Origin of the sequence: Mesorhizobium sp. (assembly GCF_004962245.1) — a bacterium.
Taxonomy (GTDB): Bacteria; Pseudomonadota; Alphaproteobacteria; order Rhizobiales; family Rhizobiaceae; genus Mesorhizobium.
On the sequence record NZ_SUHQ01000032.1, the window covers coordinates 1 to 55651 of the forward strand.

55 protein-coding genes, 1 tRNA gene and 1 pseudogene (1 of these 57 cut by a window edge) are annotated in these 55651 nt (G+C 62.2%); 21 read left to right on the forward strand and 36 right to left on the reverse strand.

From position 1 onward, the window contains the following. Positions 1 to 74: 74 nt before the first annotated feature. Positions 75 to 230: a hypothetical protein gene (locus E5X88_RS27285; protein ID WP_292166808.1), complete on the reverse strand. Its 156-nt coding sequence runs from the start codon at positions 228 to 230 to the stop codon at positions 75 to 77. A 50-nt stretch (positions 231 to 280) separates the two neighbouring features. Next, a tRNA-Ser gene (locus E5X88_RS27290) sits at positions 281 to 370 on the reverse strand. 494 nt (positions 371 to 864) lie between these two features. On the opposite strand from E5X88_RS27290, the gene E5X88_RS27295 reads away from it, so the two are divergent. The 8 genes from E5X88_RS27295 to E5X88_RS27330 all read left to right on the forward strand — a co-directional run bounded on the left by E5X88_RS27295 (position 865) and on the right by E5X88_RS27330 (position 8878). After that, entirely contained in the window at positions 865 to 2079 is a 1215-nt protein-coding gene (locus tag E5X88_RS27295) for a septal ring lytic transglycosylase RlpA family protein (protein WP_292166810.1), read from the forward strand. 115 nt (positions 2080 to 2194) lie between these two features. Further along, positions 2195 to 3349 (forward strand): D-alanyl-D-alanine carboxypeptidase family protein, encoded by a 1155-nt coding sequence (locus E5X88_RS27300; RefSeq protein WP_292166813.1) that lies wholly within the window; start codon positions 2195 to 2197, stop codon positions 3347 to 3349. A gap of 63 nt (positions 3350 to 3412) precedes the next feature. Then, positions 3413 to 4087, forward strand: a complete 675-nt coding sequence (tmk, locus tag E5X88_RS27305) for a dTMP kinase (RefSeq protein ID WP_292166817.1) — start codon at positions 3413 to 3415, stop codon at positions 4085 to 4087. Next, positions 4084 to 5139, forward strand: coding sequence for a DNA polymerase III subunit delta' (locus E5X88_RS27310; RefSeq protein WP_292166820.1), 1056 nt, complete (start codon positions 4084 to 4086; stop codon positions 5137 to 5139). The genes tmk and E5X88_RS27310 overlap by 4 nt, the downstream gene beginning before the upstream one ends. A gap of 83 nt (positions 5140 to 5222) precedes the next feature. Next, the gene (gene metG / locus E5X88_RS27315; RefSeq protein WP_292166823.1) at positions 5223 to 6776 is read left to right on the forward strand and encodes a methionine--tRNA ligase; all 1554 of its coding nucleotides are present in this window, start codon (positions 5223 to 5225) and stop codon (positions 6774 to 6776) included. Next, a complete protein-coding gene (locus tag E5X88_RS27320) occupies positions 6776 to 7570 on the forward strand; it encodes a TatD family hydrolase (protein ID WP_292166825.1) in 795 nt (264 codons plus the stop codon). The genes metG and E5X88_RS27320 overlap by 1 nt, the downstream gene beginning before the upstream one ends. Before the next feature lie 3 nt (positions 7571 to 7573). After that, on the forward strand, positions 7574 to 8395 hold the full coding sequence (locus E5X88_RS27325; RefSeq protein ID WP_292166828.1) for an MBL fold metallo-hydrolase: 822 nt from the start codon (positions 7574 to 7576) through the stop codon (positions 8393 to 8395). A gap of 12 nt (positions 8396 to 8407) precedes the next feature. After that, positions 8408 to 8878 (forward strand): YbaK/EbsC family protein, encoded by a 471-nt coding sequence (locus tag E5X88_RS27330; protein WP_292166830.1) that lies wholly within the window; start codon positions 8408 to 8410, stop codon positions 8876 to 8878. A 58-nt stretch (positions 8879 to 8936) separates the two neighbouring features. Here E5X88_RS27330 and E5X88_RS27335 read toward each other — a convergent pair whose 3' ends face one another. Beyond that, complete coding sequence (locus tag E5X88_RS27335) at positions 8937 to 9596, reverse strand: TetR/AcrR family transcriptional regulator (protein WP_292166833.1); 660 nt, start codon at positions 9594 to 9596, stop codon at positions 8937 to 8939. Between the two features lie 241 nt (positions 9597 to 9837). On the opposite strand from E5X88_RS27335, the gene E5X88_RS27340 reads away from it, so the two are divergent. After that, a complete protein-coding gene (locus E5X88_RS27340) occupies positions 9838 to 10785 on the forward strand; it encodes a homocysteine S-methyltransferase family protein (RefSeq protein ID WP_292166835.1) in 948 nt (315 codons plus the stop codon). A 174-nt stretch (positions 10786 to 10959) separates the two neighbouring features. Here the strand turns inward: E5X88_RS27340 and E5X88_RS27345 are convergent, their stop codons facing one another. Beyond that, on the reverse strand, positions 10960 to 11448 hold the full coding sequence (locus E5X88_RS27345) for a RidA family protein (RefSeq protein WP_292166838.1): 489 nt from the start codon (positions 11446 to 11448) through the stop codon (positions 10960 to 10962). A 198-nt stretch (positions 11449 to 11646) separates the two neighbouring features. Between E5X88_RS27345 and E5X88_RS27350 the strand changes: the two genes are divergently transcribed. After that, positions 11647 to 12342, forward strand: coding sequence for a TetR/AcrR family transcriptional regulator C-terminal domain-containing protein (locus tag E5X88_RS27350; protein ID WP_292166840.1), 696 nt, complete (start codon positions 11647 to 11649; stop codon positions 12340 to 12342). A 175-nt stretch (positions 12343 to 12517) separates the two neighbouring features. Continuing rightward, positions 12518 to 13429 carry an agmatinase gene (locus E5X88_RS27355; RefSeq protein ID WP_292166843.1) on the forward strand — a complete coding sequence of 304 codons (912 nt, stop codon included), beginning with the start codon at positions 12518 to 12520 and terminating at the stop codon, positions 13427 to 13429. A 289-nt stretch (positions 13430 to 13718) separates the two neighbouring features. Here E5X88_RS27355 and E5X88_RS27360 read toward each other — a convergent pair whose 3' ends face one another. The 5 genes and pseudogenes from E5X88_RS27360 to E5X88_RS27380 all read right to left on the reverse strand — a co-directional run bounded on the left by E5X88_RS27360 (position 13719) and on the right by E5X88_RS27380 (position 16428). Further along, the gene (locus E5X88_RS27360) at positions 13719 to 13844 is read right to left on the reverse strand and encodes a hypothetical protein (protein ID WP_292166845.1); all 126 of its coding nucleotides are present in this window, start codon (positions 13842 to 13844) and stop codon (positions 13719 to 13721) included. Positions 13845 to 13923: 79 nt separating this feature from the next. Further along, a pseudogene (locus E5X88_RS27365) lies at positions 13924 to 14241 on the reverse strand (DUF2076 family protein); the annotation flags it as partial. Between the two features lie 157 nt (positions 14242 to 14398). After that, positions 14399 to 15115: a Bax inhibitor-1/YccA family protein gene (locus E5X88_RS27370; protein WP_292166847.1), complete on the reverse strand. Its 717-nt coding sequence runs from the start codon at positions 15113 to 15115 to the stop codon at positions 14399 to 14401. A 21-nt stretch (positions 15116 to 15136) separates the two neighbouring features. After that, complete coding sequence (locus E5X88_RS27375) at positions 15137 to 15910, reverse strand: anti-sigma factor (RefSeq protein WP_292166848.1); 774 nt, start codon at positions 15908 to 15910, stop codon at positions 15137 to 15139. Next, on the reverse strand, positions 15910 to 16428 hold the full coding sequence (locus tag E5X88_RS27380) for a sigma-70 family RNA polymerase sigma factor (protein ID WP_292166849.1): 519 nt from the start codon (positions 16426 to 16428) through the stop codon (positions 15910 to 15912). Before E5X88_RS27380 ends, E5X88_RS27375 begins: the two co-directional genes overlap by 1 nt. A gap of 412 nt (positions 16429 to 16840) precedes the next feature. Between E5X88_RS27380 and opgC the strand changes: the two genes are divergently transcribed. From opgC to mazG, 3 genes are all read left to right on the forward strand, one after another. Then, complete coding sequence (opgC, locus tag E5X88_RS27385) at positions 16841 to 17995, forward strand: OpgC domain-containing protein (protein ID WP_292166850.1); 1155 nt, start codon at positions 16841 to 16843, stop codon at positions 17993 to 17995. A gap of 128 nt (positions 17996 to 18123) precedes the next feature. Beyond that, positions 18124 to 19308 (forward strand): amino acid aminotransferase, encoded by a 1185-nt coding sequence (locus E5X88_RS27390; RefSeq protein ID WP_292166851.1) that lies wholly within the window; start codon positions 18124 to 18126, stop codon positions 19306 to 19308. Positions 19309 to 19449: 141 nt separating this feature from the next. Continuing rightward, complete coding sequence (gene mazG, locus E5X88_RS27395) at positions 19450 to 20274, forward strand: nucleoside triphosphate pyrophosphohydrolase (protein ID WP_292166853.1); 825 nt, start codon at positions 19450 to 19452, stop codon at positions 20272 to 20274. A gap of 6 nt (positions 20275 to 20280) precedes the next feature. On the opposite strand, the gene hflX is transcribed toward mazG, so the two are convergent. The 8 genes from hflX to dusB all read right to left on the reverse strand — a co-directional run bounded on the left by hflX (position 20281) and on the right by dusB (position 30577). Further along, positions 20281 to 21672 carry a GTPase HflX gene (gene hflX, locus E5X88_RS27400; protein WP_292166854.1) on the reverse strand — a complete coding sequence of 464 codons (1392 nt, stop codon included), beginning with the start codon at positions 21670 to 21672 and terminating at the stop codon, positions 20281 to 20283. Next, complete coding sequence (gene hfq / locus E5X88_RS27405) at positions 21673 to 21918, reverse strand: RNA chaperone Hfq (protein ID WP_006202172.1); 246 nt, start codon at positions 21916 to 21918, stop codon at positions 21673 to 21675. Positions 21919 to 22063: 145 nt separating this feature from the next. Continuing rightward, a complete protein-coding gene (locus E5X88_RS27410; protein ID WP_292166855.1) occupies positions 22064 to 22924 on the reverse strand; it encodes a D-amino-acid transaminase in 861 nt (286 codons plus the stop codon). A 182-nt stretch (positions 22925 to 23106) separates the two neighbouring features. Then, entirely contained in the window at positions 23107 to 24468 is a 1362-nt protein-coding gene (locus tag E5X88_RS27415) for a sigma-54 dependent transcriptional regulator (RefSeq protein ID WP_292166856.1), read from the reverse strand. Beyond that, positions 24458 to 26743: a PAS domain-containing sensor histidine kinase gene (locus tag E5X88_RS27420; protein ID WP_292166858.1), complete on the reverse strand. Its 2286-nt coding sequence runs from the start codon at positions 26741 to 26743 to the stop codon at positions 24458 to 24460. Before E5X88_RS27420 ends, E5X88_RS27415 begins: the two co-directional genes overlap by 11 nt. Positions 26744 to 26952: 209 nt before the next feature. After that, complete coding sequence (ntrC, locus tag E5X88_RS27425) at positions 26953 to 28413, reverse strand: nitrogen regulation protein NR(I) (RefSeq protein ID WP_292166860.1); 1461 nt, start codon at positions 28411 to 28413, stop codon at positions 26953 to 26955. Then, complete coding sequence (locus E5X88_RS27430) at positions 28410 to 29552, reverse strand: nitrogen regulation protein NR(II) (protein WP_292166863.1); 1143 nt, start codon at positions 29550 to 29552, stop codon at positions 28410 to 28412. The genes ntrC and E5X88_RS27430 overlap by 4 nt, the downstream gene beginning before the upstream one ends. Then, the gene (gene dusB / locus E5X88_RS27435) at positions 29549 to 30577 is read right to left on the reverse strand and encodes a tRNA dihydrouridine synthase DusB (RefSeq protein WP_292166866.1); all 1029 of its coding nucleotides are present in this window, start codon (positions 30575 to 30577) and stop codon (positions 29549 to 29551) included. The genes E5X88_RS27430 and dusB overlap by 4 nt, the downstream gene beginning before the upstream one ends. A gap of 245 nt (positions 30578 to 30822) precedes the next feature. Between dusB and E5X88_RS27440 the strand changes: the two genes are divergently transcribed. Continuing rightward, on the forward strand, positions 30823 to 32049 hold the full coding sequence (locus E5X88_RS27440; RefSeq protein WP_292166869.1) for a bifunctional 2-C-methyl-D-erythritol 4-phosphate cytidylyltransferase/2-C-methyl-D-erythritol 2,4-cyclodiphosphate synthase: 1227 nt from the start codon (positions 30823 to 30825) through the stop codon (positions 32047 to 32049). After that, complete coding sequence (locus E5X88_RS27445; protein ID WP_292166872.1) at positions 32046 to 32555, forward strand: CinA family protein; 510 nt, start codon at positions 32046 to 32048, stop codon at positions 32553 to 32555. Before E5X88_RS27440 ends, E5X88_RS27445 begins: the two co-directional genes overlap by 4 nt. Here the strand turns inward: E5X88_RS27445 and E5X88_RS27450 are convergent. The 15 genes from E5X88_RS27450 to E5X88_RS27520 all read right to left on the reverse strand — a co-directional run bounded on the left by E5X88_RS27450 (position 32531) and on the right by E5X88_RS27520 (position 45941). Then, the gene (locus tag E5X88_RS27450) at positions 32531 to 32989 is read right to left on the reverse strand and encodes a type II toxin-antitoxin system RatA family toxin (protein WP_292166874.1); all 459 of its coding nucleotides are present in this window, start codon (positions 32987 to 32989) and stop codon (positions 32531 to 32533) included. The genes E5X88_RS27445 and E5X88_RS27450 overlap by 25 nt on opposite strands. A gap of 12 nt (positions 32990 to 33001) precedes the next feature. Then, entirely contained in the window at positions 33002 to 33967 is a 966-nt protein-coding gene (lipA, locus tag E5X88_RS27455) for a lipoyl synthase (RefSeq protein WP_292166877.1), read from the reverse strand. Between the two features lie 137 nt (positions 33968 to 34104). After that, a complete protein-coding gene (locus E5X88_RS27460) occupies positions 34105 to 34362 on the reverse strand; it encodes a GlsB/YeaQ/YmgE family stress response membrane protein (protein ID WP_292166880.1) in 258 nt (85 codons plus the stop codon). A gap of 114 nt (positions 34363 to 34476) precedes the next feature. Next, positions 34477 to 35922: a dihydrolipoyl dehydrogenase gene (gene lpdA / locus E5X88_RS27465; RefSeq protein ID WP_292166882.1), complete on the reverse strand. Its 1446-nt coding sequence runs from the start codon at positions 35920 to 35922 to the stop codon at positions 34477 to 34479. 19 nt (positions 35923 to 35941) lie between these two features. Next, positions 35942 to 36580, reverse strand: a complete 639-nt coding sequence (locus E5X88_RS27470; protein WP_292166885.1) for an SGNH/GDSL hydrolase family protein — start codon at positions 36578 to 36580, stop codon at positions 35942 to 35944. Positions 36581 to 36725: 145 nt separating this feature from the next. Next, a complete protein-coding gene (locus E5X88_RS27475) occupies positions 36726 to 38114 on the reverse strand; it encodes a pyruvate dehydrogenase complex dihydrolipoamide acetyltransferase (protein WP_292166887.1) in 1389 nt (462 codons plus the stop codon). A gap of 18 nt (positions 38115 to 38132) precedes the next feature. After that, positions 38133 to 39539, reverse strand: a complete 1407-nt coding sequence (locus tag E5X88_RS27480) for a pyruvate dehydrogenase complex E1 component subunit beta (RefSeq protein ID WP_292166890.1) — start codon at positions 39537 to 39539, stop codon at positions 38133 to 38135. Between the two features lie 15 nt (positions 39540 to 39554). Then, entirely contained in the window at positions 39555 to 40601 is a 1047-nt protein-coding gene (gene pdhA, locus E5X88_RS27485; RefSeq protein ID WP_292166893.1) for a pyruvate dehydrogenase (acetyl-transferring) E1 component subunit alpha, read from the reverse strand. Positions 40602 to 40772: 171 nt separating this feature from the next. Continuing rightward, positions 40773 to 41096, reverse strand: a complete 324-nt coding sequence (locus E5X88_RS27490) for a septum formation initiator family protein (RefSeq protein ID WP_292166895.1) — start codon at positions 41094 to 41096, stop codon at positions 40773 to 40775. A gap of 154 nt (positions 41097 to 41250) precedes the next feature. Then, positions 41251 to 42525, reverse strand: a complete 1275-nt coding sequence (gene eno, locus E5X88_RS27495) for a phosphopyruvate hydratase (protein ID WP_292166898.1) — start codon at positions 42523 to 42525, stop codon at positions 41251 to 41253. Between the two features lie 379 nt (positions 42526 to 42904). Next, positions 42905 to 43270, reverse strand: coding sequence for a PRC-barrel domain-containing protein (locus tag E5X88_RS27500; protein ID WP_292166900.1), 366 nt, complete (start codon positions 43268 to 43270; stop codon positions 42905 to 42907). Positions 43271 to 43366: 96 nt separating this feature from the next. Continuing rightward, entirely contained in the window at positions 43367 to 44197 is an 831-nt protein-coding gene (gene kdsA, locus E5X88_RS27505; protein ID WP_292166903.1) for a 3-deoxy-8-phosphooctulonate synthase, read from the reverse strand. Continuing rightward, on the reverse strand, positions 44194 to 45105 hold the full coding sequence (locus tag E5X88_RS27510) for a VOC family protein (RefSeq protein WP_292166905.1): 912 nt from the start codon (positions 45103 to 45105) through the stop codon (positions 44194 to 44196). The genes kdsA and E5X88_RS27510 overlap by 4 nt, the downstream gene beginning before the upstream one ends. A gap of 313 nt (positions 45106 to 45418) precedes the next feature. Beyond that, positions 45419 to 45709 (reverse strand): Dabb family protein, encoded by a 291-nt coding sequence (locus E5X88_RS27515; RefSeq protein WP_292166908.1) that lies wholly within the window; start codon positions 45707 to 45709, stop codon positions 45419 to 45421. 97 nt (positions 45710 to 45806) lie between these two features. After that, the gene (locus tag E5X88_RS27520) at positions 45807 to 45941 is read right to left on the reverse strand and encodes a hypothetical protein (RefSeq protein WP_292166911.1); all 135 of its coding nucleotides are present in this window, start codon (positions 45939 to 45941) and stop codon (positions 45807 to 45809) included. Positions 45942 to 46302: 361 nt separating this feature from the next. On the opposite strand from E5X88_RS27520, the gene E5X88_RS27525 reads away from it, so the two are divergent. Together E5X88_RS27525 and E5X88_RS27530 are read left to right on the forward strand one after the other, a co-directional pair. Continuing rightward, positions 46303 to 47559: a cyclopropane-fatty-acyl-phospholipid synthase family protein gene (locus tag E5X88_RS27525; RefSeq protein ID WP_292166914.1), complete on the forward strand. Its 1257-nt coding sequence runs from the start codon at positions 46303 to 46305 to the stop codon at positions 47557 to 47559. A 130-nt stretch (positions 47560 to 47689) separates the two neighbouring features. Next, on the forward strand, positions 47690 to 48679 hold the full coding sequence (locus tag E5X88_RS27530; RefSeq protein ID WP_292166916.1) for a glycerophosphodiester phosphodiesterase family protein: 990 nt from the start codon (positions 47690 to 47692) through the stop codon (positions 48677 to 48679). 111 nt (positions 48680 to 48790) lie between these two features. Here E5X88_RS27530 and E5X88_RS27535 read toward each other — a convergent pair whose 3' ends face one another. Next, positions 48791 to 50056: an NAD(P)/FAD-dependent oxidoreductase gene (locus tag E5X88_RS27535; RefSeq protein ID WP_292166918.1), complete on the reverse strand. Its 1266-nt coding sequence runs from the start codon at positions 50054 to 50056 to the stop codon at positions 48791 to 48793. Positions 50057 to 50233: 177 nt separating this feature from the next. Between E5X88_RS27535 and E5X88_RS27540 the strand changes: the two genes are divergently transcribed. Beyond that, entirely contained in the window at positions 50234 to 50893 is a 660-nt protein-coding gene (locus tag E5X88_RS27540) for a 5-formyltetrahydrofolate cyclo-ligase (protein WP_292166921.1), read from the forward strand. Here the strand turns inward: E5X88_RS27540 and E5X88_RS27545 are convergent. Continuing rightward, positions 50890 to 51363 carry an Lrp/AsnC family transcriptional regulator gene (locus tag E5X88_RS27545; RefSeq protein ID WP_023675099.1) on the reverse strand — a complete coding sequence of 158 codons (474 nt, stop codon included), beginning with the start codon at positions 51361 to 51363 and terminating at the stop codon, positions 50890 to 50892. The genes E5X88_RS27540 and E5X88_RS27545 overlap by 4 nt on opposite strands. A 156-nt stretch (positions 51364 to 51519) precedes the next feature. Between E5X88_RS27545 and ald the strand changes: the two genes are divergently transcribed. Together ald and E5X88_RS27555 are read left to right on the forward strand one after the other, a co-directional pair. Then, complete coding sequence (gene ald, locus E5X88_RS27550) at positions 51520 to 52635, forward strand: alanine dehydrogenase (RefSeq protein WP_292166923.1); 1116 nt, start codon at positions 51520 to 51522, stop codon at positions 52633 to 52635. A gap of 202 nt (positions 52636 to 52837) precedes the next feature. Beyond that, positions 52838 to 54130, forward strand: coding sequence for an outer membrane beta-barrel protein (locus E5X88_RS27555; RefSeq protein ID WP_292166925.1), 1293 nt, complete (start codon positions 52838 to 52840; stop codon positions 54128 to 54130). A gap of 232 nt (positions 54131 to 54362) precedes the next feature. Here the strand turns inward: E5X88_RS27555 and E5X88_RS27560 are convergent, their stop codons facing one another. Together E5X88_RS27560 and dapB are read right to left on the reverse strand one after the other, a co-directional pair. Next, positions 54363 to 54830 carry a DUF1203 domain-containing protein gene (locus E5X88_RS27560; protein ID WP_292166981.1) on the reverse strand — a complete coding sequence of 156 codons (468 nt, stop codon included), beginning with the start codon at positions 54828 to 54830 and terminating at the stop codon, positions 54363 to 54365. 78 nt (positions 54831 to 54908) lie between these two features. Continuing rightward, a protein-coding gene (dapB, locus tag E5X88_RS27565; protein WP_292166926.1) for a 4-hydroxy-tetrahydrodipicolinate reductase crosses the window boundary here: on the reverse strand, positions 54909 to 55651 show its 3' portion. The gene runs 64 nt beyond the window's last position; only the last 743 of its 807 coding nucleotides appear in the window; its start codon lies beyond the right edge, outside the window; it ends in the stop codon at positions 54909 to 54911.

Here is a 55651-nt window from a genome sequence, read left to right on the forward strand (position 1 = left end):
CCCTCGCTCTCGCCGCAATCATTTCAGCCTGGATCTGAATGAGTCCTCAACCTAGTTGCCTAGAGGAGCGTTTCCTAGTCACCAAGAACAAAGAAAAAGCTGCGGCGATAGTGGAAGAGATCGGCGAGGGCGCCAGGCGGTGCATTGGCCAACGGCGTTTTGACCGCAATTCCCCTCTCGTCTGAGATTTTCTCGGTAATCTCTCCGAACGCTTGTTCGAAGCCCATCATTGATCAGGGCTATGTAAAATGGAAGATTATGTACGTAAATCAATAGCATCTGGCGGAGGGAGTGGGATTCGAACCCACGGTGGGCTTGCACCCACGCCGGTTTTCAAGACCGGTGCCTTAAACCGCTCGGCCATCCCTCCATCGTGATTTTTCAACCACTTGGATGCTCGTCCTGATCTCAACTCGTGTCTAATGGCACTGCTGCGCCTGGAGATCGTTGGCGCTTCATTGCTCTAATGCGCCCGGCAAAGCCCTGTCAACCGGCCGCGACGCTTCCTGCCAACGGCAAGGCATGGGATTGATCGCCAATGGACGGTTTCATCATCCAGGGCAGCCAGGCAATCCTGCTGGCCCTTGCAGACATGCGGGCTCTTTTGGAACGTCTGAGGGCGGGGCTGCGGCAAGACGACCAGCGCTGCGCCGAAGGTCGAAAAGCCGCGATTTTTCGCAGCGATCGCCGGGACGATTCGTGCCACAATCTCGCCCGGTTCCGACCACAATCGGTTAATACGGTGATAAACAATTCCTGCGCACAAGGGATTGCGAATCAAGTGGCGCTGGCATTTGTCGAGTGGGTGTTTTGGCCCTCCGACAGTCAAGTTACAGTGCCTTTGTTGAGAGGGGACAATCGAAAATGCAGAGCACGGCGCGCCCGCATCTACGTCGCGCTTCCGCTTTCATGTTGTGTGCCCTGTCGGCAGCCTTGCTGGCAGCTTGTGCCGCGCCGCAGCCGAAGGCGATGGTCAACAAGAAGGCCCGCTCCAAGGAATATTTTTCCGAATCCGAATACGGCGTGAAGGCCAGCCCGCGCGTCACCTTCAAGATGTCGGGCCTGCAGCGTGGCGGCGGACGCGACCAGCTCGGCAAGCCCTATCAGGTGCGCGGCAAGTGGTATTATCCGAAGGAAGACAAACGCTACGCCAAGGTCGGGGCAGCGTCCTGGTATGGCGAAGCCTTCCACGGCAGGCTGACCGCCAACGGCGAAGTCTACGACATGACACATCTGACCGGCGCGCATCCCACAATGCCGCTGCCGAGCTATGCGCGCGTCACCAATCTGAAGACCGGCAGCTCGGTCATCGTGCGCGTCAACGACCGCGGCCCCTATCATGACGGGCGCATCATCGATGTGTCAAAGCGCGCCGCCGAAATGCTCGACTATGCCAATGTCGGCACGGCCAAGGTGAAGGTCGAATATGTCGGCCGGGCGCCGCTTCACGGCAACGACGACCAGTATCTGATGGCCTCCTACCATCCAGGCAACAGGGCGCCGGATCCGTCGGACGGCCTGCCGACTGGTGTCATGATCGCCATGAATGGATCGTCGCCGAGCGCGGCGTTGGGTGTCGCCGCCCCATTTCCCGGTCAGTTGACGAATTCTGCGTCGGCGCAGCCTGTCATATCAGCCGCCGGCAGTGTGACGCTGCCCGATTTCGGACCGATCGCGCCGGAACGTCCGGAAATCGATCTGCCGGCGCAATCGCCATTCACCGTGGCTTCGCTGTCTTATGCGGACGAGCGCGTACAGGGCGCCGCCAATGCCTTTGCCGCGCTGGATGGCGCCGGCATGTCGCCCGTCGAAATCCTTCAATCGTGGAAGCGGCAAGCGCCTTCCGCCGGTTCGCCCACGGACTATGTCGCGGCGGGTTCGTTCGAGGATGCCGCCGAGGCGCAGCGTGTGGCGGCCCAGCTCTCCGGTTTCGGCAAGACCGAAATCCAGCGCTCTGAGTTCGAGGGCAAGGACTGGTATTCGGTCAATCTCTATCCGGACGGCCATAGCAGCCTGGACGAGATGCTGCAGGCAGCGTGGTCGCACGGTGCACCCGATGCGCTCGTGGTCCGGAACTGACCGGCAAAACCTGAAGTTTTGCCTAGTTGTCCGTGGGCGCGATTGATCCGTCGAGGCAAAGCCTGATAGCTTGTAGAGCTTGCCCAGAAATGCCGGCTGACAGGTCTAACCTCTCATGAAACTTCGCTTCGCCGGGCTCCTGGGTTTTGGCCTCCTGCTGTTTTCGCTCGTTCCGGCCGCGGCGCAGCTTTTCGAGACCAAGGCCGCGCAGGCCTTCATGATCGACGCCGAAACCGGAACGGTGCTGTTTTCCAAAGACGCGGACAGGCCGATTCCGCCGGCATCGCTGGCCAAGCTGATGACGATGGAGGTGGCTTTCAACGCCATCAAGTCGGGGCGCATGACGCTCGACGATACGTTCGTGGTGAGTGAGAACGCATGGCGCACCGGCGGAGCGCCGTCCAGAACGTCGACCATGTTTGCCAAGCTTAAATCGACGGTCCGGCTCGAAGACCTGATCCAGGGCGTGACAGTCCAGGCAGCCAATGACGGCTGTATCATCATCGCCGAAGGTTTCGCCGGATCCGAGGCGAACTTCGCGGCGCAGATGACCGAGCGCGCACGGCAGATTGGTCTGGAGAAGTCGACATTCGTCAATTCAACCGGTCTGCCGGCCGACGGTCAGCAGACGACCGTTCGGGAGCTTGCGCTTCTGGCCTTGCATATCTGGCGGCATTATCCGGATCTCTATCGCTACTATAGCCAGACGGATTTCACCTGGAACAAGATCACCCAGAAGAACCGCAACCCGCTGCTGGCGATGGGTATCGGAGCGGACGGCCTGGCGGTCGGCATGAGCGAAGCATCCGGCTTCGGCATTGTCGGCTCGGTCAACCACAATGGCACACGCCTCATAGCGGCGATGAGCGGACTGGCAAGCGATCGCGAGCGCGCCGAGGAAGCGCGAAAGCTGCTCGACTGGGGCGTTCGCTCCTTCCAGAAGACCGAGATTTTCGCCAGGGATGAAGTGGTCGGCGAAGCGCAGGTTTTCGGCGGGGCGAAAGCCGGTGTGGCGCTGAAGGCAAAAGGGCCGGTGGATATCTTCCTGCCCATTGCCAACCGCGACAAGCTGACCGCCAGGATCGTTTATGACGGACCGGTTGCAGCACCCGTGGAGGAGGGGCAAGCGGTGGGCGCACTGCGGGTCTGGATCGGTGATACGCTGAGCCAGGAGACGCCGCTTTTCGCGGCCGAGTCGGTTGGCGTGGGCTCGCTGCCGCAGCGCGCGCTCGATGCCGTCAAGGAACTGGCCGTCGGCTGGTTGCGTTAGCATCACGGCGTGGACCTTTTCTCAAGTCGGGACTATTACGGTCCCGCAGCATGGACAAAGGCTTTGGCGCACGGATTTTTCATCACCTTCGAGGGCGGCGAAGGAGCAGGCAAGTCGACGCAGATCGAGCGGCTGGCCAGCAAGATGCGCGCCAAGAAATACGATGTCCTTGTTACGCGTGAGCCGGGCGGTTCGCCGGGCGCTGAGGCGGTCAGGCATGTCCTGCTTTCCGGCGCTGCCGAACCATTCGGCCCCAGGATGGAGGCGCTGCTTTTCGCCGCCGCGCGTTCCGATCACGTCGAGCAGGTCATCCGGCCGGCTGTCGAGCGCGGCTCGATCGTGCTTTGTGATCGCTTCATGGATTCCTCGCGCGTCTACCAGGGCGTCACCGGCGGCCTCGATCCAGCATTCATGGGCGCGCTGGAAAAGGTCGCCATCAATGGCATGGTGCCCGATATGACGCTGATTTTCGATATCGATCCGGCCGAAGGACTGCGGCGCGCCACCGCACGGCGGGGTACCGATGCCGGCGCCGACCGCTTCGAAAAGGAAACGCTGGATATCCATCAGCGCCGCCGCGAAGCCTTTCTGGCGATCGCCGCGGCGGAGCCAGAGCGCTGCATAGTCGTCGACGCGTCCGCAGATCCCGACACGGTGGAGAATGTCGTCACCGCCGCCGTGTTCGCGGCTCTGGAGACGATGGCGCCGGCGCACAGGAAGCAGGCGGCGCCGGGATGATTTTCGAACGGATCGCACCAGAACAGCACGACACGCTCGACGGCGTCCCCGAGCCATCCGAGACCCCGCGTCTGGTCGGCCATGGCCAGGCGGCGAACATGCTCGCCACCGCCTATCGCTCCGGGAAGCTGCCGCACGCGCTGATCTTTGTCGGTCCGGTCGGCATCGGCAAGGCGACGCTCGCCTTCCATCTGGCGCATCATCTGTTGAAATATCCGGCGTTCGAGCAGGCGCCCGACGTTCTTGCCGTCCCTGATCCGGCGTCATCGCTGTTTCGCCAGATCGCCACCGGCGCACATCCTTCGGTGCTGCATCTGACCCGCCCGCCGAACGACAAGACCAAGAGCTTCAAGACGGTCGTCACTGTCGATGAAATCCGTAAGGTCAGCCGCTTCCTGTCGCTGACTTCGCATGACGGTAGCTACCGCGTGGTGATCGTCGATCCGGCCGACGACATGAATGCCAATGCGGCCAATGCTTTACTGAAGAATCTTGAGGAACCGCCGGCACGAACCCTGTTCATTCTCATCGTCCATGCGCCGGGCAGCCTGCTGCCGACGATCCGCTCGCGCTGCCAGATGGTGCGGCTGGCGCCGCTCGATGCCGAGAGCCTGATGACGGTTCTGGAGAGCGTCGAACCACCACCACCGGACGATCCAGCGGCGCGCGCGGCACTGGCCGAGCGGGCAGGGGGCAGCGCGCGCGCCGCAATCCTGTTGACGCAGTATGGCGGGCTGGAGATCGCCGAAACGCTCGACGCCCTGGTGACAGTGAGAAAGAGCGATGTCGCCGGCGCCTACCGTCTCGCGGAGGCGGTCGCCGGTCGCGACCAGGCGATCCAGTTCGATATCTTCAATCGCCGTGCGCTCGACCTGCTCTCGACCGGTGCAAGCCAGGCCGCGCTGGCGGGCGATCTGGCGCGGGCCAAAACGCTGTCGGATACTTGGCACGAGGCCTTGAACGCTATATCTGAAACCGACACCTACAATCTCGACAAGAAGCAGCACGCCTTGACCATGATCGACCGCCTGAATTCTGCAATGCGAATGTGACGGCCCAGTCGGGATGGCAATCGCCGTTTCGATGCGATATCTCACCGCGACATCTTCATTCAGACATTCATGACGGCTCATCCATGGCACGCGAAAAATACTACCTGACGACGCCGATTTTCTATCCGAACGGCAAGCCGCATATCGGCCACGCCTACAATGTCATCGCCAGCGATACGCTGGCCCGCTTCCACCGGCTCGACGGCAAGGACGTCTTCTTCGTCTCGGGAACCGACGAGCACGGTTTGAAGATGCAGCAGACGGCGGACTCCGAAGGCCTGACGCCGAAAGCGCTTGCCGATCGCAACTCGGCGATCTTCCGCTCGATGCTCGCAGCGACCGGTTGTTCGAACGACGTTTTCATCCGCACCACCGAGGAGCGCCACTACAAGGCCTGCCAGGCGATCTGGACACGCATGGCGGAAAATGGCGACATCTACCTCGACCGCTATAGCGGCTGGTATTCGGTGCGGCAGGAAGCCTATTTCGACGAGGCCGAAACCAAGGTCGGCGACGACGGCGTTCGCCGCGAGCCGCTCGGCTCGCCAGTCGAGTGGACCGAGGAAGAAAGCTATTTCTTCCGCCTTTCCGCCTATCAGGACAGGCTGCTCGCGCTCTATGAGAGCAACCCTGAATTCGTCGGTCCGGTGGAGCGGCGCAACGAAATCGTCAGCTTCGTCAAATCCGGGCTGAAGGATCTGTCGATCTCGCGCACCACGTTCAATTGGGGCGTGCCGGTACCGGGCGACGACAAGCATGTGATGTATGTCTGGGTAGATGCACTGACCAACTACATCACTGCTGCCGGTTATCCGGATACGGCCAATGAGAGATGGTCCTTCTGGCCGGCGAACGTCCACGTCATCGGCAAGGACATTGTCCGCTTCCACGCTGTCTATTGGCCAGCCTTCCTGCTGTCGGCAGGAATCGAACTGCCGAAGCGCGTGTTCGCGCATGGCTTTTTGTTCAACCGCGGCGAGAAAATGTCGAAGTCGGTCGGCAATGTCGTCGATCCGTTTGCGATGATCGAACATTACGGTCTCGATCAGGTGCGCTATTTCTTCATGCGCGAAGTGCCGTTCGGCCAGGACGGCAGCTACAGCCACGAGGCCATCGTCAACCGCACCAATGCCGACCTCGCCAACGATCTCGGCAATCTGGCGCAGCGCTCGCTGTCGATGATCGCCAAGAACTGCGGCGGCGTGGTGCCGAAGCGCGGCGAATTGAGCGACGCCGACAAGGCGATCCTCGATCAAGCAAGTGCCGCCCTTGTCACGGCACGCAAGACGATGGCCGAACAGGGCATCCATCTGGCGCTGGCGGCGATCTTTGGCGTGGTGGCCGAAGCGAACCGCTATTTCGCCGGGCAGGAGCCGTGGGCGCTGAAGAAGACCGATCCGGCCCGCATGGAAACGGTGCTGTGGACGACGGCCGAGGTGATCCGGCGTATTGCGATCCTTTGCCAGCCCGTCGTCCCGACCTCGGCGGCTAAGCTGCTCGACCTTCTGGCGGTGCCGGCGGACAGCCGCGACTTCGCGCACGTCGCCGAAGATCACGCGCTGGTTTCAGGCACGGCTCTGCCGGCGCCGGAACCGGTGTTTCCACGCTATGTCGACCAAACGGATGCAAGCGCCTGATGTTGGTCGACAGTCACTGCCATCTCGACTTTCCAGATTTCGCAGAGGAGCGGGCGGCCATCGTCGCTCGCGCTCTAGCTGCTGGAATTGGTCGCATGGTGACGATCTCGACGCGTGTGAAGCGATTTAAACAAATACTTGAAATCGCTGAATCTTTCGATGAAGTCTATTGCTCTGTCGGCACCCATCCGCACAACGCCGCCGAAGAGCTGGACGTGACCGTCGAAGAGCTTGTCCGGCTGTCCGCCCATCCGAAAGTGGTGGCAATCGGCGAAGCCGGGCTCGACTATTTCTACGATCATGCGCCGCGCGATGCGCAGGCGCAGGGTTTGCGCACCCATATCGCCGCCGCGCGCGAGACGGGTCTGCCGCTGGTCGTCCATTCGCGCGACGCCGACAGCGACATGGCTGACATCCTCGAGGACGAAACAGGGAAGGGCGCCTTCCCCTTCATCCTGCACTGTTTTTCGTCGGGACGCAGGCTGGCCGAAGTCGGTGTGGCGCTTGGCGGCTATGTTTCCTTTTCCGGCATCCTGACCTTCAAGAATTCGGCCGAGCTGCGCGCCATCGCCGCTGATATTCCGCACGACCGCTTGCTGGTCGAAACCGACGCGCCATACCTCGCGCCGATACCGTTTCGCGGCAAGCGCAACGAGCCTGCCTATGTCGCGCATACAGCCAAGGTGCTGGCCGAAACGATCGGCGTCAGCGAGGCCGAGATTGCGACCGTCACCACGGACAATTTCTTCCGGCTGTTCAGGAAGATGCCGCGCCCAAGCGCACTGAGCGCCTGACGCATGAGCGACCGGCTGCGCCTCACCATTCTCGGCTGCGGTTCATCGCCGGGCACGCCGCGCATCACCGGCGACTGGGGCAATTGCGATCCGACCAATCCGAGGAACCGGCGCATGCGCACCGCCGCACTCGTCGAGCGGATTGCGGCAAACGGCGACAGGACCGCAGTTGTCATCGACACCGGGCCGGATTTTCGCGAGCAGATGCTGCTGGCATCGGTCAGGCGTATCGACGCGGTCGTCTATACGCATCCGCATGCCGACCATATCCACGGCATCGACGATTTGCGCGGCTTCGTGCTCGAACAGGGTCATCTGATCGATATCCACGCCGACCAACCCACCATGCTGCGATTGCGGCAGGCTTTCGATTATTGTTTCGAAACGCCGCTAGGCAGTTCCTATCCGCCCATCGTCGATGCCCATATCATCGACCACGCCAGGCCGGTGGTGATCGAAGGCGAGGGGGGTGCCCTCACCCTTGAGCCGCTGCCGCAGATCCATGGCGACATCATATCGCTTGGTTTTCGCATCGGTGGGCTCGCCTATTGCCCTGATGTCAGTGACTTCCCCGACGCCACGGCCGAGCGGTTGCGTGGTCTGGACGTGTTGGTCATCGACGCGCTGCAATACAGAACGCATCCGAGCCATTTGTCGCTCGGTCAGGCACTCGGCTGGATCGAAAGACTGGTACCGGGAAAGGCCGTGCTGACGCATATGCATGTGCCGCTCGACTACGCCGCTGTGATGGCCGAGACACCGGCCAACGTCGAGCCGGCCTATGACGGCATGACGATCGAAATCCCCTATGAATCAGAACGATAGGTCGGTTTTTTCATGGCTGGCAGCATTGACCGTGTGACCAAGGCAGCGGCCGATGCAGGCCTCGACATCGAGATCAGGCGCATGGGCGCCTCGACCCGCACCGCCGAGGAAGCCGCCGCGCAATGCGGCTGCACTGTTGCACAGATCGTCAAATCTTTGATTTTCCAGGGAGAAACCAGCGGCAGACTTTTTCTCTTCCTGGTTTCCGGCTCCAACCAGCTCGATCTCACCAAGGCCGCGGCGATGACCGGCGAGCCGCTGAAGCGCGCCGACCCGCGGCAAATCCGCGACCAGACAGGCTTTGCCATCGGCGGCGTAGCCCCAATCGGCCATCTGGTCGCGATCCCGGCGTTCGCCGACGAAACGTTGCTCGACTTCGACCGCGTATGGGCGGCGGCCGGCGCGCATGACGCGGTGTTCGCCACGGAGCCACACGCAATGGTCAAGGCAGCACACGCTGTCGTGGCAAAGCTGACAACCTAAGCCGAACATGTCCGATTTTGACTGACCTCGAGACCGCAGCATGCGACCGGGCGAACACCTATTCGGCGGCGACGGCGTTGGATGCAGGCGGCAGCATGATGTCCGGCGCAGCCGGCGCGAACAACATCTTTACGAAGCTGCGGAAAGCGAGGATCTGGCGCTCTAGCACGCAGGGATCGCCGAGCCCCCGCGACATGATGATGCCGCCGTCGACCACGCAGGAGAACATCTTGGCCACGTCGTCGATGTCCACTCCTTCGCGTGCGGGATAAACGCGCGCGATCTCGTTCAGCGCGTCGCGAAACCGTCCGTTCCAGGAGCGTACGGCGTCGGAGGCGATGTCGCGCACATTGCGGTCGAAGAGGCGCTCCTGATAGGTGAACGTCGCGATCAGGCAACCGGGGTGGCCGTTCGGCAAGTCACCCATCAGCTCGGCGAGCAGCTTGAGCGTGATTAGGAAAGACTGCAACGGATCGTCGGACAATTGCCGACCGCGTTGAAACGCATCGTCGAAGATGCGGTCGTTCTCCTCGACGTAGCGCAGCATCAAGGCGCGGGCGAGTTCGTTCTTATCCTTGAAATGATAGAAGAAGCCGCTCTTGGTGATGCCGGCTTCGGCGATCACTTCCTCGATGGAGGTCGCGCCGAACCCCTTGGCCAGCACCGAGGCCTCGGCGATCTCCAGAATGCGTTCGCGCGTTTCCGCACCTTTGCGCATGACCAAATCCCTCGAATTTGCTGTACCGACGGTATGGTTTTCACCCACGCCAACATCGACGTCGATAGCGATACAGCCGCCCATGCGTGGCTAACCATCTGTAATTGCAGCGGTTCTCGTTTCGGTGGACTACCGGACCACAAGCTTTCTAGTGCACGACGGCACGTGCCGCTAGAACCAAGCTATTCCGAACCGGCCCCAACCCAGGCGGCACGGTGTTATCTTACCACTGGAGACAAGCATGGCCAAGTACCGCCAGAATCTGCCGCAACTCGCCAACAGAACATTCCTGAGCGATGGCGGCATGGAGACGACCCTCATCTTTCACGAGGGCCTCGACCTTCCGCATTTTGCTTCATTCACGCTGATGGCGACGCCTGAAGGCCGGCAGAAGCTCAAGGAATATTATGTCCGCTATCTGACCATTGCGCGCAGAGGCGGGACTGGCTTCATCCTCGACACGCCGACATGGCGGGCCAATCCCGATTGGGGAGCGTTGCTCGGCTACGGGCCGGAAGCGCTCCGCGCCGTAAACGAGGCCTCGATCGAGCTTCTTCTCGATCTGCGCAAGGAGTTCGAAACCGCCGAGACGCCTTGCGTCATCAGCGGCGCGATTGGACCGCGCGGCGACGGCTACAAAGCGGGCAAGATGGACGCCGACGAGGCGGAAGCCTATCACGCGGCGCAAATCGAAAGTTTCGCACGGACCGAGGCCGACATGGTGGCGGCCTATACGCTCACCAATTTCAACGAAGCAATCGGAGTGGCGCGGGCGGCCAAAGCGCATGTTATGCCCTGCATGATCTCCTTCACCGTGGAGACGGACGGGAAGCTGGTGACCGGTATGGCGCTCGGCGAGGCGATCGACAGGGTCGATGACGCGACGGACGGTGCGCCAGCCTATTATATGATAAACTGCGCACATCCGACGCATTTCATGCAGGCGCTGAAAAAAGGCGAGCGATGGCTCGACCGTGTCTACGGCGTGAAGGCGAACGCTTCGGCCAAAAGTCATGCCGAACTGGACGAATCGGAGACACTCGACGCTGGCGACCCGGACGACCTCGGCTGGCGCTACAGCAGGCTGAAAGCCTCGTTTCCGACCATGCGCATACTGGGCGGCTGCTGCGGCACCGACCATCGGCACGTCGCGGCGATCTGCGAGGCCTGCGTGCCGCAAGCGGCGTAGGAGACGCCATGCTACCAACCGCAGTTCCGCAGGAACAAGGAACTGCGGTTGGGCTGAAAAACAGCACGATCAAAACCATATCTCAGTTCCATAATCTATCTTATGCGACTGAGTGGTTTGCCTAACCATCGACATGCTGCCGGCGATGCCGATGAATCCGACACACCGCCCCCGCTAATCAAGCACGGCCACGGCCTCCACCTCGAACAGCATGCTGTCGAGCGCCAGTCTCGGCACGGGCACCAATGTCTGCGCCGGCAGTGTCTCGCCGAACGTTTCCTTGACGTGCCTGGTCAGCACCCCGAGCTTGGATTGGTCATGATCGACCACGAAGACCGTGAGCTTGATGACCTGATTCGGTTTCGCGCCGATCCCCTCAAGCGCCGTGCGCAGGTTCGCATATGCCTGTCCCACCTGGACCGCGAAATCGGGCGACAAGGCTCCCGTGCTGTCTTCTCCGCCTTGGCCAGCGATGTAGGCAATCCGGCCTCCGCCGGAAGCGATCACGGCGTGGCTGTAGCCGTTCGGTGCGGGATCGTAGAGGCCTTGCGGATTGACGATGGTCAGCTTGAGATCATTCTCATTCGCTGTCGTCGCAGTGGGAACTCCCATGGTCATGATGATTAGCCCTCCGATAAGCAGATGCGTGATTGCGCGTGACATGATTTTCTCTTGGCTCTGCAGTCCTGCGAGCGACGTGCCCTCGCGGCCGGTATGATTGAACTTTAGCCCATATCGCCCATGCGACGACTCGTGCAATATACGAGTCATCGTATGGTACGCCGTACGAGTCAAGCGCTCAAGATCGACATTGGTAGCGTTGCCGGTCAATATCGACGTTCTGAACAGCGAGGAGGACCAATGGCAGCCAAACGTAGCGGCGCCCGGAGCAAACGGTCTCAGCGGATAGGTGAGAGGCTCCAGCCCGTGCAGGAGCCGAGCAGTGAACCCCCTCTCTCTCGGGAGCGTATCGTGGCGACCGCGGTGGAACTGCTGGACGCTCGAGGAGTCGGCGGATTGACGATGCGTCGGCTGGCCGATTGCCTCGGCTCGGGCGTGATGAGCCTATATTGGCACGTCGACAACAAAGAGGATGTCTTTGATCTGGCGCTCGATTCGGTGCTCGAATACCGCAGACCGCCGCAAACAGTTGAGTCTCAAGACTGGCGCGAGGAAGTCGTTCATATGCTCGAAGACTGGCGCGCCAGCATGCTGCGTCATCCCTGGTCGGCATCGCTGTTGCCGCGCCGGGCGCTCGGCCCGAACATCCTCAGTCGCCTGGAACTGCTGAGCAAGACCTTGTCCAGGGCCGGTGTAGCGGACGCAGATCTGAACGTCGCGATATGGTCGCTCTGGAACTATGTGATGGGCGCCACCATCACCCGCGCGAGCTTCGACGTCTCGGACGACGACAGGGCCGCCGCGCAGCAGCGCCTTACACGTCTCAGCGAACGCTACCCGACAATCGAACGCTCTCGTCTTCTGTTGGATGACGATTGGGACGGCGCCTTCCGGAAGGGCCTCGCCTTCCTGCTCGATGGCCTCGCTCCAAGATGAGCGAGTACGATCTGCAACGGATGAAAGACCCTCTGATTTTTGCGTCGATTGGCGCACTTTGTATTAATCTTGCGACCTTACAGGCTAGGATTTTGCCGCCCTACCCGCAAATGCCCCCTATCCTGCACCTTCAACACCGCAGTTTCAGCTAAGCCATCATCAAGACCATCAAGAAATGACCGCCTCACCTTCCTTTCTCGGCTTTCCCGATCGCCTCGCCGAGGGCCGCATGCCCCGTGCGGTGATCTTTGGAGCCGGTCACGGCAGCACTTATCCCGGCAAGGACAGCAGCGGCTATGCCCTGGCCGCCGACGCCATCCGCGCTGCAAGCCAGGACGATGCCGCGCTCGTCGAGCACTGGGATTTCGATCTCGGCGGCTTGCTGTTCGATGGCAACCCGACCTGCTGCATCGATACCGGCGACATCCCGACCACCATGCATGACAATGCCGGCAACCGGACCCGGATCGAGACGAAGACACGCGAGGTCCTGGCATTGCCGGCCGTACCGATCCTGCTCGGCGGCGACGATTCCGTGGTCATACCTTTTCTTGCTGGCTTTGCGGACCACGGGCCGGTCTGGATCCTGCAGATCGACGCCCATATCGACTGGCGCGACGAGGTGCATGACGAACGCTACGGCTATTCGAGCCCAATGCGCCGGGCAAGCGAGATGCCGCATGTCGCCGGCATGGTGCAGGTCGGCCTGCGTAGCGTCGGCAGCGCACGCCTCGCCGAGATTGAAGCGGCGCGGCGTTATGGCAGCCGCTTCGTAACCGCCCGCGAAGTTCACTCTCAAGGCGTCGAAGCCGTTCTCCAGCATATTCCGGAAGGAGCGCGGGTCGTCGTCACCCTGGACTGCGACGGCCTCGATCCCGGCATCATGCCGGGCGTGGCGGCACGTACACCTGGCGGCCTCACCTACACGCAGGTGATCGACCTGATCGCGGGCCTCGGCAGGCGGGCCAGGATCGCAGGATTCGACCTTGTCGAACTCTATCCTCCCGCCGACATTGACGGTCTGTCGGCCCTGACCGCCGCGCGCCTTCTCGTCAATGCGATCGGCACCATCGTCCGTCAGGTTTGAAACCCGGCTTCCTCCTCTTTGCGCAGGCGGGCGGACAGCCGCTGTTCCACCTCATCAGCCGGTTCTACGAACACACGTCGTCATTGCCCAATGGGAGCCAAGCGTTGGTGAGATTGGATGCGGCTCACCGGGCCGCGTTGCGCTCCGGGGAGTCCGCCCGAAATTACCAAGCCGAGCAGCAGTGTCATGATTACCCACAGAGTCGTCCGTGAGACCGCCAGCGTGAGCTTGACGAACGAAGCCGTCGGGGGCGGAGGTCCAAGACCGGCCTCACCCGCACCGCACACTGTCAGAATTCACCAGCGCCGAAATCACCGCCGTCGTTGAAACCGGAATCGTCTGCCCCGTCGGGACCGCCCTGCTCTGCCTGTGGTGCCGGCGGCTCGGTTGCCTGCGCTTCGCTTCCGCCGAACATGCCTGCGATCGCGTTGCCGAGAAAGCACGCCGCCGGCCACGCCCATCGCAGTCTGCGCGGCGCCGGCGAGAAAACCGCCGCCTGCCCTCTGCGGATGGTTGCCAGAAAACGGCTCCTCCGGCGCAGCGGTGCGCCCTACCCGCGGGACCGAACCCGAGCGCCTGGTGCCGCCGAAGAGGCCGCCAAGCAGCCCGCCGCCGGCGGACTGCTGTGCCTGCTGTTCCAGTTCCTCGATGCGGGACTGTGCCGCGTTCAGGGCTTGCTCTTGCACGACGATCGTCTGCGCCATGTAGTATGGCGCGCCGGGTTGCCTGGCAATCTGGTCATTGATGAAGCGTTCCGCTTCGGCATCACGCGGCGGCGTCTGCCGCTCGACATTGGCGAGCTTTTCGAACAGATCCCCGAGCGCCTACTGGTCGTTCCTGTCCATGAGACACAACTCCGGTTATCCAGGCGCGTCGCGCCTGAGCGATTTTCGCGACGCGCTTTAAGTCTGCTTTATTGCACGTCGCTGCTCCAATACCGCTGCCGCGACATGCATTGATCTGACGCGGCTATTCGCGCTCGCCGGTGAAGTTCAGCAGCAGCTGGAAGATATTGACGAAGTTCAGATAGAGCGAGAATGCGCCGAAGACGGCGAGCTTCTGCTGCGATTCCGCACCGAAATTTTCCGCATATTGCTCCTTGATCGTCTGCGTGTCCCAGGCAGTGAGCCCGATGAAGACGGCGATGCCGATCACCGAAATGGCGAACTGAAGCGCGGTCGAGCCGAGGAAGATGTTGACGAGGCTGGCAATCACCACACCGATCAGGCCCATGATCAGGAAGGACGAGAACTGGGTCAGATCACGCTTGGTCGTGTAGCCGTAGAGGCTGGTCGCGCCGAACATGGTGGCGGCGATGAAGAAAGTGCGCGCGATGCTGGTGCCGGTGAAGACCAGGAACACTGAGGCCAGCGACAGGCCCATGACCGCACAGAACGCCCAGAACATCGCCTGAGCGCCGGCTGCGGACATCGTCTGTATCCGGAACGAGAACAGCAGCACGAAGGCGAGCGGTGCCAGCATCACCACCCACTTCAAGGGGCTGGAAAAGATCGGCACGTAGAGGGCTGGCGTGGAAGCCACCACGAAGGCGATCACGCCCGTAACGACGAGGCCAATGCCCATGTAGTTATAGACGCGCAGCATATGCTGGCGCAGGCCTTCGTCAAAGACGGCCCCGGCTTGGGCTCCGACGCCGGTGCGGTATCCTAGGTTGGGGGTATTCATGCGAATTCTCCTTGATGAGGGTCAGTAAAGCGTTTTGGCGAGCGTTTCTGCGGCGCGATCGAGGTCGCGGACATCGCTTCGAGCGACGACCGCATAGGCGACCTCCCCGACCTGGAAATAAGCCGAGGAGATTTCATCCGAGGGAACGATGGTCGGCTGAACCACGTCGAACGTTCCGGGCCTGATCGCGAAGAGCGAGACCAGTCCCAGGTCCCTTGTTTGGACAGCCATCTCGACGCTCGGGCCGAACTGCGACGGATAGATCTGCACGTCACGGACCTTCCAGTCCTTCGGCAGCGATGGCATGACGATCGCCGTGGCCGCGCGAATTTCGTCCGCATTGTAGTCCGGCGTTTCGGGCTGCGACGACATGGCCTCGCGCATGATCGTCGTCCTGTGTGCCCGGATCGCCTCCTCCAGATAGACGGGCGGCTGGGTTGAGGCGACGACTTTTGTAACCGAAATCGGCCCGACGATCCCATTCGCCAACCAGCCCGCGGCCACCAAGACTGCGACCGTCGCTGCCCGCTGCAGCGTGCCTAAAACGCGGCCTCGGGCCAGCCCCCGTTCCAGCCGCCGTGCCGCATCGGCCGTCGCTGGCCGTGCCATGCCCTTGGACCCGGCAAGCGCCACGCGCAGTTCGTCGCGCGTCCTGAGGTCGGACATCACGCGCGCGGCAGCCTCCGGGCGGGCGGAAAGAAACGCCTCGACCTCGATGCGGCGGGCAACGTCCAGTTGGTCGTCGACATAGGCGTCGAGGTCGGCATCGGTGACCGGGTCGCGCAGTTCGTTCATCACGGACCTCCTACGATCCTGAGGTGGCTTTTCGCACGTGCCGGCAACGTGTCCTCCATCTCACGGAGCGCCGCGCGCGCCCGGCCGATGCGCGACATCAGCGTTCCCAGCGGCACGCCGATGGCCTCGGCCGCCTGGCTGTAGGTAAGTCCCTCGATGGCGACGAGATGCAGCGCCGAACGCTGCTCTTCCGGCAATTTGAAGAAGGCTTCGCGCACCTCTGCCAAGCGGATGGAATGTTCCTGGGGGGCCTGGATACTGGCGTCGGCAAGGTATTCGGCCTGCTCGATGCGCACCGCTTCAGACTTGCGGGACCGCAAACGGTCGATGAAAGCGTTGTGGACGATCGACAGCAGCCATGCGCGCAGGTTTCCGCCGGATCGGAAGGTGCCGCGCCGCTCATAGGCACGCACCAGCGCGTCATGCACCAGGTCCTCTGCTTCGGCGCCATCGCGCGTCAGCGAACGCGCGTAGCGCCGCAGGGAACCAAGCTGTCCTATGATATCGAAGCGTGGCATCGACCCTCTCATGTCCTGTTTACGGAGCATGGCAGGTTTTAATCCCGCTCCTTGAATTTTTTTCGGTCCGGGAAGGTCAGGCGGCGGGCCTTGGGATTCCGTACGCTGGGGGCTTCTTCCATCCCCGTTCAACCCGCACCATCGCCGCTCGGCTTACCCCGGGGATAGCCCTCATCCACCATCGCGTCGCGCTAATCAGCCAAGGGGTCGACGGCATCGTTCACAATGTCCGGGCGAGGAGATCGTCCCGGATTCGATGTTTACACCTGAATTAATTTGTGACGCGGAAAAACCCGAGGATGTCATCTTTTTCGAGCACTTGGGCGTTATAGGCAGCAAACATTCACCACCGACGTTCCTTCTCCGACGGCTCTTTTTGAGCCCGCCTCGTTCAACGAATCACAGACCCAACATGACAAGCAATGCACCGGCCCAGCGGGATACCCGCATCGATGTCTTCCGCGCGCTGGCGCTGCTGACGATCTTCGTCAACCATGTGCCGGGGACGATCTTCGAGTATTTCACGCACAAGAATTTCGGCTTTTCCGATTCGGCCGAAGCCTTCGTGCTGATTTCAGGGATTGCCGTTGGGCTCGCCTACGGGCTGAAGTTCCAGCCGGGGAACCGGTTGCTCATCACCCTGAAGGCGTGGCGACGCGCCGGTGTTCTCTATGTCACCCACATCATGACGACAGTGGCGACGCTGGCGATCTTCTCAGCGGCTGCATTGCATTTCTCGCGGCCCGATCTTTTGAAGCTGATCAACATCCAGATGATCATCGAGGACACGCCGGAAGCGCTGCTCGGCATTGCCACGCTCAGCCATCAGATCGGCTACAACAACATTCTTTCCATGTACGCCGTCGTACTTCTGATGATGCCGCTTTTCCTGTGGATCGGCTCCTTCAGCCTGCGGCTGATGCTTGCTGCGTCCGCTCTTCTCTGGCTCATCGCCGGCATTTTCCAGATCGCCCCTTCGAACTTTCCCGGCGACGGCTTCTGGTTCCTGAACCCTCTCTCCTGGCAGTTTCTGTTCGTCATCGGGATTGCCGGCATGCTGCATGTCAAGCGCGGCGGCGAAATCCGCTTCAACTGGATGATGGCGAGCGCGGCCGTCGGGTATCTGGTCGGCGCGCTGATTTGGGTGCGGCTGCCGTTGTGGGGCGTTGAAACGGCCTCCGGCCTGCCCACCGTGCTGACCGGGTTCGACAAGACATTCCTGTCGGCGTCGCGGCTCATGCATATTCTGGCGATCGCCTATCTGATCGTAGCGATCCCGGCGCTTTCCAACCTGGCGAGGACAGGCCCCGGCCATCCGCTCGCGATTCTCGGCAAACATTCGCTGCCGGTCTTCATCGCCGGAACGATCCTCGCCATGATCGCGCAGGTGATGAAAGTCGTCAGCCCGGGCGGGCTCCTCTACGACACGATCCTGATCTCGACCGGAATCGCGCTGCAGTTCGGCTTCGCCTACTACCTCGAATGGTTGCCGCGGATCGGTTGGGGCGGCAAGAAGCTGCAACCTGTCGCCGCCTTGCCGTCTGCTGCTGCCCTCAGGACGGCGTGATAGAACAGCGTCGACTGGCTGACAGCGGAAAGCCGCGTTTGCGGCGGTTTTCAGCCTGGCGCTAGTGAAAACCGCTGGCGCAACACGGCCGATTTGCGTATCACTCCGCCGCCAACGGAACCGCGCCGATGTTCGAAGACCTGCAGCCTGCCCCAGCCGACAAGATCCTAGCCTTGATCGGCCTCTATCGCGCGGATCCCCGCCCCGACAAGGTCGACCTCGGCGTCGGCGTCTACAAGGATCGTGACGGCAAGACGCCGGTGATGCGCGCCGTGCGCGAGGCCGAAAAGCGATTGCTGCAGAGCCAGGACACCAAGACCTATCTCGGCCTTGCCGGCGATACCGGCTTCAACACGGCGATGGCGAGGCTGGTCTTTGGCCCCGCGGCCGACCTGACGCGCATCCGTGCGGCGCAGGCGCCCGGCGGCTCCGGCGCGCTGCGGCTGGTGGCCGAGTTGCTCAAGAGGACGCGATCCGACGCGACGATCTGGCTGTCGGACCCGACATGGCCGAACCACATGCCGGTCATGCGCGCCGCCGGCTTGCAGATACGCGAATATCCCTATTTCGACGCCGCCTCGGGTACGGTTCGCTTCGCGGACATGATGAGCGCGCTGGCGACCGCCAAGAGCGGCGACGTGGTGCTGCTGCATGGTTGCTGCCACAATCCGACAGGCGCCAATCTGGACGCCGCGCAGTGGGCTGAAATAGCCGACCTTCTCGTCGAGCGCGGCCTGCTGCCTTTTGTCGACATTGCCTATCAGGGTTTTGGCGAAGGCCTCGACGCCGATGCCGCCGGGTTGCGCCTCCTGGCCGAAAAAGTTCCGGAAATGGTCGTCGCCTCGAGCTGCTCGAAAAACTTTGCCGTCTATCGCGACCGCGTCGGCGCGGCGATGATCCTGGCCCAAGACAGCGCGCAGGCCGATGTGGCAACGGGCCAGATGCTGTCGGCGGCGCGTGCCATGTATTCGATGCCGCCGGACCACGGCGCGGCCGCGGTGCGCATCGTGCTTGAAGACGCCACGCTGCGCGCCGACTGGGAAGCGGAGCTTGAAGAGATGCGCCTGCGCATGCTGCGGCTTCGGGTGCAGTTCGCCGAGGCACTGCGGCGGCAGTCCAATTCCGATCGCTTCGATTTCGTCGCCAGCCATCGCGGCATGTTTTCCCGGCTTGGCCTGTCTGAAGCGCAGGTCGAGCGGCTGCGCGCCGAGCACGGCGTCTATATGGTCGGCGATAGCCGCATCAACGTCGCCGGCCTGCCGGAAGACGGGATGGACGCGCTCGCCAAGGCGATCGTCTCCGTACTCGATTGATACTTTTTGCTTGACCATGATCTTTTCCGAAAACCGGCTTCCACTTTCCGGGATCATGGTCTGGCCGGCAACTGTGGACAATGCGCCCTCGCCGGCTGACAGCGTTGGCCGGGCGGCCGGGCGCACGATAGCATTCAGCTGATGAAACCCTCGAAAGACATTTCCCGGCTGATCGAAATCATGGCGGCGCTGCGGGCGCCGGAAACCGGCTGTCCGTGGGACATCGAGCAGGATTTTTCGACCATCGCGCCCTACACGATCGAGGAAGCCTACGAGGTGGCGGACGCCATCGCGCGCGGCGACTTGGACGATCTGCGCGACGAGCTCGGAGATCTGCTGCTGCAGGTCGTCTACCATGCGCAGATGGCCGAGGAGGCCGGTGAATTCGCCTTTGGCGACGTGGTCCAGGCCATCACCACAAAAATGATCCGCCGCCATCCGCATGTCTTCGGCGACGAGAAGGCGCGCAGCGCCGGCATGGCCAAGGGCATGTGGGAGAAGATCAAGGCCGAGGAAAAGGCGGAAAAGCGAAACGCCCGCCTCGCTCGCGGGCATGATCCGGAGGATCACGGCAAGGGTTTTCTGGACGGCATTCCGGTTGCCCTGCCCGCTTTGACCCGGGCGCTCAAGCTGCAGGAAAAAGCGGCTCGCGTCGGCTTCGACTGGAGCGAGGCCACGCCGATCCTAGACAAAATCGAAGAAGAGATCGGCGAGTTGCGCGAGGCCCTTTTCAAGGGCGATACGGCTTCGATCAAGGACGAGTTCGGCGACATGCTGTTTGCCGTCGTCAATCTCGGACGTCATCTCAAGGTCGATTCCGAAGCGGCGCTCAGCGGCACCAACGAGAAATTCCGGTCGCGGTTCCACCATGTCGAGCAAGCGCTGGAAGCGTCCGGAAACACGTTGGAAAAGGCGACGCTGGACGAGATGGAGATGCTTTGGCAGCAAGCCAAGAGCGCGAAGTAACAGCGATTATCCGTTGTTTTTACGATTCAATCGGCTTTCGACCTCTTCGCGCGCGCTTTGCGTCGCCTTAAGCGAAACGGTCAAGCTGCCATCCTCGTTGTCGGTGCGCGAGACAATGTCGCCATTGCGGTAGAGCCAGTCGACGAGCCCGAGCTGGTCAGGCTTGAGCGTGACAGTCAACGTTTCCAGTTCGCCTGAAACTCTTGCCTCGATGATCGCCTTCAGTACATCGATGCCCTCGCCGGTGGCGGCCGATATGGCAATCGGCGGTGCCTTCTTGCCGTCGATGCCGTCGGCGAGCAGCCGCGCCCGGTTGCCTTCATCGAGCCGGTCGATCTTGTTCCATACTTCGATGACGCGCCTGGTGTCGCCGGCATCGACGCCGAGATCGGCGAGGATGCGCTCGACATCCTCGGCCTGGGCAGCCGTGTCGGGGTCCGAAATATCGCGCAGATGGATGACGAGATCGGCCTCGACCACCTCTTCCAGCGTGGCCCGGAACGCCGCGATCAGATGCGTCGGCAGGTCCGAAATGAAACCGACGGTGTCCGAAAGGATGACCGGCGTGCCGTGCGGCAGTCGCACCCGCCGCAGTGTCGGATCGAGCGTGGCAAACAGCATGTCCTCGGCCAGCACCCCTGCTCCGGTCAGCCTGTTGAACAACGTCGACTTGCCAGCGTTGGTATAGCCGACGATCGCCACCACCGGGAAAGGCACCTTCTTGCGCTTGGCGCGGTGCAGATCGCGGGTGCGCCGCACGGTTTCCAGTTCGTGCTTCAGCTTGTTGATCTTGTCCTGCAGGACACGGCGGTCCGATTCGATCTGCGTTTCGCCAGGGCCGCCGAGGAAACCAGCGCCGCCGCGCTGGCGCTCGAGGTGGGTCCAGCTTCGCACGAGCCGACCCTTCTGGTAGTTGAGGTGCGCGAGATCGACCTGCAGTGTGCCTTCCTTGGTGCGTGCGCGCTCGCCGAAGATCTCGAGGATCAGCCCGGTGCGATCCAGCACCTTGGCGTTCAATTCCTTCTCGAGATTGCGTTGCTGCACGGGCGTCAGGGGATGATCGACAATGACCAGTTCGGCATGGCCCTCTTTGACGATCTCGGCGAATTCAGCAACCTTTCCGCTGCCGAGCAAGGTCGCAGGCCGCGGATCATTGATCGTCACCACCGCGGTATGGATCGGGTCGAGGTTGATGGCTTGGGCAAGGCCGACCGCCTCCTCGTGGCGGGCCTCGGCGGAGCGCGTCAGGCGCGGACGATTCGTATCTTCGTCGCCGCGTGGCTGGCGGGTAAGCACAGGGACGATGACCACGGCCCGCGTCAGGCCCTTGGCTTCCGCCCCCGGCTGATATGCTGTTTTTTCGCGGACGCTGCGGTCCGCGTCTTTCTTGCGTGCCAATCAGGCGCCCTGGCTTTCCTCACCATCGAACATCTGAACCGGCTGGCTCGGCATGATCGTGGAAATAGCGTGCTTGTAGACGAGCTGGGAATGGCCGTCGCGACGCAGCAGAACACAGAAATTGTCGAACGAAGTGACCACACCGGTCAGCTTGACGCCGTTGATGAGAAATATGGTGAGTGGGTTTTTGCTTTTGCGAACTGAATTCAGGAACAGGTCCTGAAGATTTTGCGATCGTTCCGCCATTGTTCTTGTCTTTCGCCGATCCCCTTCGGTTTGCAGGCCAATGCGCCAAATTACCCGGCACGTGTCAAGCGCGCAAACACCATCTTGCCGTCAATAACGACAAGCAGAACGAGATATATTGATGTTCATTCCACCTGTGCGGTTATCAGGCTGGACTTTTTTCCGCAACGCCAAAAAAGGCTTGCCGCAAGGAAAGTGTTATCGAGCCCGGGTGGCCGTTGGCGACGAGAACGCCGTCAATCGCCACGACCGGCATGGCAATCGTGGTCGCGGAGCTGATGAAAACCTCGCGCGCGGCCTTGGCTTCGGCGACCGAAAAGCCCCGCTCCTCGATCTTCAGGCCGAGCTTGGCGGCGACGTCGAACAGCGTGGTGCGGGTGATGCCGCGCAGGATGCCGTGCTCGGCCGGCCGCGTCACCAGCACGCCATCCCTGGTGATGATCCAAGCGTTCGACGATCCACCTTCCTTGACGGTGCCGTCGGCATCGACGAACCAAGCTTCCTGGGCGCCGGCTTCCTTGGCCTTCTGCTTGGCGAGGACATTCGGCAACAGCCCGACGGACTTGATATCGACCCGGTCCCAACGATTCTCGGGCACGGTGATAACCTTGATCCCGCTTTCGGCCCTCCTCCCGGCAGCAGTAGGGTCGGCTTTCCTGGCGGTCACCACCAGCGACGGCTTCGTGCCCGCCGGGAAAACAAAGTCGCGGCTGGCGACGCCGCGCGTCACCTGAAGGTAGACCAGGCCATCGGTGACATGGTTGCGACGGACCACCTCGCGCAGGATAATCGGCAACACGTCTGGGGTGACCGGCCATCCGATCGACAGCTCACGCAACGAACGGTTCAGGCGCCCGAGATGGCGAGGCATATCGACGATGAAGCCGCGCGCCACCTCGCAGACCTCGTAGACGCCATCGGCGAACTGATAGCCACGGTCCTCGATATGCACGACAGCGTCGGCGTGAGCGACATAGCGCCCGTTCACATAGGCAATGCGCGGCATGGATAACCCCTGGAGAAGTCAACGCAGACCCCGAAAATCGGAATCGATTTTCGGAAAGGATCATGCGCAAAAATCAAAATGCTACAGCGTCCTTTGCGCGTCCCAAAAGACGCGCGGCGCTTTCTTAAGCGATTCCGCCGCCGCCGTAACCGAAAATTGCGTAGGCCACGATTGGTCGGCTGTCAGACGCCCAGCGACTTCAGCTTGCGGTGAAGCGCCGAGCGCTCCATGCCGATGAACTCGGCTGTCTTCGAGATGTTGCCGCCAAAACGGTTGATCTGGGCGATCAGATAGTCCTTCTCGAACTGTTCGCGCGCTTCACGTAGCGGCAGCGCCATGATGTGCTGATCGGATTGGTTTGGCGTGCGCGGCATGACATCGCCGATCTCGGCAGGTAACAGGTCCGCGGTGATCGGCGCATCGGCATCGTCGCCGCGCGCCAGGATCATCAGTCGCTCGACATTGTTGCGCAACTGGCGGACATTGCCCGGCCAGTTGTGCGCCTGCAGCACCGCCAGCGCGTCGTCCCCGATGCGCCGCGGCCGGATGCCGGCTTGGCGGGAGATCTGCTTCATGAAATTGTCGACCAGATAGGGAATATCCTCCCGCCGCTCGGCCAGTCCCGGCACCATGACCGGAACCACCGCCAGGCGGTGATAGAGATCCTCGCGGAATCGGCCGTCGGCGATCATCGCCTCCAGGTTCTGCGAGGTCGACGATATGATACGGACATCGACCTTGACCCGCTTGGTGCCCCCTACCCGCTCGAATTGCTGTTCGACCAGCACGCGCAGGATCTTGTTTTGCGTTTCGCGCGGCATGTCGGCCACTTCGTCGATGTAGAGAATGCCGCGATGGGCTTCCTCAAGCGCACCGACCTTGCGTTCGACACCGTTTGATTCGGTGCCGAACAGCTCGACCTCCATGCGTTCGGGCGTGATGTTGGCAGCGCTCAGCGTGACGAACGGCGCGTTCTTGCGCGCCGACAGCGTGTGGATGGCGCGTGCCGCGAGCTCCTTGCCCGACCCGGACGGGCCGATGATCATGACGCGGCTGTTGGTCGGCGCGACACGCTCGATGGTCTGGCGCAACTGGCTCATCGCCGACGACATGCCGATCAGGTCGAAGGTTTCGCCGCTGCGCAGCTTGAGGTCAGAAACCTCGCGTTTCAGTTTCGAGGTTTCAATCGCGCGCTCGGCGATGAGGATCAGCCTGTCGGCCTTGAACGGCTTCTCGATGAAGTCATAGGCACCGCGGCGGATGGCCGAGACCGCCGTTTCGATGTTGCCATGCCCCGAGATCATCACCACGGGCAGGTTCGGGTGCATCGTCTTGATCTCGTCCAGCAGCGCCAGTCCGTCCAGGCGTGAGCCTTGCAGCCAGATATCGAGGAAAATCAGCCTCGGCGCCCGGTCGGCGATCGCCGCCAGGGCGCTGTCGGCATCAAATGCCGTTCGGGTTTCGTGACCTTCGTCGCTCAGAATACCGGCGACAAGTTCGCGGATGTCTTCCTCGTCATCGACGATGAGAATGTCAGACGCCATTACCGACCTTTTCAGTTTCTCTTTTGTGTTCCGTCCTGTCTTCGCCGCGCGGCGGCACAGTGGCGGCAAGCGGCAGGATGATGCTGATCATCGCGCCTCGCCCGCCGTGGAAATCCGCCGGCGCATCGTGCAGTTCGAGCCGGCCACCATGGTCCTCCACTATCTTCTTGACGATAGCGAGGCCGAGCCCCGTGCCCTTCTCGCGTGTCGTCATATAAGGCTCGAGCAGTCGCTGACGATTCTCGCGCGGCAAACCCTTGCCATTGTCGATGACGTCGATGCGAATCGCGTCATTCTGGCGCTCGGCTTGAATCCGGATTATGCCGTGCGAACGGTCCTTTTGATCAAGTCCGTCGATCGCCTCGGCTGCGTTCTTGATAACGTTGCCGAAAGCCTGCGCCATCAGACGGCTGTCGAAAGTGCCTTTGAGCGGCTCGTTGCCGAACACGCGCTCGAAGGTGATATCGGCGCGACTCACTTCAACGAGGAACGAGGCTTCACGCAACGATTCGCGCAAATCGAGGGCCTTCATCTCGGGCTTGGGCATGCGTGCGAAAGCGGAGAACTCGTCGACCATGCGGCCGATGTCCTCCACTTGCCTGATGATCGTGTCGGTGCACTGATCGAAAACCTCGCGGTCTTCGGTGATGACCTTGCCGTAGCGGCGCTTGATGCGCTCGGCGGAAAGCTGGATCGGCGTCAGCGGGTTCTTGATCTCGTGGGCGATACGCCGCGCCACATCCGCCCAGGCCGAGGAACGCTGCGCCTGGACAAGATCGGTAATGTCGTCGACCGTCACGACATAGGATTTCTCCTCCGAACCGTCGTCGCCGGCCTCGACCGTGATCTGCACGTTGAAGGTCCGCTCCGTGCCGGCGCGATAGAAGGTCACCTGCTCGCGATAGACTGGCTTGCCCGACTTTCGACCGATCTCGAAGACGCGGCCGACATGCGGCAGCAGGGCGGAGAGATTCTGCCCGAGCGCGGCGGTGGCCGATATCGCCAGCATCGTTTCGGCCGACCGGTTGACGATGGTGACGATACCATACGGATCGACGCCGATGACGCCAGCGGTGACGCCGGCAAGCACGGCTTCAGAAAAGCGGCGCCGTTCGTCGATCAAATCCTTGGCGGACAGGATCTCGTTACGCTGCGACTTCAGTTCCAGCAGCATCTTGTTGAAGGTGTTGCCGAGCGAGGCGACATCGCCGTCGGAAGGTCGAACGGGCACGGCAACGTCGAGATTGCCTGTCGCGACCTCGTCGGCCGCGCCGATCAGCTGACGGATGGGTCGCACCAGGCGGTCGGCGACGGCAATGCCGGTCCAGATGGCTGACAGAATGATGATCAGCGTCAGCGACAGGTAGGGAAGCGCGAAGGCCACCTGCGAGGTGCGGCGATTGTTTTCCAGGCCGCGATACTCGTCGGTGTTGGCTCTCACAATCTGCCGCGCCTTGATCACCTCGGGATCGACGAGGCGGATGGTGTAGAGATAGAGCCCTTCGATCTCGCGCAGCTTGACGATGGCGCCCATGATGTTGCGCGTCTTCGGCTCGATCAGCACGGGCCTGCCGTCGGCGGCGCTGCTCATGGCGCCTTCCGGTGGCTCCGGCATGGCAAAATCGGCGTCAGTCTTGGCGCTCATGACGAACGAACCGTCAGGCTTGACCAGTGCGGCATGGGCCAGCGAGCGTCCCACCGCCTCCTTGTTCATCAGATCGAGGAAGCCGGTTCTATCGAGACCGTAAAGCGTGCGGGAGGCGTCGAGATCGTAGGCCATCGACAGGGTCGTTCCCTGGAGATTGCGCGCGTTCTCCTGCACATAGGCATCGGCAATCGACAGCGACGAATTGACGATCGTCTTGGTGCGGATCTCGAACCAGCGATCGAGGCCGATGTCGAGCGTGATCGAGGCGATGATCGCCACCATTATGGCCGGAATCGCGGCGACCAGCGCGAACATCGCGACGATCCGCACATGCAGCCGCGACGCCGCCTTGCCGCGCCGGCGCGCCATCACGATACGATGCACTTCGCGGCCGACGAGCGCGATCAGGAACAGGATGAACGCCGCATTGAGGGCGATAAGCGCCAGCGTCGTCCTTTCGTCCGGCGTGATCGGCGTGGCGCCGACGAGAATGGCGAAGGAGATCGCCGCCGTAACCAGCGCACCGACAACCGCTACCACGCCGGGCAGCGCAAGCAGCCGACGCCCGTCCCTTGTACGGGGTTCGCTGAAAAGCGGGTCGCTCAGTGTCGGTGCCTGTGAAGCCATGTCGCCGTCTAGAGCCAGTGATTGCGTCGGATCTATGCAACGCATTGTGGCGATTATGCAACAAGTGTGACCTGGACGGAAATCTTTCGGCGATCGATCCCCCGGAAAAGAGGCCGCTCTATCGCTTCGGCCGAAACCGGAATCGGTTTTTGGGCCGATGCGATAACTCAGAGTGCCAGCGCGTACGTCCGGAATGGACGCACGTCGCTCTATGCTTGCCTGGACGATTTGTAGACGTTGACGCCGAGTTCGCGGATCTTCTTGCGCAGCGTGTTGCGGTTAAGCCCCAGCAGTTCCGCAGCCTTGATCTGGTTGCCGCGGGTTGCCGTCATCGAGGCAAGGACCAGCGGATATTCTACCTCGGAGAGAATGCGCTGATAGAGCCCGGCCGGCGGCAATTCGCCGGCGAACGACGCAAAATAGCGTTGCAGGAAATGTTCCACCGCCTGGCCGATGGACAGATCGTCGGGAATAAGGTTGCCGCCACCGGGAACGACCGGCCTGTCGCCGGTCTTCAGTTCCGCCTCGATGACTTCGGCGGAAATCTCATCCTGCGAATAGAGCGCGGCCAGCCGGCGGACAAGATTTTCGAGTTCGCGCACGTTGCCGGGCCACGGATAGCGCTTCATCAGCTCGATGCCGCCGGTGGAAATGCGCTTGGTCTGCAGGCCTTCACTGGCGCCGAGCTTGAAGAAGTGCCGGACAAGATCCGGAACGTCCTCGGACCGCTCGCGTAGCGCCGGCAGCCTGAGCGGCACGACATTCAGGCGATAAAACAGGTCCTCGCGGAAAAGCCCCTGATTGATCAGCGTGCGCAGATCCTTGTTGGTGGCGGCGACGATGCGCACGTCGGTCTTGATCGGCGTGCGGCCGCCGACGGTGGTGTATTCGCCCTGCTGCAGGACACGCAGCAGACGCGTCTGCGCTTCCATCGGCATGTCGCCGATCTCGTCGAGGAACAGCGTGCCGCCTTCGGCCTGCTCGAAACGGCCGGTGGAGCGGTTCTGCGCGCCGGTGAAGGCGCCCTTTTCATGCCCGAACAGTTCCGATTCGATCAGGTCGCGCGGGATCGCCGCCATGTTGATCGCGACGAAGGGGCCGCCACGACGACGGCCGTATTCGTGCAATGCGCGCGCCACCAGTTCCTTGCCGGTGCCCGATTCGCCTGAAATCATCACCGTCAGATCGGTCTGCATCATGCGCGCCAGCATGCGGTAGATATCCTGCATGGCGGCCGAGCGCCCGACCAACGGCATCGTTTCCGGTGGCTCGTCGGCCCGCGCATCGATCTTCGGCCGCCGCGGCTCGGAAAGCGCCCGGTTGACGATGTTGAGAAGCTCCGTCAGGTCGAACGGTTTCGGCAGATATTCGTAGGCGCCGGTTTCGGAAGCGCGAATCGCGGTCATGAACGTGTTCTGGGCGCTCATGACGATGACGGGCAGTTCCGGCCGCGCCTTCTTGATGCGCGGCAGCATGTCGAAGGCGTTCTCGTCCGGCATGACCACGTCGGTGATAACGAGATCGCCCTCGCCCGCCGCCACCCAGCGCCATAGCGTCGAGGCGTTGGACGTCACGCGCACCTCATGGCCGACGCGCGAAAGTGCCTGATTGAGGACCGTGCGGATGGCTGCATCGTCGTCGGCGACGAGAATATTGCCGCGAACAGTCATTTGCGGTCTCCTTCGCCATCATCGTCTGTGCCGAACGGCGTTTCTTTCCAGGCTGGCATCAGGATGCGGAAGGTGGTTCCGCGCGGCGTCGAATCGCATTCGATGATGCCGCCATGCTCGCCGACGATCTTCGCCACCAGCGCCAAGCCAAGCCCCGACCCGTTCGGCTTGGTGGTGATGAAGGGGTCGAACAGGATCGGCAGGATATCTTCGGAAACGCCGGAGCCGTTGTCGCGCACGCAGAACTCCAGCGGCAGCGACACACGGCCTTGCGTTCCCGGAACGGAGACCCGGATACCCGGCCGGAACGCGGTCGTCAGGCTGATCTCGCCTTGCGGGTCGCCGCCGATGGCCTCGGCCGCATTCTTGACCAGGTTGAGGAACACCTGGATGAGCTGGTCGCGGTTGGCGAAGACAGGAGGCAATGATGGATCATAATCCTCCAATATCTTGATTCGCTTGGCAAAACCGTTCTTGGCAATCGCCTTCACATGGTCCAGTACGACATGGATGTTGACCGGATAACGGTCGATGGGCCGCTCGTCGGAAAACACCTCCATGCGATCGACCAGCGAGACGATACGGTCGGTCTCGTCGGTGATCAGCCGGGTCAGCGCGCGATCCTCGTCGGAAGCCGAGAGTTCGAGCAGCTGGGCAGCGCCCCGAATGCCGGACAGTGGGTTCTTGATCTCGTGAGCGAGCATCGCGGCCAGGCCGGTCACCGAGCGTGCCGCGCCGCGATGCGTCATCTGCCGGTCGATCTTGTCGGCCATCGATCGTTCCTGGAACATCACCACCACGGAGCCCGGAAATTCCGGCACCGGCGCGACGTAGAGATCGACGACCTTCTCGATGCCAAGGCGCGGCGACGACACATCGACCCGGTATTCGTTGACGGGCGCCCGGCGCTCCCGCACCTGGTCGACAAGCGTCAGCAGCGGGCTGCCGAAGGGAATGAGCTTGGGTAGTGTGTTACGGGCGAGCATGGTCGCGCTCGAGCGGAAGAAATCCTCGGCATCGGCATTGGCGAAGGTGATGAACCCCTCCGCATCGACCATGATTACCGGGCGACGGATCGTGTTGAGTACGATGTGAGCGGCGTCCGCCATGTCCATGCTCTGTGCAACGGTGGCATTCATGCTGCGCTCCGCAGGTTCATCGCCTCGCGAGCGCTTGAAAACACCTCGCGCAACGCGGCGATGACGCGGACGGGCTCGAAGGAGGTGAGGATGGCCTTTCGCTGTTCACCGACGACGCCAGCGGCGTGGCGGTCGAGATACCAGCCAAGATGCTTGCGCGCCTGGCGCACGCCGCTTTCGATGCCGTAGAGCGTCAGCATGTCCTCGTAGTGGGCAACGACGTAGTCGGCCAGCGCTTGCGGGCTTTCGGGCACGCCGGCCGTTGCCTCTTTTGCCGCGGCTGCCGCGATGATGCCCGCCGTCCAGGGTGCGCCATAATGCGCGCGGCCGATCATCACCGCGTCGGCGCCCGACTGGTCGAGGATCATTGCTGCCTCCGCCGGCGAGCCGACATCGCCATTGGCGACAACCGGGATCGACACAGCCTGCTTTATGCGTGCGATGGCGCGCCAGTCGGCCTGGCCCTGGTAGAACTGGCAACGCGTGCGGCCGTGCACCGTCACCATCTTGACGCCCGCCTGCTCGGCGCGGCGCGCCAGAATCGGCGCGTTGAGCGCGGTTTCGTCCCAGCCGAGCCGCATCTTGACCGTAACCGGCACCTCGACGGCGCCGACCACCGCTTCGATCAGCGACAGAGCGTGATCGAGATCGCGCATCAGCGCCGAACCGGCATAACCGCCCGTCACCTTCTTGGCCGGGCAGCCCATATTGATGTCGATGATGTCGGCGCCCTCGCCCGCCGCGATTCGGGCGCCCTCGGCCATATGCGCCGCCTCGCGGCCGGCAAGCTGGACCATATGAACAGGCAGGCCGGAATGACGGATGCGCAAGCCGCAACCGGCTCTGCCCTTGGCAAGCTCGCCGCTCGCCACCATTTCCGAAACGACCAATCCGGCGCCATGCGCATAGGCACGCTGCCGAAACGGTTCATCTGATATTCCCGACATAGGCGCGAGAAAGACCCGATTGCGGATTCTCACACCACCCACATCCAACGGCGAAGCCAATTTAGTCACAGCGCGCATGCACAAAAACCAAGCATTTTTGATTGCTGCACATTCTCTAGCCAGAATGGCAGCAATGTGCAACGCGCAATGACGTCACATTAAGGCGCATTTGGGAAAATGCCGGCGATCGGCACATGCCGCGCCCAAAGCGCCGTGCGTCCTTTTGGGACGCACAAAGGACGCTTCCGCATTTTTGCATCTGCGCATGATCTCTTCCGAAAAGCGATTCCACTTTTTTGGGATCATGCGCTAAGCGTCTCGGCATGACAGAAGATGCAAGCGAAAAACAAGCTGCGGACGACAAGGTTGCCGTGGTTATCGTCGCCGCCGGACGCGGCGCGCGCGCCGGGCAGGCCGACGGGCCGAAGCAATACCAAAGGATCGGTGGCCGTGCGGTCATCGCGCGCACATTGGACATGTTTTTGGCGCATCCGAGAATCGGACCTGTCGTCGTCGCCATCCACGCTGACGACAGCGCGCTTTTTCGCAGCGCCGCCGGAGGCAACGCCGATCGGGTCGTCGCCGTGACCGGTGGCGCGTCCAGGCAGGACTCCGTTCGGCTCGGGTTGCTTGCACTAAGAAGCCATGCGCCGGGTCAGGTTCTGATCCATGATGCCGTTCGGCCGTTCGTCGACGCGGACTTGATAGACCGTATAATCGCCGCCATCGGCGAACGCCAGGGAGCGCTGCCTGCCCTGCCCGTCGCCGACACGCTGAAGCGTGAGTCGGCCGCCGGGATAATCGGTGAGACGGTTTCCAGGGACGGGCTTCATGCCGCCCAGACGCCGCAAGGCTTTCCGTTCTGGCCGATCCTGGCCGCCCATGAAAAGGCGCACCATCTCGGCAAGGTGGACTTCACCGACGATGCCGCGATTGCCGAATGGGCCCATATTCCGGTGAAAATCGTTCCGGGCTCGCCGGACAATGTCAAGCTGACCTGGGCAAGGGATATTTCGATGGCGGATCAGCGGCTTTCCGGTGAGCGGCCGCGTTTTCCAGACATCCGCACCGGCAACGGCTATGACGTCCATGCCTTCGAGCCCGGCGATCATGTGACCTTGTGCGGCGTCTCCATCCCGCACGACAAAAAACTGTCCGGTCATTCGGACGCGGATGTCGGCCTGCACGCCCTGACCGACGCGCTGCTCGCCACCTGCGGCGCCGGCGACATCGGCACGCATTTCCCGCCGTCGGATCCGCAGTGGAAAGGCGTGGCCTCGCGGATCTTCGTCGAGCATGCGGCCAAGCTGGTGCGCGCGCGCGGCGGGCGTATCGCCAATGCCGACATCACGCTGATCTGCGAGGCGCCACGCGTCGGCCCGCACCGCGAGGCGATGACTAAAACCCTTTCGGCAGTGCTGGGAATTTCCCGGGACCGCATCTCGATCAAGGCGACGACCAATGAAAAACTCGGCTTTGTCGGCCGCGAAGAAGGCATAGCGGCCATCGCGACCGCCAGCGTCGTGTTTCCAGGGGACGTCCCCGAATGAGCAACAGCGGCCTCGCAGATGCCCTGCTTCAAGCCTGCCAGCAGCGCGGCATCATGCTGGTGACAGCCGAGAGCTGTACCGGCGGTATGATCATCGCCGCCCTGACCGATATCGCCGGCTCCTCGGCCGTGGTTGACCGGGGTTTCGTCACCTATTCCAACGAAGCAAAGATGGAGATGCTCGGCGTTTCCGCTGCAACGCTTGAGGCGCACGGCGCGGTCTCGCGGGAAACGGCGATCGAGATGGCGCAGGGCGCGCTGACCCGTTCGCGCGCCGGGCTAACCCTTGCCGTTACCGGCATTGCCGGCCCAGGCGGCGCCTCGGCTGAAAAACCCGTTGGCCTGGTCTGGTTCGGTGTCGCCTTGACTGGCCGGCCGGTGGTCAGCGAATGCCAGTTGTTCGCCGACAAGGGCCGCGATTTCATCCGCCGTGAGACGGTCAGGCATGCGCTTGAACTGGGCCTGCGCGCGCTCGCTGCGGATCAGGCTGCCGGCATTGCCCCGTAGATGGCGTCGGCGCGCTTCTCGAACGCCTCGGAGAACATGCGGAAGGCGCGATCGAACATCGTTCCCATCACCGCGCCCAAAATGCGGCTCTTGAATTCGTAGTCGATGAAGAAGCAGACGTTGCAACCGCCGTCGTCCGGCTCGAAGCGCCAGACATTGCTCAGATATTTAAACGGGCCGTCGATGTATTTGACGTCGATGGCGTTCTCGTCAGGCTTCAAAAGCACCTGCGTGGTGAAAGTCTCGCGGATCGCCTTGTAGCCAATGCTCATGTCGGCGATGAGCAGGGTGCGTCCGTCGCGTTCCTTGCGCGAGCGGACCGTCAGTGCCTCGCAAAGCGGAAGGAACTGCGGATAGGATTCGACATCGGCGACCAGAGCAAACATCTGTTCCGGCGTATGCGCGACGCGGCGATGGGCTTCGAATTGTGGCATGAAACCAGTTTGTTAGGCGGACTTCCTGAGGAACGCTTCCCGCGCCGCTCGCAGCCTTGCGAAATCATCGCCGGCGTGATGCGACGAACGCGTCAGCGGGCTCGACGCCACCAGCAGGAAGCCTTTGGTCTTGCCGATCGTCTCGAAGGACTTGAATTCCTCGGGCGTTACGAAGCGGATCACCGGATGGTGCTTTTTCGACGGCTGCAGATACTGGCCGATGGTCATGAAGTCGACATTGGCCGAGCGCAGGTCGTCCATCAATTGCAGGATTTCGTTCCGCTCTTCGCCCAGGCCAACCATGATACCGGATTTGGTGAAGATCGACGGATCGAGTTCCTTGACCCGCTGCAACAGCCTGATCGAATGGAAATAGCGGGCACCCGGCCGGACTGTCAGATAGTTCGACGGCACGGTCTCCAGATTGTGGTTGAACACGTCCGGCTTCGCCGCCACCACGATCTCCAGCGCGCCTTCCTTGCGCAGGAAATCGGGCGTCAGGATTTCGATCGTCGTCGAAGGTGTTGCCGCCCTTATGGCGCGAATGACGTCGGCAAAATGCTGAGCCCCACCATCGGCGAGATCGTCGCGGTCGACCGACGTGATGACGACATGGGTCAGACCCATCTGCTTGACGGCGTGGGCGACGCGCGCCGGTTCATCGGGATCGAGCGCGGTCGGAATGCCGGTGGCGACGTTGCAGAAGGCGCAGGCGCGCGTGCAGATCTCGCCCATGATCATGAAAGTGGCGTGCTTCTTATCCCAACACTCGCCGATATTGGGGCAACCGGCTTCTTCGCACACCGTCACCAGCTTGTGCGACTTCACGATCTCGCGCGTCTCGGCATAGCCCTTCGACATCGGCGCCTTGACCCGGATCCAGTCCGGCTTGCGCAGCACGTCGTGGTCAGGCTTGTGCGCCTTTTCGGGATGCCGCAGGCGCGGCGTGTTGGCGATCGTGTCGAGAACGGTGACCATCTGAAACCCGGTTCATTCGCGATCGCCTTTCCGGCGTTCGCTTTTCACAAGTCATCTAGGACTTTTCGGCGCAAAGAAAAAGGCCGCGGCGGCGCATGCCGCCACAGGCTTTTTCGCATAGCAAATATCGACAGGGACTAACGGCGCACCATGCGACCAACGGCGATCAGCAGGCAGGCGCCAATGAAACCGGTGATCAGATAGGCGACCCAGCCGACGCCGAAGACGCCGATATTGAGCGCCTGCAGGATGGCATTCAGCACGATAGCGCCGACGATGCCAAGAATGATGTTCATCAAGATGCCGGTGTTGCTCTTCATGACCATCTCGGCGAGCCATCCCGCCAGACCGCCGATGATGATGGCTGCTATCCAGCCTACCCCGTTCACGTCCATATGCCCTCTCCTCGTATGATGAATGCATCCGGAAACGAGTTACCTTGCCGTTGAGTTCCCCAAGGCCTTGCGCACGGGTCTTGTCTTGCGTGTGAGTCTCACGCAGCCAACCTATCATGCGTTCAGCGCGCGGCCATAGGCGTCGAGCACGCTTTCCTTCATCATCTCCGACAGCGTCGGATGCGGGAAGATCGTATGCATCAGCTCTTCCTCGGTGGTCTCCAGGTTCATCGCCACGACAAAACCCTGGATCAGCTCGGTCACCTCGGCGCCGACCATATGCGCGCCAAGCAACTGCCCGGTCTTCTTGTCGAAGATGGTCTTGACGAAGCCCTGGTCCTCTCCGAGCGCGATGGCCTTGCCGTTGGCAGCGAACTGGAAGCGGCCGACGCGGATGTCCTTGCCCTCGGCTTTTGCCTTCGCTTCGGTCAGCCCGACGGACGCAACCTGTGGGTTGCAATAGGTGCAGCCCGGAATCTTCAGCTTGTCGGTGGCGTGCACGCCGGGGAAGTTGGCGATCTTTTCCACGCACACGACGCCCTCATGCTCGGCCTTGTGGGCAAGCATGGGCGGGCCGGCGACGTCGCCAATGGCATAGATGCCGGGCACATTGGTCTTGCCGTAGCCGTCGACGACGACGCAACCGCGTTCGGTCTTCACACCGAGCGCTTCGAGGCCGAGATTCTCGATGTTGCCCTGCACGCCGACGGCCGAGATCATCCGGTCGGCGGTGATCTTCTCGACCTTGCCATCCTTCATCTCGACATGCGCGGTAACCGAGTTGGCTGATTTCTCGACCTTGGTCACCTTGGCTTCGAGGATGATCTTCATGCCTTGCTTCTCGAACTGCTTTTGCGCGAATTTCGAGATCTCGGCATCCTCGACCGGCATAACCGCCGGCAACAGCTCGACCACCGTCACTTCCGCGCCCATGGTACGGTAGAATGAAGCGAACTCGATACCGATCGCGCCCGAGCCCATCACCAGCAGCGATTTCGGCATCTCCTTCGGCACCATCGCCTCGAAATAGGTCCAGATCAGCTTGCCGTCGGGCTCGATGCCGGGCAGCGCCCGCGGCCTGGCGCCGGTCGCCAGGATGATGTGCTTTGCGGTGTAGGTACCCTCGCCCTTGACGCCCTTGGGCGCCGGCGGCTGCGGCTCCATCGGCTTCTTGGAGGTTTTCGAAGCAACAACTTCACCGGGCTTGGACAGCTTGGCTTCGCCCCAGATCACATCGACCTTGTTCTTCTTCATCAGGAAGGCAACGCCGGCGTTCAACCGCAGCGAGACTTTTCGCGAACGATCGACCACGGCAGCGGTGTCGACGCTGACCTTGCCGTCGATCTTCAAGCCGTAGTCCTTCAGATGATCCGAATAGTGCATGATCTCGGCCGAACGCAGCAGCGCCTTGGTCGGGATGCAGCCCCAGTTGAGGCAGATGCCGCCGAGGTGTTCGCGCTCGACGATCGCCGTCTTGAAGCCGAGCTGGGCCGAACGCACCGCCGTGACGTAGCCGCCGGGGCCGGAGCCGATGATGATGACGTCATAGTTCTCAGCCACGGATTTTCTCCCTGCTTCCCTAGAGTTCCAGCATGATGCGCACGATAGGCGCCAATGCCTGACCGATTTTCCGTGTATTCTCCGCATCGAGATGGACACCATCGAGCGGCGTGGTCTCAGCCACTGTGTCGGCATCGAAGAAGCCGCAGCCGGCTTCGTCGGCAAGAGCGGAATATTGTGGTGCAAGCCGCTTCGACGCTTCATCGCCGCCGGCGAACATTTCCTTGAATTCGGCGTTTTCCGTGCGGCTGACCGCCGGCGGCGCGACGATCAGGATCTGCGGCGCCGGCCAATTGAACGGGTAGTCGTGACCACGCACGATATCGATCAGGCGCTGGATGCCTTGCTTGGCGGCGACCGGATTGCCGTGGATCCACGGCTTCATGTCATTGGCGCCGAGCATGATGATGATCAGGTCGATCGGCGCATGCGTCATCAGGACCGTCGGCAGCACTCTGGCGCCGTTGCGGTCGGCGCCGGCCAGGTGGTCGTCGAAGGCCGTGGTGCGGCCGTTCAGGCCTTCGGCAATGACTTCCACGCCATTGCCCAGCGTAGCCTGCAGCACGCTCGGCCAGCGGTCCTGGAGTGGGTGGCGATCCAGGCTTGCCGCATCATAGCCCCAGGTCAGCGAATCGCCGTAGCAAAGAACTGTTTTCATCTGCTTATCCCGCTCCCGCCAAAGCCTGCCTGCGAACGTCTTACCTGCCAGCGCACGAACAGCCATCGAATGACGATCGCCATGATGCCGGGAAGGATGAAGGCAAAAAGGCTGGTGAAGAATTTCCGCACCGCCTTCTTCCTTTCTAGACCAGCATGCCCATCGGGTTTTCGATCATGCGCTTGAAGGCGACGAGCAGTTCGGCGCCGAGTGCACCGTCGACGGCGCGGTGATCGGTCGACAGCGTCACCGACATGATGGTGGCGATCTTGATCTCGCCGTTCTTGACCACCGCGCGCTCTTCGCCGGCGCCGACGGCCAGAATCGTCGCATGCGGCGGGTTGATGACGGCGGCAAAGTCCTTGATGCCGAACATGCCGAGATTGGACACCGCCGTCGTGCCGCCCTGATACTCTTCCGGCTTCAGCTTACGGCTGCGCGCACGGCTGGCGAGATCCTTCATCTCGTTGGAGATAACCGACAGCGTCTTTTCGTCGGCGCGCCGGATGATCGGCGTGATCAAGCCGCCGGGGATCGATACCGCGACGCCGACATCGGCATGCTTGTGCTTGACCATGGCGCTCTCGGTCCATGAGGCATTGGCATCCGGCACCGCCATAAGCGCCATTGCCATCGCCTTGATCACCATGTCGTTGACCGACAGCTTGTAGACCGGCGCCTCGCCCTTTTCGGTCTTCTTCATGGGTGCAGCCGCGTTGATCTGCGCGCGCAGCGCCAGAAGCGCGTCGAGCTCGCAGTCGAGCGTCAGGTAGAAATGCGGGATGGTGGTCGTGGCCTCGACGAGCCGACGCGCGATGGTCTTGCGCATGTTGTCGTGCGGGACAAGCTCGTAAGAGTCTTCGGCAAACAGTTTCAGCACCTGCTCATCCGACATCGCCTTTGGTGCGGCCGCCGGAGCGCCGGCGGGCGCCGCTTTTGCAGCGGGCGCCTTGGCGCCGCCGCTGGAAATCGCTGCATCCACATCGGCTTTGACGACACGGCCGTGCGGGCCGGAGCCGGTCACCGCCGAGACGTCGACCCCGGCTTCCCGGGCGATGCGGCGGGCCAGCGGCGAAGCGAAGATGCGGCCTTCCGGCGATTGGCTGATCTCCCTCGGCAGGCCAGAGGGGGGCGCCTCGCTCTTTGCGGCAGGAGGGACAGCGCCCCCCTCTGTCGATTTCGTCGACATCTCCGCCACGGGTGGGGAGATTGGCGCCTTGTCCTGCTTGGCCTCGGCCTTTGCTGGCGCGCCAGCGCCGTCACCACTCTTCGCGGCAGCTCCCGCATCCTCGCCTTCGGCCGCGAGCACGGCGATCAGCGCGTTGACCTTGACACCTTCGGTGCCGGCCGGAACGACCAGCTTGGCGACCGTGCCTTCGTCGACGGCCTCGACTTCCATCGTCGCCTTATCGGTCTCGATCTCGGCGATCACGTCGCCCGGCGAAACCTTGTCGCCCTCCTTGACCAGCCACTTGGAAAGATTGCCCTCTTCCATCGTGGGCGACAGGGCCGGCATGGTGATGTTGATCGGCATTTTGTCCTCCCGCCCTGCTCAGCGATATGTGACGGCTTTGACCGCCTCGACGACCTCGACGACATTGGGCAGCGCCAGCTTTTCGAGGTTCGCCGCATAGGGCATCGGCACGTCCTTGCCGGCAATGGTGATGACCGGCGCGTCGAGGAAATCGAAGGCGCGCTGCGACACCTGGTTGGCGATATGGTCGCCGACCGAGCTCTGCGGAAACCCTTCCTCGACCACGACCAGGCGATTGGTCTTCTTGACCGAGGCGATGATGGTGTCGAAATCGAGCGGACGGACGGTTCTGAGGTCGATGATCTCGGCATCGATGCCCATGCCGCGCAATTCGGCCTCGGCCTTCACCGCGTACGTCATGCCGATGCCGAAGGAGACGATGGTGACGTCGTTGCCTGATTTGTGGATACGCGCCTTGCCGATCGGCAGCACGAAATCGTCCATCTTCGGCACGTCGAAGGACTGGCCGTAGAGGATTTCGTTCTCGAGGAAGATGACCGGGTTCGGGTCGCGGATCGCGGCCTTCAGCAATCCCTTGGCATCAGCGGCGGTGTAGGGCATCACCACTTTCAGGCCGGGAATGTGGCTGTACCACGCGGCATAGCACTGCGAATGCTGGGCGGCGACGCGGGCAGCCGCGCCGTTCGGCCCGCGAAAGACGATCGGCGCGCCCATCTGGCCACCGGACATGTAAAGCGTCTTGGCAGCAGAGTTGATGATCTGATCGATCGCCTGCATGGCGAAGTTGAAGGTCATGAACTCGACGATCGGCTTCAGGCCGGCCATCGCCGCCCCGACGCCGACGCCGGCAAAACCGTGCTCGGTGATTGGCGTGTCGACGACGCGACGCGGCCCGAATTCCTGCAGCAGCCCTTGCGTGATCTTGTAGGCGCCCTGGTACTCGGCAACTTCCTCGCCCATGACGAAGACGTCTTCGTCGCGGCGCATTTCCTCGGCCATCGCATCGCGCAATGCTTCGCGTACCGTGGTCGAGACCATTTCGGTGCCGGCCGGGATGTCGGGATCGGCGGCGATTTCGGCCTTCGGAGCAGCGGCAACGGGTGCTGCCGCCTCGCTCTTGGCCGCAGCAGGCGCCGGCGCCGCCGTTTCAGCCTTGGCAGGTTCCTCTTCAGCCTTGGCAGGTTCCTCGCCGATGCCTTCGCCTGCCTCGTCAATGTCCTCGCCATCCACCGCAAGCACGGCGATCACTGCGTTGACCTTGACGCCTTCGGTGCCTGCGGGAACCACGATCTTGGCCAGCGTGCCTTCGTCGACGGCCTCGACTTCCATCGTTGCCTTGTCGGTCTCGATCTCGGCGATCACGTCACCGGCGACAATCTTGTCGCCTTCGTTCTTCAACCATTTGGAAACATTGCCCTCTTCCATCGTCGGGGAGAGAGCGGGCATGAGAATTTCGATCGGCATGTCCTTGCCCTCCCGTTACAGTACGATGTCGGTCCAGAGCTCGGACGGATCCGGCTCCGCGTCGTTCTGGGCAAATTCGGCGGCGTCCGCGACGATGTCGCGAACCTCCTTGTCGATGGTCTTGAGCTCGTCCTCATCCGCCCACTTCTTCTCGAGCAGGCGCGCCTTGACCTGCTCGATCGGGTCTCGCTCGGAGCGCATCTTCTGCACTTCTTCCTTGGAACGGTACTTTGCCGGATCGGACATCGAGTGCCCGCGATAGCGGTAGGTCTGCATTTCGAGGATCAGCGGCCCTTTGCCGGCGCGGCACCATTCGGTGGCGAGATCGCCGGCTGCCTTGACCGCGCGGACATCCATGCCGTCGACCTGGATGCCGGGGATCTTGAAGGAGGCGCCGCGGTGCGAAAAATCCGTCTCGGCCGACGACCGTGAAACCGAGGTGCCCATGGCATAGCGGTTGTTCTCGATGATGTAGATCACCGGCAGCTTCCACAACGAGGCCATGTTGAAGCTTTCATAGACCTGGCCCTGATTGGCGGCGCCGTCGCCGAAATAGGTCAGCGTCACATTGTTGTTGTCACGGTAGCGATTGGCGAAGGCAAGGCCGGTGCCGAGCGAAACCTGCGCGCCGACAATGCCGTGGCCGCCGTAAAAATGCTTCTCCTTGGAGAACATGTGCATGGAGCCGCCCTTGCCCCTGGACAAGCCGCCGCGGCGCCCGGTCAACTCGGCCATGACGCCGCGCGGGGACAGTTCCATCGCCAACATGTGACCATGGTCGCGGTAGGCGGTGATCATCTGGTCGCCATCGACCAGCGCCATCTTCATGCCGGTGACAACTGCTTCCTGGCCGATATAGAGATGGCAAAAGCCGCCGATGAAGCCCATACCGTAGAGCTGGCCGGCCTTTTCCTCGAAGCGGCGGATAAGCAGCATGCGCCGGTAGGCGTCAAGCTCCTCGTCCTTGGTGAAGTCGACAGGCTTGGGAGCCGAAAGCCCCGCCGATTTGCCGTCGGATCTGGATTTGGATTTGGCAGGCGCTTTTCTGGCGGCGGTGGCCATGCATCACTCCCTGTTGGCGTCTCTTGCGGACACTGAGGGAGATCAGTTCTCCCCACCGATTTGGGGAGGCTAACACGAGGGAAAGCGTTTCGCCATGCCGAAAAATGCATGGCTGACATGCATCTAAGCGATTAAAATCATTGAAAATATCGGCGATTAACTGAAATTCGGTTATCTTGCAGCAGCCGGTAACATGATGGTAATTTCGTCGGCATGGGACATGTTGAGCGCCTTGCGTGCCTGCTCGTCGAGCATGTCTTTCTCCAGCGTGCCCTGATGCAGGAGTTGAACGCGACGCTCCAGGTCGATCCGGCGCGCCTTGACGGCATCGACCTTACCTTGCAGATCGACAGTTTCGGCCTCCAACCGATATTTGGAATAGATGCCGAATTCGCCATGATAGGCGTGAAAGCCGAAATAGGTCAGGAACGCCACGCAGAGCGAAGGAATGATCAGCCGACCGGTGTTTCTCTGCTTGTGCTGACGTGTCCACATGATCCAAATCCTCGCGGCCGCGAACTCACAGCCCAGCGTCTTTTTTCGCCCGATTGTGCTTAATGGACGGTTACGGATGCCCGGATTTGGCTGTGTTCAAACAAAAAAGGGCCGGGAATGCCCCCGCCCTTTCGTTTCGGATATTTTTGTGGGGTCAGCCTTTCACGATCGACTTGCCGGCGTAGAGCGCCTGCTTGCCGAGTTCTTCCTCGATGCGGATGAGCTGGTTGTACTTGGCCATGCGATCCGAGCGCGACAGAGAACCTGTCTTGATCTGCCCGCAATTGGTGGCGACGGCGAGATCGGCGATGGTCGAATCTTCGGTTTCGCCCGAGCGGTGCGACATGACGGCGGTGTAGCCGGCCTTGTGCGCGGTCTCGACGGCGTCAAGCGTTTCGGTCAGTGAGCCGATCTGGTTGACCTTGACCAGGATCGAATTGGCGACGCCCATGCGGATGCCGTCGCGTAGCCGCGCCGTGTTGGTGACGAACAAATCGTCGCCGACCAACTGGGTCTTCTTGCCGATGAGGTCGGTCAGCGTTTTCCAGCCGTCCCAGTCGTCTTCGGCCAGCCCATCCTCGATCGTGATGATCGGATAGTCGGTCGCGAGCTTGGCCAGATATTTAGCCTGGGCCTTCGGATCGCGGGTCTTCCTCTCGCCTTCATAGACGTAGTTGCCGTCCTTGAAGAATTCGGTCGCGGCGCAATCGAGGCCGAGCGCAACCTCTTCGCCCGGCTTGAAGCCGGCCCTCTCGATCGATTCCATGATGAAATCGAGCGCAGCGGGCGCGCTTTTCAGGTTCGGGGCGAAGCCGCCCTCGTCGCCGACATTGGTGTTATGGCCGGCGTCCTTCAGCCGCTTCCTCAACGTATGGAAGATTTCCGAGCCCCAGCGCACGCCGTCGCGCAGCGTCTGCGCTCCGATCGGCAGGATCATGAATTCCTGGAAGTCGATCGGGTTGTCGGCATGGGCGCCACCGTTGATGATGTTCATCATCGGCACCGGAAGCACATGCGCCTTAGTGCCGCCGACATAGCGGTAGAGCGGCAGGCCAGCCGCTTCCGCCGCGGCCTTGGCAACAGCCAGCGACACGCCGAGGATGGCGTTGGCGCCGAGCCGGCTCTTGTTGGGTGTGCCGTCGAGCTCGATCATAGTCTGGTCGATGTGGATCTGGTTCTCGGCTTCCATGCCGCCGATCGCCTCGAACAGTTCGCCATTGACGGCCTCCACCGCCCGCAGGACGCCCTTACCGAGGTAGCGGGCGCCGCCGTCGCGCAGTTCGACCGCCTCATGCGCGCCGGTCGAGGCGCCGGAAGGTACCGCAGCGCGGCCCATCGAGCCGTCTTCGAGCACGACGTCGACCTCGACGGTCGGATTTCCGCGGCTGTCCAGGATTTCACGCCCGACAATGTCGACGATGGCGGTCATTTGCGATGTCCCCGATTGATCTGACGAAGCGTCGCGCACGTCTTAGCCAAAGTGCTGCAAAACGCAATCGGGACATCCTCAAATATTGCCGCCCTGGCGATTCACGAAGCACAAATTGATGTCATCATATGTCATGGCAGGATGTGGCTTTCTGGTTTATGCTTGTAGCCGCGCGGGGCGAAACAGGAGGAGTTTCGCCATGTCCCAGTTGAGCGGTATCGTGAGTTTGTTCCTGATCGCGGCGGCATTCCTGACGTCGTGTGACACCCAGCAGCCTCAGCAAGGCGCGGTAGAGTTGTCGACCCTTCAAGCGGAGTAGATATCTCACAGAGAAGGCCCCCGGTGAACCGGGGGCCTTCTTTGATTCCGGAGACCTTAGTCAATGCCAGTAAGGCTCGACCTTGTAGTAGCTGTATGAAGCATCACGCGCGGCCTCGCCGTCGGCGCCCGTCAATTCGTTGATCGAATAGGCAGGAGCCGTCTTCAGTTGCTCCTTCGTGAACGGCACGACGTAGCCGCCCTTGTTCTCGTCATAGTCGAGGCTCGCCCATGGAATGGCGTGATATTTCTCGCCGATGCCGAGAAATCCGCCAAAGCCGATGACGGCAAACATTATGCCGTTCGACAACTTATCGAGCATAACGTCCTCGATGTCGCCGATGTGCGTGCCTTCGGTGTTGTAGACAGATGTGCCGATCACCCGCGAGGCAGCGATGGCTTCAGTGTGTCCTGTCTGGGTCGTCATGGTGTGCTCCTCTTGTCGTTGGCGCTATGCATTGACAATGAGGGGCACGGATGAAGGTTCCAGACTTTTCGACGCCAACCCCGGCGCGGGGCATGTTCAGCCCTTGGCGACGCGGTCGAACGCCATCAGCCTTTCGAGCAATGCCGAGAGATCCTTCAGGGGTACCATGTTGGGGCCGTCGGACGGTGCATTGTCGGGATCCTGATGCGTCTCGATGAAGACGCCGGCGACCCCGACCGCCACCGCGGCGCGCGCCAGCGTCTCGACGAAGCGCCGATCGCCACCCGTGGAGCTGCCCTGCCCGCCCGGCTGCTGCACCGAATGCGTGGCGTCGAAAATCACCGGCGCGCCGATCTCGGCCATGATCGGCAAAGCACGCATATCGGACACCAGCGTGTTGTAGCCGAAGGACGCGCCGCGCTCGGTGACCAGCACATTGGCGTTGCCGGAACCGGTGATCTTGGCGACGACGTTCTTCATGTCCCACGGCGCGAGGAACTGGCCCTTCTTCACATTGACGACCTTGCCGGTTCGTGCCGCCGCGATCAGCAGATCGGTCTGGCGGCTGAGGAAAGCCGGAATCTGCAGGATATCGACATGCGGCGCCACGACCGCGCACTGTTCCTCGGTGTGGACATCGGTCAGGATTGGCAGCGAAAACGCCTTGCGCAGATCGTCGAACACCGGCAGCGCTGCATCGAGCCCAGCGCCGCGCGTGCCTCCAAGCGAGGTGCGGTTGGCCTTGTCGTAGCTGGTCTTATAGACCAGGCCCAGCCCCAGCTTCTCAGTCACTTCCTTCAGCGCGCCAGCCATGTCGAAGGCGTGCTGGCGCGATTCGAGCTGACACGGGCCGGCAATCAGCGACAGCGGCGCGGTATTGCCGAAGACGACATTGCCGACGGTGACGGAGGAATTGGGCTTGCTCATGCGATCTCCCGGAAAATGAAGGCCGCACCCTGCCCGGGTGCCGGCCGCACGACAATGTCATTGCCGCGTATGTCGTATTCGACGGAACTGGCTGCAATCAGCTTTGCAACGGCGTCTGCGCGGCGAACCGAAAAGACTACCCCCACGAAGCGGAGTTCCGACGGCGCGCCGGCAGCTATGCCGAAGCGCGTTTCGAAAGCGACGGGGTCAAGCAGGGTCAAGGTCGCGTTCGGCAGGCCGAACGCGGTGCTGCTCACCTGTCCGGCCGCCGGACTGCGCGCCGCGATCGAAATCAGCCGGTGCTGTACGGATGGCTCGTCGCTGACCGCCACGACTTCGACAATGCCCGTTGCGCCATTGGCGTGGATTTGCAGCGCGGTGCGATCCACTTTCGGCGCATTGATCCGCTCGCAGGCGAACAGGAATGCGTCCGTCGCCCCGGCGCCGGAGGCGAAGGCCAGCTTGAACGATGCCGTGTCGCTCTTTCCCGCCGCATCGGTGAAGGCGCGCGAAAAGCTCAGTACGTCTCCGGCCGACAGGCCGGCTTCGACATAGCGCGCGTGATCGGCTTTCGCATTCCCGGTGCCCAGCACCACGGCCGAAAACCCCTCATTGCCGCGCTTGTCGCGATAGGCACGATCGCGCGTGACGAAGACGTTGCCGTCCGCGATCGCTTTCGCCGCCGCCTGCGCGTTGCCCACCGCCAGCGGCTCGAGATAGGTGCCGTCTTCAAGGAAAACGCAGCAGTTTTCCGTTCCGAAAGGATGGATGCCGGCCGGTGCCACGACAAAGCCGAGCGAAACCAGCCGCGCCCGCGCCACGTCGAGGCTCGCGGTCGGCAGCACAAGATGGTCAAGCGGATAGGCACCTGGCGGATAAGCGTCTGGCGAATGAGGGCCTGCAGGCATCGTCTCGGTCATGCCGGCGCGGTGTGCATCATTCCGGACGTTGGTTCAAGAGCCTCGCCTGACGCCGCAAGGATTCATACGCTGATCGCGGGATCCCGTTACGCGGGCTCCGAAATACTTGCCGCTGCCGGAAACCAACCTACGTCATCCAAATGAGAAATATCATGTTCATAGCGGCCGCGGTCGTCGCGATAGCCGTTCTTGCCATGCTGGTCTGGAATGCGCCCAAGCGGCCGGGCGCCGATCTGACCGAACCGACCGCCTCTCAGACGGAGTAGGTAGCACGTTGCTCCCTGCTTCGGCCGATTTCTCTTCAGGTCGCCGCCACAACATCCGCAGAATACCGCAGTTCGCGCAGCGGTTTGACCTGGCTGGTCGTCTCGGCATAGAGCGGATGGGCCTTATAGGCGGCCAGAGCGGCATCATCCTCGAACTCGGCATAGACGACGACGTCGATTTCGTCCGAAAGCGGGTCGACCTTGGTGTTGAGCGTCACTTCGAAATGACGGGAATGGGGAATGTTGCCAAGCGCCAGCAAGCCCGTGCGTACGGCCCCAACATCCTCTTTGTGCCGCGCGCTGAAAAAAACGATATGCCGGATCAATCCAGCCTCCTCGATCGATATGCAAGCGTGTTTTGTGTGGGCAAAACGGTCGCGTCAACCGGCACGATGTCGCGCCGACAATGTGCGGGAAAGAAAGCTACACCAGGCTGGTGATGTAGCGCGCGATGCGCGTTATCTCCCTGACGGTGGTGTCGAGATAGCTGCCCTGATTGTAGAGCCCGTCCCAGATCAGGAAGAACGTGACGGCGCAGATGACGATAACATAACGCATGGCTAAAACTATCGCATGGCAGCGGCTGCAACCATAGTGATTCCGGCGTTGACTGGCGCCCTCCCCCGAAATCTTTCTGCTTGCCTTGCCGTCGTGAAGTCGACGAAAGGCCGGAGGCCGCCGCCTGGCCCAGCCAGTTCCCGCCTTGCCTCTTGAAGTTCGCATCGATGACGTGAAAGATTGGCGGCGGGGTTCACCGGAAAGTGCCGAAACTCTGCTCAAGGGGTGCGCTTTGGTTCAGGCCCGCCGTACCGAACGGCGAGCTACTCCGATCAGAGAGCGTCGAACCTGGCGAATGAACTGCGGGGTGCGGAAAATGGCGATTTTGCGCGCCGGCTCCGCAGAAGTCCGGGGGCGTGACATGGGTTACAAGGAATATACCGACATTGCGTCCGGCGACGCGGTCAGGCTGGACGAATTCAATTTCGCCGAAACCGTCAAAGGCCTGCCGGCCAAGGCGCGCATGGTATTGTCGGCGGCGATGAACCTGCCGCGTGGCTCGCTCAAGGTGAGGATGCCGGACGGTCGCGCCGTCCTGGTCGGCGGCAAGGCGCCGGGTCCGGACGCCGAACTGGTGCTCAAGAATTGGCGCTTGCCTGGTCGCGCGTTCACCAGCGGCACCATCGGCATCGCCGAATCCTACATGGACGGCGATTGGGACAGTCCCGATGTGACCAGTTTCCTGGAACTGTTCGTGGTCAATTCGGAAATCGGAGAGCGCATCGCCGGCGGCGCCAGTTGGCTGATCAACGCCGTCCAGCGTGTCCGCCACTGGCTCAACCAAAACACCCGCAGCGGTTCGAAGCGCAACATTTCGGCGCATTACGATCTCGGCAACGCCTTTTACAAGGAATGGCTGGATCCGAGCATGACCTATTCGTCGGCGCTCTATACGACTGGCGCCAACGATCTGGAGAGCGCGCAAGCCGCCAAATATCGCGCGCTGGCCAAGGACACGGACATCGGCGCGAAAGACCATGTTCTGGAAATCGGTTGCGGCTGGGGCGGCTTTGCCGAATTCGCCGCGCGCGAGATCGGCTGCCGCGTCACCGGCTTGACCATCAGCCGCGAGCAGCATGATTTCGCCAGAGCGCGCGTCCAGAAGGCCGGTCTCGCCGACAAGGTCGACATCAAGCTGCAGGACTACCGCGACGAAACCGGATCCTACGACCGCATCGCCTCGATCGAGATGTTCGAGGCGGTCGGCGAAAAATACTGGCCGGTGTTTTTCGGCAAGATGAAGGATTGCCTGCGGCCTGGCGGCACCGCAGGCCTGCAGATCATCACCATCAACGAGAAAGCCTACGACACCTATCGCGCCCGGCCGGATTTCATCCAGCGCTACGTCTTCCCGGGCGGCATGCTGCCGACGCCGTCGATCCTAAAGACGCTCGGCAAAGACCATGGCCTTGCTCATCTGCGGGAGCGCATATTCCCGGACGACTATGCCCGCACGCTCGCCGAATGGCGCCAGCGCTTCTGGGCGTCATGGGAAAAGATCGTCCCGCTCGGTTTCGATGACCGCTTCAAGAAGCTCTGGGAGTTTTACCTGCACTATTGCGAGGCTGGATTTCGCGCCAGCTACATCGATGTCCGCCAGGTGGTTTACAGGGCCTAGGCCGGCGACGTCATCGCAATCACTGTCTCTTTGAATCTGTTGGCATCTTTGGGCCGTCGCATCATTGGGCGATTGCCGTGAAAAAGTCCGATCCCGACGCAAGATGCGGCGCAAGAATCGGAATCACATCATGCGCAAACGGACAATCCTCCTCATTGCCATTGTTGTCGCTGCGGGCGGCATCTGGCTCAACAACAGCCCGCTGCTGTCGAGCCGTCCGGCCGGCACCCCGGCCGTGCTTGCGCATCGTGGCTTGGCCCAAGATTTCGACCGCAAGGATCTCGGCTCCGACACCTGCACGGCCGAACGCATGCTGCCGCCACGCCATCCTTTCCTTGAAAACACGATCCCCTCGATGGAAGCCGCCTTCGCGCTTGGCGCGGACGCGCTCGAACTCGACGTCCACCCGACCACGGACGGCAAGTTCGCGGTCTTCCACGACTGGACGCTGGACTGCCGCACCGAAGGCAAGGGAGAAACGCGCACCCATGCCATGTCCGAATTGAGGATGCTCGATGTGGGCTTTGGCTACACGGCGGATGGTGGCAAGACCTTCCCGTTCCGCGGCAAGGGGATCGGCATGATGCCGTCACTGGACGAGGTCCTGCAGCGCTTCCCGAACCGCCGTTTCAACATCAACATCAAGAGCAACGACCCGGGGGAAGGCGAGGCATTGGCCGCCTGGCTCGCCACGCTGGCGCCAGCCGAGCGTGCCAGCCTGACAGTCTATGGCGGCGATAGGCCGGTCGCGGCGGTCAAGGCGGCGCTGCCGGACATGCACACGCTGAGCCGTGCGTCGCTGACCCGATGCATCCTGCGCTATGCAGCGCTCGGCTGGAGCGGCTACGTTCCGGAAGCGTGCCGGCGAGACACCTTGCTCATCCCGATCAACGTCGCCCAATGGCTCTGGGGCTGGCCTGACCGTTTTCTGGACCGGATGGACAGCGTCGACACCCGCATCTACCTGCTCGGCCCCTATGCCGGCGGCGGCTTTTCACAAGGGCTCGACGATCCCCAACTGATCGACCAGTTGCCTGACGGCTATTCCGGCGGCATTTCCACGGATGCGCTGGACCTTGTCATGCCCGTGATCAAGCGGCGTTTTGGCCCACCTGCGTGAAGGCGACGAAGACCGCGCTTCGGTTAGAATTGGCATGATTTCGAATCGACGCGCAAACCTCGCTTTCGCAAAAAGCTGACTTTCAAAGCGTGATGCGGCACTTGGCAAACGTCAGCTCTTGTCGTCATCGCCCTGGGTGATCAGCCGCGCGCTGCGCTGACCTGTCACGTAGATCCATAGCCAGCTCAGCGAAACCGCAAGCCGGTTCCGGAAGCCGATCAGGAAGTAGATGTGCGCGAGACCCCATAGCCACCAGGCCGGCCAGCCGGTGAGCTTGATCCAGCCGAAATCGATCGCGGCGGCGCGCTTGCCGATCGTCGCCAGATCGCCGTCATGCTTGTAGCGGAAGGGACGCGGGGTTGCGTCGCCGGCAAGCCGGGCCTTGATCGTCGCTGCGACATGCCAACCCTGCTGTTTGGCGGCGGGTGCTACGCCGGGCACCATCCGGCCATCGGGCCGCAGGGCGTGCGCAGCGTCACCGATGACGAAAATCTCCGGGCTCCCCGGCACGGTCAGGTCGGACTCGACCAGCACCCTGCCCGCGCGATCCGCTGCCGCCCCCAGCCATTCGGCGGCCGGCGAAGCGGCGACCCCCGCCGCCCACAGGATTGTCCTGGCCGGCAGGTGCGTTTCGCCGAAGACGACGCCCTCGGCATCGCAGCGTGTAACGGGCCGGCCGAGTTCGACCGTGACGCCAAGCCGCTCGAGCGCCTTCTTGGCATAGCCGGAGAGTTTCGGCGCGAAATTGGGAAGGATGCGGTCGCCGGCCTCGATCAGCACCACGCGCGTCTGTCGCGTATCGATGTTGCGGAACTCGCCGCGCAGCGTGTCGTGCGCCAGTTCGACAATGGTGCCGGCCAGTTCCACGCCGGTCGGTCCGCCGCCGACGATCGCCAGCGTCAGCAGCGCCTGGCGCTTGGCGGGATCGGTCTCCCGCTCGGCTTGCTCGAAGGCGAGCAGGATGCGCCGTCGAATGGTGGTGGCATCCTCCAGCGTCTTCAGCCCCGGCGCGAAAGGCTCCCATTCGTCATGGCCGAAATAGGCGTGGCGGGCGCCGGTGGCCAGCAGGAGCGTGTCGTAAGCGACTGCATCGCCATCATCGAGCAGCACGCGTTTGCCGGCGCGGTCGACGCCGCGGACGGTGGCGAGCAGCGTCGCCACGTCCTTGCGCTTGCGCAGGAGATGGCGGATCGGCCAGGCGACTTCCGAGGTGGCGAGCGCCGTGGTCGCCACCTGGTAGAGCAGCGGCTGGAAGAGATGGTGGTTGCGCTTGTCGATCATGGTGATGCGCACTGGCGCACCGGCAAGCGCGCGGGTGAATTCGAGACCCCCAAACCCCGCCCCGACGACGACGACATGTTGGCTGGGTCCGTTCATCTCACTCACTCCGGGAGATCAGGCTGAAGAGCAATTTCGCCAGGGCTGGTATAGGTATTTTTGTGCACTGCAACAACATCCGACTTTGCCGACTGCCCGGCCTAAGATGTCGCGTATGTACATGCCCTATCCTGCCGCCGCGTATAATTTCATCGAAACCAACGACAGGAGTGGAACTTGGATAGCGATCATGACGACGACGGTCTGGGACAATATTCCTCGCCGCCTTGCTTCATGCACGAGCTCGACCCGGAATTCCGGGCGTCGCTATCCGACTGGTCCGACGTGAAACGATGGCGCAAGGCCGAGCGCGAGCGGCTGATTGCGGCCCGCCTTGCTGTCCCGGCTGACGCGCGAACGGCAATGTCGCAGCGCATCGCCGAAAGCCTCGACGCGGTGATCGGCGACATCGCCGGCCGCATGGTCAGCCTCTACTGGCCGTTCCGCGGCGAGCCGGATTTGCGCCCTTGGATGGCTTCCACCAATGCGCGCGGCGGCCGCACCGCACTGCCTGTTGTGGTCGAGAAAGGCCGGCCGCTAATCTTCCGCGCCTACGCACCGGGCGATCGACTCGAGAAGGGCGTCTGGAATATTCCGATTCCAGCTGAAGGCGATCCGGTGCTGCCCGACATCGTCATTTCGCCGATCGTCGGCATCGACCCGGGACAGTATCGCCTGGGCTATGGCGGCGGCTTCTTCGACCGCACGCTGGCGGCGATGCCGTTCAAGCCTTTGGTCATCGGTGTCGGCTACGAACTGCAGCGCATCGCCACCATCTACCCGCAGCCGCATGACATCCCGATGGACCGGGTGGTGACGGAGGTGTTCAAGGCCTAGGCAAGTTCCGGCTTCATCCCCACGGCCGTGCGGTCGACGATCTCGCGCAAGGCGAAGGACGAATTGATCTTCGTCACATGCGGCATTGCCGACAGCCACTCCTTGTGGATGCGCTCATAGTCGACGAGGTCCTTTGCCGCGATGCGCAGGATGTAGTCGTATTCACCAGACATCAGGTGGCAGGACAGGACATTCGGGCAGCGCTTTATCGCTGCCTCGAAATCCGACAGAGTCTTCTCGAATTGCCCCGACAGCGATATATGCACGATCGCCGTCATCTGGTGGCCGAGGGCCGCGTTGGAAAGCCGGGCATGGTAGCCGCGGATGGTTCCGGATTTCTCCAGATTGTCCAGCCGCCGCGAGCAGGCCGACTGCGACAGGCCGACCTTCTCGGCAAGCGCCGCATTGGGTATCCGCCCATCCTTCTGCAATGTTTCGAGAATAGCGATATCGATCCTGTCGAGCGGCATTTTTCGGGATTCCTGCGACAATCCGGCTGTTTTGCGCAACGATTATCGAGCCACAGGCTTTAGCGCAAGCGTATTCGCAAACACTTACGGGGCGATTCGTGGTTCACTGTCTCTAAACAGGGAACGTGCCCGGAAGGGCCGGATCAGGAGAAGAAAATGCGCGTCGGCTGCCCCCGGGAAATCAAGAATCATGAGTACCGTGTCGGCCTGACGCCAGGCTCGGTCCGCGAATATGTCGCGCACGGCCACGAAGTGCTGGTCGAGACCGGAGCCGGCGCCGGCATCGGCGCCGACGACAACGCTTATCGCGCCGCCGGCGCCACCATCGCCAAGACGGCCGCCGACGTGTTCGCCAAGTCCGACATGATCGTCAAAGTCAAGGAGCCGCAGCCCGAGGAATGGGTCCAGCTCCGCGACGGCCAGATCCTCTACACCTATCTCCACCTCGCTCCGGATCCGGAGCAGACCAAGGGTCTGCTGGCCTCCGGAGTGACGGCTATCGCCTACGAGACGGTCACCGACGACCGCGGCGGCCTGCCGCTGTTGGCGCCGATGTCGGAAGTCGCCGGCCGCCTGTCGATCCAGGCCGGCGCCACCGCGCTGCAGAAGGCCAATGGCGGCCGCGGCGTGCTGCTCGGCGGCGTGCCCGGCGTGCTGCCCGGCAAGGTCACGGTGCTTGGCGGCGGCGTCGTCGGCCTGCATGCCGCCCGGATGGCGGCCGGCCTTGGGGCCGACGTCACCGTCATCGACCGCTCGATCCCGCGCCTGCGCCAGCTCGACGATATCTTCGGCGGCCGCGTCCACACCCGCTACTCGACTGTCGAGGCGCTGGAAGAGGAATGTTTTTCAGCCGACATCGTCGTCGGTGCCGTGCTGATCCCGGGTGCCGCCGCGCCGAAGCTCGTTACGCGCGAAATGCTGTCGGGCATGAAGAAAGGCGCCGTGCTGGTCGACGTCGCCATCGACCAGGGCGGCTGCTTCGAGACCTCGCACGCCACAACTCATGCCGCGCCGACCTATGAGGTCGACGGCGTCATCCACTATTGCGTCGCCAATATGCCGGGCGCGGTGCCGGTCACTTCGGCCCATGCGCTCAACAATGCTACACTGCATTACGGCCTGCAGCTCGCCGACAAGGGCCTAAAGGCGCTGGTCGACGATCATCATCTGCGCAACGGCCTCAATGTCCACAAGGGCAAGATCACCAACCGCGCGGTGGCCGAAGCACTCGGCTATGAACTGGTCGAGCCGAAGGCCGTTCTCGCCGCCTGAACCCGCCGCCGATTCTTCTCACGACAGAGCCGCCGACACCCTCGGCGGCTCACTTTTTTCCACAAGGCAATTTCACGGCTTACGGTCGGCTGAACGGCTTTGCGCGTTTTGCGTGCAATATGCCTTTTCTGTGGCTTTTTTGTTACAGCCTCCGCCATGGGCCGATGCTAGGAGGTTATCGGGTTTTAAAAGGTAGGGGCTAATGACCAGCAAAAGATTCGCAAAATCTCTTCTTCTTGGCGCAGTTTCCGTTCTGGCGCTCGGATCGGCTTCCCATGCCGCCGACGCGGTTGTGCCGGTCGTCGAGACATCGGGCTTCAACTGGAGCGGCATCTATGTCGGCTTTGGCGTTGGCGCCGGCGCCAATGTCCACGAACTCAGCGGTGATCTCCTTCCTGGCTTCTCGCTGAATGGCATTGGTGGTGAAGGCGTTTACGGTGAATTGACCGTTGGATACGACTACATGGTGTCGCCGCGCTTCCTGATCGGCGGACTTCTGGACGCCCATGTCGGCAACATTGAAACCACGCTCGACGTTGCTGGATTGGATGCTTCGGTCCAGGAGACCTACGGCTTCGACGCTGGTTTGCGGGCTGGCTATCTCTTGACGCCAAACACCTTGGGCTATGTGCTCGGCGGCTATTCCTGGCAGAAATACAAACTCGATACGAACGCAGGTTTTGATTTCGATTGGGACCAGAGCGGCTACTTCGTCGGCGCTGGCGTTGAAACGGCCGTCAACAGCAATTGGACCATCAAAACCGAATATCGCTACACCCGCTTCGGCACCAAGGATGATCTTCTTGCCGATCTCGGTGCGCCGGATGGCACCCTCGAGCTCGACACGTCGCGGCATACGTTCCAGGTTGCGGCCAACTATCGCTTTGGCGCCCAGAATGGCGGCGTCGCCTCCTTTGAAGCCCCTGCCTACAACTGGACAGGCTTCTACGTCGGCGGTGCCGCCGGTGCGGGTGCGTCCGTGCATCAGATCGACGTTCCCCCGGCTGGCCTCGAGTTCAACGGGCTCGGCGGCGAAGGCGTGTTCGGCGAATTGAACGTCGGCTATGACCATGATTTTGGCAGCTGGGTGGCAGGCGTCATGGTTGATGCTCGCTACTCCGGCATGACTTCAGAGCTGAAGTTCCCGGGCGGGTCCATTAATCTGGATACTGATTACGGTTTCGATGTGCTTGGCCGTGTCGGTATGAAGGTCAACGAATCAACCCTCGCCTATGTGCTCGGCGGTTACAGCTGGCAGCATTTCGATCTGGACGCGCCCGCACCTCTCAATGCCGATTGGGGTTCCAGCGGCTTCTCTGTGGGTGGTGGTCTCGAAACGGCCATGTCCAGCAACGTGACCGTCGGCCTCGAATATCGTTATTCGCAGTTCTCCGAGAAGGATTTCTCGTCGGAGTTTCCGATCCCTGATGACTTCGTGACCTCCACGCCTTCGTTCCACACCGTCCGCATCGGTGCGAAGTACAAGTTCAACTAGAACCGTCCAGACAACAGTCAAAGCCCGTCGGTCATTCCGGCGGGCTTTTTCTTTGGGCGGAAGAAATCCGCGGGACAATGCAGGCAACAAAAAAGCGGAGCCAAAGCCCCGCTTCCTCTGATATCGAGACTTCCCGCCGGTTCATCCGCGGTCGGCAAATCGATCGACGATCAATCCGTAACGCAACATTGCGACAAGCGTACGACAGCTGCGATGAATGCCGCCCGGATCGTCACGCGCGCTCGATCCGGCACTGGTAGCAGTTGTTGCGCGCGGAGCGGACATGCACATAGGCGATGTCGTCGCGCTCGAACAAGGTCTCGGCCCGCGCCGCTATAGCGCCCGTCGGAATGACGCCGCCGCTGCCATAAACGATGCGGTCGTCCTTGTCGTAGCCGCGCACGATATAGTCGGTGCTTTCGAGCATCTGGGGAAGCGCCTCGGCTTCGGCAGCGCGCTCGCATTCCTCGGCGTGCAGAAAGATCGGCCCGGTCTCGGCATAGGGCTGCAATTCCGGGAATGGCCGGTAGGCCAAGATGAGATAGGTTTCTCCAGCGGCCACGTTCTTCAGGCAGTGGCGGCAAGGCACGCCGTCGCCGTCGGATATTTTCCGCTCTGGTATCAGGCCATAGGCGTCCGGCGCGCCGCGCTGCAAAGCTCTGACATCTTCCGTGGGCAAGGCTTTGAACTGGATGGTCATGGCGAAATCTCCGGTGTCGTCGACCGGACAATTACGCCGCTGCACCGACGCCTCCCACCCGATTCCTGCCAATTTGGATCAGTCCATCAAGGCGTCGAGGCCTCGCACCAGCCCGGTGACCTCCTGCACCCGCCGGATGGCGAGCAGCGTACCCGCCACGTAAGGAGCGGCGGACGACCCGGCGTCGTGGCGAATGGTCAGCCGCTCGTCGGGCAGGCCGAACAGCGCCTCGCAGGACAGGATGTAGGAAGGCAGCCGAAGCGCATGCACCTGAACCCCCTCACCCGTGCCGACCGCCGCACCGCGCGTTCCCGGTACACCGGAGACCTCCGAGACCGGCCGCGCGGTCGAAGCCTTGCGGACGTCGGCCAGAGCTTCGGCAAGCTCGCGCGCCGTGCCGGATGGTGCGTCGGGCTTCTTGGCGCTGGCATAGTCGATAACCTCGACATCCGGCACGTATTTCGCCGCCATCAGGGCAAAGCGCTTCATCAGCGTGGCGGTGATCGAAAAATTGCCGGCCGCAACGACGCCGACGCGATTGGCGCGTGCTGCAGCGTCGATCTCGGCAAAATCGGCAGCACCCAGCCCCGACGTGCCGATCACGACGTGCCGTCCCCTTTCGATAGCCAGCAGCGCATGGTCCTTCACCACGTGCGGCTTGGTGTAGTCGACCAGCACGTCCGACGGCACCTCCAGCGCCTCGGCCAGCGAGGCGGAAACGGTAACACCATTGGCCGGTAAGCCCACCAGCAGGCCGGAATCCTGACCAGCGCCGCTGCGTGACACAGCCCCGGCCAGCGTCATGTCGCCCTGCGCCCCGA

What these genes read in the sequence shown, in the direction of transcription:
- E5X88_RS27285 (WP_292166808.1), bottom strand. Translation starts at nt 230, where the DNA reads ATGATGGGCTTCGAACAAGCGTTCGGAGAGATTACCGAGAAAATCTCA.
- E5X88_RS27295 (WP_292166810.1), top strand. Translation starts at nt 865, where the DNA reads ATGCAGAGCACGGCGCGCCCGCATCTACGTCGCGCTTCCGCTTTCATG.
- E5X88_RS27300 (WP_292166813.1), top strand. Translation starts at nt 2,195, where the DNA reads ATGAAACTTCGCTTCGCCGGGCTCCTGGGTTTTGGCCTCCTGCTGTTT.
- E5X88_RS27310 (WP_292166820.1), top strand. Translation starts at nt 4,084, where the DNA reads ATGATTTTCGAACGGATCGCACCAGAACAGCACGACACGCTCGACGGC.
- metG (WP_292166823.1), top strand. Translation starts at nt 5,223, where the DNA reads ATGGCACGCGAAAAATACTACCTGACGACGCCGATTTTCTATCCGAAC.
- E5X88_RS27320 (WP_292166825.1), top strand. Translation starts at nt 6,776, where the DNA reads ATGTTGGTCGACAGTCACTGCCATCTCGACTTTCCAGATTTCGCAGAG.
- E5X88_RS27325 (WP_292166828.1), top strand. Translation starts at nt 7,574, where the DNA reads ATGAGCGACCGGCTGCGCCTCACCATTCTCGGCTGCGGTTCATCGCCG.
- E5X88_RS27330 (WP_292166830.1), top strand. Translation starts at nt 8,408, where the DNA reads ATGGCTGGCAGCATTGACCGTGTGACCAAGGCAGCGGCCGATGCAGGC.
- E5X88_RS27335 (WP_292166833.1), bottom strand. Translation starts at nt 9,596, where the DNA reads ATGCGCAAAGGTGCGGAAACGCGCGAACGCATTCTGGAGATCGCCGAG.
- E5X88_RS27340 (WP_292166835.1), top strand. Translation starts at nt 9,838, where the DNA reads ATGGCCAAGTACCGCCAGAATCTGCCGCAACTCGCCAACAGAACATTC.
- E5X88_RS27345 (WP_292166838.1), bottom strand. Translation starts at nt 11,448, where the DNA reads ATGTCACGCGCAATCACGCATCTGCTTATCGGAGGGCTAATCATCATG.
- E5X88_RS27350 (WP_292166840.1), top strand. Translation starts at nt 11,647, where the DNA reads ATGGCAGCCAAACGTAGCGGCGCCCGGAGCAAACGGTCTCAGCGGATA.
- E5X88_RS27355 (WP_292166843.1), top strand. Translation starts at nt 12,518, where the DNA reads ATGACCGCCTCACCTTCCTTTCTCGGCTTTCCCGATCGCCTCGCCGAG.
- E5X88_RS27360 (WP_292166845.1), bottom strand. Translation starts at nt 13,844, where the DNA reads ATGTTCGGCGGAAGCGAAGCGCAGGCAACCGAGCCGCCGGCACCACAG.
- E5X88_RS27370 (WP_292166847.1), bottom strand. Translation starts at nt 15,115, where the DNA reads ATGAATACCCCCAACCTAGGATACCGCACCGGCGTCGGAGCCCAAGCC.
- E5X88_RS27375 (WP_292166848.1), bottom strand. Translation starts at nt 15,910, where the DNA reads ATGAACGAACTGCGCGACCCGGTCACCGATGCCGACCTCGACGCCTAT.
- E5X88_RS27380 (WP_292166849.1), bottom strand. Translation starts at nt 16,428, where the DNA reads ATGCCACGCTTCGATATCATAGGACAGCTTGGTTCCCTGCGGCGCTAC.
- opgC (WP_292166850.1), top strand. Translation starts at nt 16,841, where the DNA reads ATGACAAGCAATGCACCGGCCCAGCGGGATACCCGCATCGATGTCTTC.
- E5X88_RS27390 (WP_292166851.1), top strand. Translation starts at nt 18,124, where the DNA reads ATGTTCGAAGACCTGCAGCCTGCCCCAGCCGACAAGATCCTAGCCTTG.
- mazG (WP_292166853.1), top strand. Translation starts at nt 19,450, where the DNA reads ATGAAACCCTCGAAAGACATTTCCCGGCTGATCGAAATCATGGCGGCG.
- hfq (WP_006202172.1), bottom strand. Translation starts at nt 21,918, where the DNA reads ATGGCGGAACGATCGCAAAATCTTCAGGACCTGTTCCTGAATTCAGTT.
- E5X88_RS27410 (WP_292166855.1), bottom strand. Translation starts at nt 22,924, where the DNA reads ATGCCGCGCATTGCCTATGTGAACGGGCGCTATGTCGCTCACGCCGAC.
- E5X88_RS27415 (WP_292166856.1), bottom strand. Translation starts at nt 24,468, where the DNA reads ATGGCGTCTGACATTCTCATCGTCGATGACGAGGAAGACATCCGCGAA.
- E5X88_RS27420 (WP_292166858.1), bottom strand. Translation starts at nt 26,743, where the DNA reads ATGGCTTCACAGGCACCGACACTGAGCGACCCGCTTTTCAGCGAACCC.
- ntrC (WP_292166860.1), bottom strand. Translation starts at nt 28,413, where the DNA reads ATGACTGTTCGCGGCAATATTCTCGTCGCCGACGACGATGCAGCCATC.
- E5X88_RS27430 (WP_292166863.1), bottom strand. Translation starts at nt 29,552, where the DNA reads ATGAATGCCACCGTTGCACAGAGCATGGACATGGCGGACGCCGCTCAC.
- dusB (WP_292166866.1), bottom strand. Translation starts at nt 30,577, where the DNA reads ATGCGCGCTGTGACTAAATTGGCTTCGCCGTTGGATGTGGGTGGTGTG.
- E5X88_RS27440 (WP_292166869.1), top strand. Translation starts at nt 30,823, where the DNA reads ATGACAGAAGATGCAAGCGAAAAACAAGCTGCGGACGACAAGGTTGCC.
- E5X88_RS27445 (WP_292166872.1), top strand. Translation starts at nt 32,046, where the DNA reads ATGAGCAACAGCGGCCTCGCAGATGCCCTGCTTCAAGCCTGCCAGCAG.
- E5X88_RS27450 (WP_292166874.1), bottom strand. Translation starts at nt 32,989, where the DNA reads ATGCCACAATTCGAAGCCCATCGCCGCGTCGCGCATACGCCGGAACAG.
- lipA (WP_292166877.1), bottom strand. Translation starts at nt 33,967, where the DNA reads ATGGTCACCGTTCTCGACACGATCGCCAACACGCCGCGCCTGCGGCAT.
- E5X88_RS27460 (WP_292166880.1), bottom strand. Translation starts at nt 34,362, where the DNA reads ATGGACGTGAACGGGGTAGGCTGGATAGCAGCCATCATCATCGGCGGT.
- E5X88_RS27470 (WP_292166885.1), bottom strand. Translation starts at nt 36,580, where the DNA reads ATGAAAACAGTTCTTTGCTACGGCGATTCGCTGACCTGGGGCTATGAT.
- E5X88_RS27475 (WP_292166887.1), bottom strand. Translation starts at nt 38,114, where the DNA reads ATGCCGATCAACATCACCATGCCGGCCCTGTCGCCCACGATGGAAGAG.
- E5X88_RS27480 (WP_292166890.1), bottom strand. Translation starts at nt 39,539, where the DNA reads ATGCCGATCGAAATTCTCATGCCCGCTCTCTCCCCGACGATGGAAGAG.
- pdhA (WP_292166893.1), bottom strand. Translation starts at nt 40,601, where the DNA reads ATGGCCACCGCCGCCAGAAAAGCGCCTGCCAAATCCAAATCCAGATCC.
- E5X88_RS27490 (WP_292166895.1), bottom strand. Translation starts at nt 41,096, where the DNA reads ATGTGGACACGTCAGCACAAGCAGAGAAACACCGGTCGGCTGATCATT.
- eno (WP_292166898.1), bottom strand. Translation starts at nt 42,525, where the DNA reads ATGACCGCCATCGTCGACATTGTCGGGCGTGAAATCCTGGACAGCCGC.
- E5X88_RS27500 (WP_292166900.1), bottom strand. Translation starts at nt 43,270, where the DNA reads ATGACGACCCAGACAGGACACACTGAAGCCATCGCTGCCTCGCGGGTG.
- kdsA (WP_292166903.1), bottom strand. Translation starts at nt 44,197, where the DNA reads ATGAGCAAGCCCAATTCCTCCGTCACCGTCGGCAATGTCGTCTTCGGC.
- E5X88_RS27510 (WP_292166905.1), bottom strand. Translation starts at nt 45,105, where the DNA reads ATGCCTGCAGGCCCTCATTCGCCAGACGCTTATCCGCCAGGTGCCTAT.
- E5X88_RS27520 (WP_292166911.1), bottom strand. Translation starts at nt 45,941, where the DNA reads ATGCGTTATGTTATCGTCATCTGCGCCGTCACGTTCTTCCTGATCTGG.
- E5X88_RS27525 (WP_292166914.1), top strand. Translation starts at nt 46,303, where the DNA reads ATGGGTTACAAGGAATATACCGACATTGCGTCCGGCGACGCGGTCAGG.
- E5X88_RS27530 (WP_292166916.1), top strand. Translation starts at nt 47,690, where the DNA reads ATGCGCAAACGGACAATCCTCCTCATTGCCATTGTTGTCGCTGCGGGC.
- E5X88_RS27535 (WP_292166918.1), bottom strand. Translation starts at nt 50,056, where the DNA reads ATGAACGGACCCAGCCAACATGTCGTCGTCGTCGGGGCGGGGTTTGGG.
- E5X88_RS27545 (WP_023675099.1), bottom strand. Translation starts at nt 51,363, where the DNA reads ATGCCGCTCGACAGGATCGATATCGCTATTCTCGAAACATTGCAGAAG.
- ald (WP_292166923.1), top strand. Translation starts at nt 51,520, where the DNA reads ATGCGCGTCGGCTGCCCCCGGGAAATCAAGAATCATGAGTACCGTGTC.
- E5X88_RS27555 (WP_292166925.1), top strand. Translation starts at nt 52,838, where the DNA reads ATGACCAGCAAAAGATTCGCAAAATCTCTTCTTCTTGGCGCAGTTTCC.
- E5X88_RS27560 (WP_292166981.1), bottom strand. Translation starts at nt 54,830, where the DNA reads ATGACCATCCAGTTCAAAGCCTTGCCCACGGAAGATGTCAGAGCTTTG.